The sequence below is a fragment of the Polaromonas sp. CG_9.7 genome (assembly GCF_015752205.1).
Classification (GTDB): domain Bacteria; phylum Pseudomonadota; class Gammaproteobacteria; order Burkholderiales; family Burkholderiaceae_C; genus Polaromonas.
In genome coordinates this window covers 228,134-279,832 of the sequence record NZ_JADOVG010000003.1, presented here as the reverse complement: position 1 = coordinate 279,832, position 51,699 = coordinate 228,134, and the positions used below count along the sequence as shown (strand labels likewise).

Genomic DNA, 51,699 nt, shown 5'->3' with positions numbered 1-51,699 from the left:
GAAGTGGGCTCTGGCTGGGTCAGTGAATCGGTATCAAGCTAAAACGTCCCAGGGGTTGGGGGCGTGGACCACCTGGGAGGTATTTCAGCAGCCTGATAAGGGGCAAAAAACAAGCCGGGACAGTTGAACACCGCAATAGTTTACAGACCGAGACAGGCGCCGGCTCTAAAGGCCTTGGCAAGTTTCTGGCGACTGGGGGGCCAGCGGCCGAGCCGCAAAGATCGGGTTTTGTTGGTGTCCGTCTGGATCAGGAAACGAACCAGCCATGGCTACCGGCAGGCTGTCAGATCAGACCAGACCAAGCCAGGACAAACAGAAGGCGTAGCGGCGATGCTACGGGCAGCCATAGGCATTGAAAGAAAATTGAAATCAGAACATGAAGGACGCATTCGCATCCCCCGTCGAACGCACACCACACAGCTGCATGGTCCGGACCAGTTCGTCCTTCAAGATAGCCAGTGCGCGGCTGGCGCCAGGCTCTCCCGCCGCCGATGCCCCGTAGAGTGTGGCGCGTCCCAGCATGACGCCCTGGGCGCCCATGGCCAGGGCCTTGAAAATATCGCTGCCGCGCCGCACGCCGCCGTCGAGCAGCACCGGAATGCGGCCATCGATGGCCTTGACGACGCCCGGCAATGCATCGAATGTGGCCACTGCGCCATCAAGCTGACGGCCGCCGTGATTGGACACCACCACCGCGTCGCAGCCCATCGCCGCCACGCGCAAGGCGTCGTCGGGGCTGAGAATGCCTTTGACAATGAGCTTGCGGGGCCAGCCATCGCGGATTTTCTGCAGGCCCTCCCAATTGAAGGACGGGTCGTAGTTGCGGCCCACCGACGAGGCAATCGCCGTGGCGTTGGTCGCCTTGCTCTCCAGGCCGATCAGGTTTTCCATCACCGGCATGCCGAAACGAACGATGTCCGACAACCATCCGGGGTGCCTGGCAAAGTCCAGCAGGTTCTTGGGCGTGAAGCGAAACGGAACCGAAAAATCGTTGCGAAAGTCCCGTTCCCGCTTGCCGCCGACCGGCAGGTCAACGGTGATCACCAGTGCTTCGTAATCCGCAGCCTGCGCCCGGTCGATGAGCGTTTGAAGAAAAGGCTTGTTGCGCAGGATGTAGGCCTGAAACCACAGCCGTCCCGGGGCGGCGTTGGCGATCTGCTCAATCGATGCGGTGGCCGTGCTCGACAGGGTGTACGGAATACCGGCCGCCGCCGCCGCCCGGGCAATGGCAATGTCGCCGCCGCGCCAGCCGAAGCCGACAGCGCCGGTCGGGGCAATCGCCATCGGCAATTGGGCCCGCTGGCCCAGAATGTCCGTGCTCGTATCGATCGTCGAAACATCGGTCAGCACCTTTGGCATCAAGCGAACGCGCTGGTACGCTGCCCGGTTGTCGCGCAAGGTGATCTCATCCTCGGCCCCGCCATCGAAAAAATCGAAAATGGCCTTGGGCAACCTTCGTTGCGCGGCACGCCGCAGGTCTTCGATCGAATAGGCTTTGGAAACATTCAGGGGCACAGGAGGGTCCAGGTTGAAAGCGGAGGAATGGCTGTCGGCTTCAGTTGACATCGGCCTTGATGGCGGCGGCCTTGATCACATGGTCCCAACGGTCGTAGTCGCGCTTGAGGTAGGCGGCGAACTCGGCTGGCGAATCGCCCACGATGACAGCGCCCAGCTTTTCCAGCTGCGCCTTCACCTCGGGTTTGGCCAGTGCCTTCACCATGGCGTCATTCAGGCGGTTCACCACGGCGGGGGGCGTTTTGGCAGGGGCCAGCATGCCGACCCACGGCGCTGTCGCTTCAAAGCCGGGAAAACCGACTTCCGACATCGTCGGCGCATCGGGGAACTGGGCGAGCCTTTTCGCGGTACCCACCGCCAGGATTTTGATGCGCTTGGCCGCTACGTTGTCGGCCAGGCCGATCACCGGATAAAACATGAAATCAACCCTGCCGGCCATCACTTCGAGCAGCGCCGGGCCATTGCCTTTATAGGGAACATGCAGCATTTTTGCTTTGGCCAGCGTCCCCAGAAGCTCGCCGGCAAGGTGTCCGGAGCCGCCGTTGCCCGACGAGGCGAAACTCACCGCTTCCGGTTTGCTCTGCGCTGTCTTGAGCAGCTCGGCCATGGACTTGACGGGCGAGTCATACGCCTGCACCGCCACCAGCGGCAGCGTCGCGGCATTGGAAATGGGCGTGAAATCGGTTCTGGGGTTGTAGCCGGCCTGCTCGCCAAGCAAAATCGGGTTGACGTTCAGCCCAAGCGATGAGAACAGCAGCGTGTAGCCATCCGGGGCGGCGTTTTTCACTTCCCGGGTTGCGATCATCGAGCTGGCGCCTGCCTTGTTGTCAATGAAGATGGTCTGGCCCAACAGGATCGACATGTCTTTGGCCAGCACCCGCGCGATGATGTCGGTGGGCCCCCCTGCAGCAAACCCGACCACCAGACGAATCGGCTTGGTGGGGAACTCGGCGGTTTGCGCGTAGACAAGCGTTGTGCTGGCGCAGGCAACGGCTGCAATGAGTGTGAGGAACGATTTTTTCATGAGATGTCTCCGTTTTTTTAGGGATGGGTGCATGCCGAAAGGGCACTGCTCTCTTTAGCTGATCAGGTGTTCCATGGCACCGATCCGGGTCACTTCAAACCGCAGGCGGTCGCCCGGCTGCAGGTAAACCGGCGGCTGCCTGAAGGCGCCAATGCCGGCGGGCGTTCCTGTGGTGATGACGTCGCCAGGCTCCAGCGTCATGAACCCGGAAACGTAGGCAATCAGGGTGGCCACTGGAAACAGCATGTCGGCGGTATGCCCGTGCTGCATCCGGGCGCCGTTCAGCCAGCACGACACGTCAAGCGTCTGCGGATCAGGGACTTCATCGCGCGTCACCAGCCACGGGCCCATCGGCGCAAAACCGTCCATGCTTTTGGCGAACGTCGTCTGCGCCTGGGAAACGTCGAACTGGAATTCGCGCGCGCTCAGGTCGTTCAAGATGGTGTAGCCCGCCACCAGCGCCAGCGCTTGCGCTTGCGGCACGTCCTTGCCATAAGCGCCCATCACGACAGCCAGCTCGGCTTCGAAATCCATTTTTTTGACACCGGCAGGCCGCTGCACCGATGCACCGGGGGCCGCCACCGAGGACGGAACCTTGAAGATGATGCGCGGCGACTCGAACGGGGCCACCCCGGTTTCCTTCGCATGGTCCGCGTAGTTGCGCCCCACCCCGATGATTTTTCCGGGCCGTGGCACGGGGGCAAAAAGTTGCACGCCCTGCAGCATGTCGTACCGGGTGCCCGGGGTTGCCAGCGCAGCATGCACATGCGCGTTCAGCGCCTCGATCGCGTCCGCGCCCGACTGCAGCCAGCGCATGATGCCGCCGCTGGCCGCCTCCACACCGGCGGCTGCAAGGCGTTGCTGCGCGAGGGCGCAGACCGGCCGAGCGGCCGTCCAGGCGGTGATGTCCAGCACCTGTTCACCGGCCACCACGCCGGTCAGCACCGGGCCAGAATCCTTGCGGTAGGTGATGATTTTCACGGTGCGGCTTGTTCAAAATACCGGTTCGCCATGACCTGGCAGCGCTTGATGTAGCGGTGCTCGTCGGGCCGGTAATCGGCCACCGCGTTGTGCAGCGTGCCCATGTTGTCCCACATCAGCACGTCGCCCACGCTCCAGCGGTGGCGGTACTGGTACTTGGACTGCAACTGGTGTTCAAACAGAAACGCCAGGATGCGGTCACTTTCTTCTTGCGGCAGTTCATTGATGCGCATCGAATAGCCCGGATTGGCGTACAGCACTTTTTCCCCGGTGATGGGGTGTGTCATGAAAACCGGGTGCGTGACCGGCGGCTTGGCTTTGCGTTGCGCGTCGGTCAGCGCGGGCCGGCTGCTGCCTTTTTCACGGCGCATTTTGTCCCAGAACTTGGCAAAATCGTGGGTGATGGTCATGCCCGCCAGACGGGTCTTTAGTTCCCCGGGCAGGCCGTCGTAGGCGGCGTGCATGTTGCAAAACTCGGTGTTGCCCAGCGGTTCGCCATCCCGGTGGGGAATTTCGATGCCGTACAAAACGTTTGTGAAAGCAATCATGCTGCTGTAGGACATGTCGGTGTGCCAGTCTTGGCCGGCATCGCTCAGCCCCAGTGGTTTTCCGTTTTCCACCATATTGGAAAGAATCATGACCTCCGGCAGGCCGGGCTCCTGGTACAGGTTGGCCACGTTGACCTCCAGGCGGCCGAACCGCTCGGAAAAATTCTTGAGTTGCAAGGAGGTCAGGTTCTGCCCGGGATAGCTCAGAACGCCAAACTTTCCAAGCGCCTGTTCCAGTTGCTTGAATGCTTCATCGGACAGGGGTTTCGACAAATCGAGGTCTTCAACACGGGCGCCCAGGGACTGCCCACTTGCTACTAATTTCATCGTCATATCTCCGTTGATTAGGGGTTTTAAACTACCAGGCCGCCATCAGGATGGATTCGATTTCTGCCGGCTCCGAGACCGGGCGCGGGTTGTAGGCCAGACCGCGTTCATGCATGGTTTTTTGTGCTGCCGCCTTCAGCCCTTCGCGGGCGATGCCCAGATCTCTTAACCGCGATGGAACGCCCGTGCTCTGCTGGACACCGCGAATCCAGTTGACGAAGGCTGCGGCCCCATCGTCCTGCGTGTCGCCGGCAATGCCCAGCCGCTGGGCTGCCTGCGCCAGTTCTCCGGCAGCGAATGACGCGTTGAACTGCACCGCATGCGGCAAGATGACCGAATTGACCGCTCCGTGGGCCACGCCAAAGGTGGCGCCCAACACATGGCATATGGCGTGATGAAGGCAGCTGCGGGCGCTTGCCAGCACCATGCCGGAAATGTGGGCGGCCAGCAGCAGTTCTGCCCGTGCGTCCACCGCGTCCGGTGCGCGCGCCACATGGCCCAGGGACTGGTCAAACAGTGCGATGCCGTCCAGCGCCAGGATCGAGGTGATCGGGGAACGGTTCCTGGAGTACAGGCCTTCGATGCAATGGGCCAGGCCATTCATGCCGGTCGACAGCATGACCGACGCGGGCGTGGCCAGGTTGGCCAGCGGGTCGAGCAAAACCACTCGGCTGGCCAGCTGGGCATCCCAGAACAGCAGCTTCGTGCCTTGCGCTGTCCGAATACCAAGCGAGGGCGTCGCTTCGGCGCCAGAAGCGGTCATGGGAATGGAAACAATCGGTACTTTCAAGCGCACCAGGTCGGGCGTTACGACCCTGTCTGGCGGCAGGAAACGCGAAGCGTGCTGCGCCAGCGGCTCGCCTTCTGCCATGACCAGCGCCACCGCCTTGGCAGTGTCCGACACGCTGCCGCCCCCGATGGCCACCAGCGCATCAACGTGGTGGTCTTGCGCCATCCGGGCAATCCGGGACACCGTCGATACGGAGGAGTGAGGCGGAATGTCACCGGACTCGAAACATTCAAACTCGCTAAGTGATTCGCGGATGCCGGCGTACAAGGGGCTGGACGCCATGCGGTTGCTCGACAGCAGCAACGGGCGCTTGCAGCCGAGCCTGGCCAGTTCCGGGCCCAGTTCGAGCAGGGCGCCCGGCCTGGACACCACCCGCGTGCGCAGTGACTGGTGCATGAAGCTCGTCTGCATGGCTTGCGGCTGCCCGCCTGTCATGGCTGGACATCGGCTGACACCGCATCGCTGACAAACTCAAATTGCGCCGTGAATGTCATGGACTCAATTTTCCAGCCGCCATTAATCTGTCGCAGGGCTGCGCGCACCACCGACAGGCGCAGCGGGCGGCTGATGTCCACCGGCCCGGTGTGCAGCGCACCGTCATCGAAGCGGTAAGCCACCATGTAAGCCACCAGATGGACCAGGTCCGCCGATTGCGATTCGATGAATCCGTTGCTGATCACATGGCGGATGCGCTGCGTCGCCGACCGTTTCGACATTGCCTGCATGATCGCCAGGGGTCCGACCAGAAGCTCTCCCTGGCGGTGCAGGGTGCCGCCGGGCGTGAACAGCGCAACCAGCTCCTCGTACCTTGATTCGTCGAGAAAATAAAACAGCTGATGCGTCACCTGCAGGCATCCCGGCAGCGCTGTCGCGGTGTCAACGGTCATTCGTATGTCTTTCTTTTGGGATCGGGGGAATTTTTCTTGAGACGGCCTGCGCGCAGGCTCAACAGAAAGTTGTGCGGATTCTAGGGAATGCTGCCTACTCGACATAGACTCCAAAACGGAATATATTGTTCTCGAATTAGAAACAGTAAGGCACTCCATGGACAGATTGAGGGCGATTGAAATATTCACGGAAGTCGCTAGGGGACGAAGCTTCACTGCTGCGGCCGTGCGCTTGGGCATGGCCAAGGGAAACGTCACCAAACACGTGAAATGGCTGGAGGACAGCCTGGGCGCCCAGCTGCTCACCCGCACAACCAAGAGCGTGAGCCTGACCGGGGCGGGACTTTCCCTGATGGAAACCGGGCAGGATTTGCTCGACCGGTTCGACATGGTGAAGACAGCCGTTCGCGGCGCAGTGAGCGCACCCAAAGGCACGATACGGGTTGGCACGCCGCCGTCGTTTGGCGCGGCGCACCTGGTGCCGCTGGTGACGGCTTTTTCAGCCAAAAACCCGGACATCCAGTTTGCCATGCACCTGGACGACGGCAGGGTGGACATTGTGTGGGAGGGGCTGGACCTGTCCTTGCGCATCGCCCCTTCACTCAAAGACACCAGTCTGATTGCCCAGAAACTGGGAAGCGTTCCGCAGTTACTGGTGGCTTCCCCGTCCTACCTGGCGGCAAAGGGCGTGCCTGTGACGCCGGAGGGGTTGTCACAGCATGATTGCCTCGTCAACGCCTTGAAGTCGCCGACGAATTTCTGGACCTTGACCGGTCCGGGCGGGAAAAAGTCGGTGCGTGTTGCGGGCTCAATGCGTTCGAATTTCGGCGAACCGCTGCGACACGCCGCGCTGCTCGGCCAGGGCATTTCGATGCACCCCAATTACATGGTGGCACGGGACATTCGTGAGAATTTGCTCAGGATCGTGCTGCCGGCGTATCAGCCCACTCAACTCGATATTTACGCGGTGTACCCGAGCCGGCGCAACATGCCGGGTCGGGTGCGGCTGTTCTTGGAGTTCCTGAGGGAGCGTTTTCAGAACACGGCTGAATGGCAAACCGAGGTGGCTGGGAACACCGCATCTGTTTTGGTGTCTCCGCATGTTTGACCCTTGCGCCGGGAATGCACAAGGACAGGCAGTTTCCAAAAGGAGTCAGCGCGCCAGCAGCCCATTGACCTGCTGCAAGTCATCCGGCGTCAGCGTGCCGCTGGCTTGGCGCAGCCGCAGCCCGCCGAGCAGCACGTTGTAGCGCGCCTGCGCCAGGTCGCGCTTGGTCTGGAACAGCTGGCTTTGCGCGTTGAGCACGTCGATGTTGATGCGCACGCCGACTTGGTAACCGAGTTTGTTGGCATCAAGCGCGCTCTGGCTGGACAGCTCGGCCGCTTCCAGCGCGCGGACCTGGCCCTGGCCCGATTGCACGCCGAAATAGGCGGTGCGCACGTTTTGCGACACGCTGCGGCGCGTGCCTTCGAGGTCGCTCAGCGCCTTGTCGCGCAGTGCCAGCGTTTCGAGGATGCGGTTTTGCGTCGAGAAACCGGCGAACAGCGGCACATTGAGCAACACGCCGACACTGCCGGTGTTGACGCGCGATGAAATGCCGGCTTGCGCGGTATTCGACGGGTTTTTGGTGACGTTGTAGCTGGCGGTGGCGTCCAGCGTGGGCTTGTGGCCGGCTTCGGATTTTTTCACTTCAAGGTCGGCAATCTCAACATTGCTGCGGGCTTGGCGAATGGCAGGGCTGACGGCTTCTGACTGGCTGACCCAGGTGCTGACTTCAGCCGTTGCCACGTCAGGAAGATTGACCGGAATGGCCAGCGGCCGGGGCTGCGATTCGGTGATGCCGACCAGCTGGTCGAGCGCGATCTTGCGTACGCGCAGGTCGTTTTCGGCGGCGATTTCCTGGGCCCGCACCAGGTCAAAGCGCGCCTGGGCTTCGCGGGTGTCGGTGATGGTCGAGGTGCCGACTTCAAAATTGCGCTTGGCAAAGGCCAGCTGCTCGTTCACCGCTTCCTTTTGTGCGCGCACAAAGGCCAGCGTGTCTTGCGATGCCAGCACGTCAAAATAAGCCTGGCTGGTGCGAATGATCAGGTCTTGCGACGCGGCTTCCACTTGGGCGCGCGCCAGGTCAACCTGCCGCAAACCCTGCTCGTAAGTGGCCCAGTTGCCCGGCCGGTACAAGGGCTGGCTGGCGCTCAGCGTGGCGTTCCGGGTGTTGAAACTGGTGCCGCTGCCCGCCGCGAAGGTGGTGCTGTCAAGGTTGACGCGCGAGGCGCCCGCCGACAGGCCGGCGGTTGGCAGGATGCCGGCCCGGGCCTGGTCGGCTCGCGCCAGGTTGGCGTCGTATTGCAGCTTGGCCGACTGGTAGGTGGTGTCAAAGGCGCGTGCTGATTCGTACAACTCGACCAGGCTCTGCGCCTGCGCCAGCGGCGTCAGGCTTGCCAGCGCAAATGCGACCGAAACAGGCAGCATCGACCGGCGGGGTGCCGACAATTGGGTGAGCAGGGTCATAAAAATCTTGCCGAGGTTGAATGAATCAATGATTAAAACACCGCGAGGACAACGCGCAGAAGTCGGCTGCCCCGGTTCACGGCTTTGCGCCACAGCCGGTTGCCAAGCAGGCTAATAACGCGGAACCGACGAATCGACCTGCTGCGTCCAGGCGTCGATGCCGCCGTGCAGGTTGACCACTTCGGAAAAACCGCCTTGCGCCAGGTAGTTCGCCACCTGCTGGCTGCGCATGCCGTGGTGGCACAGACAGGCAATGGGATGCTCGGTGCCGAGCATGTCCTTCAGTTCGGCCAGGCGGCTTGGCACCTCGCGCATGGGCAGGGCCATCAGGCTGAAGCCGTCTTCCCGGACCGAAGCGGTTTGCACTTCCCAGGGTTCGCGCACATCCAGCACCACCGGCAGGACGGTTGGCGCCAAATCGGCAGCGACACGGTCGCGCCAGGCGGCAAAGTCGGAGGGATTGAGTTGGAAAATCATGTGGCGGGCCTTGCGGTGGGTTCAGGAGGTCAGAAAGTGAATTTGGACGGCTCGGTGAAATTGAGCAGCCGGGGCGCGACCGTGTCCCATGCTTGCGCGGTGCGAAACGATTCCTTGCTGACGCGGGTGATGAGCGTGGCGCGCATCATCGGCTCGTAGCCGACGATGGCGCTCAACCGGCCGCCGACCTTCAGCAGGTCAAGCAGCGACGGCGGCACCTCAGCCACCGAGCCGCTGAGCACGATCACGTCGAACGGGCCGTTCAGCGGTCCGTTGTCGGACACCGCCTCGGCCAGGTTGGCCGCGCCGTCAGCCAGGCGAACCTCGGCGTTGTAGATGCCGGCCTTTTGCAGGTTGCGGCGTGCGGTTTCGGCCAGCGCAGGCTCGATTTCCAGCGTGATGACCTGCTGGGCACGGTGCGCGAGCAGCGCGGTCATATAGCCGGAACCGGTGCCGATTTCCAGCACTTTTTCATGTTTTTGAACGGACAGGTCCTGCAGCAGCCGGGCTTCAACCTTGGGCGCGAGCATGCACTGGCCGGGGTTGTGCTGCGGCGGCAGCGGGATTTCCATGTCGACAAAGGCCAGCGCCTTGCAGGCCGGCGGCACAAAGTCCTCGCGCCGGACCAGTGCGAGCAGGGCCAGGACCTGGCTGTCCAGCACCTCCCAGGGACGGATTTGCTGCTCGATCATGTTGAAGCGGGCTTGTTCGTAGTTCATGGCAATTTGGTTGTGAGGCGGCGGGATTGAATAGAAGAGGTAATGCAGCGCAGCCGTTGATTTTAGACGGCGTGCGCTGCATAAACCTGACGCGGATTCGGTGCAGGGCGCATGCCCGCCAGGGACGGATTGCCTTGGAAGCTGCACTTCATGGTTCAGGCCTGCGGTGCGTCCGGACGCGCACCCTCTGGCGCGGCGCGCATGCCGTCCAGCAAAATACCCAGCTGCGTGGCGATGTATTTTTGCGGATCAAGCGGGCAATGGTTGGGTAGGCAGACGCCCATCGAATGCTGCGACAGGATCATGAAGACCATCGGCGCGACCACGCTGTACACCGCGTAGTCCAGGTCCATGCTGCGAAATTCGCCCCGGTCGATGCCGCGCTGCAGGATGCGGCGGATCAATGAATGGCCGGGCTGGATGACTTCCTGCTGATAAAAAACGGCAATGTCCGGAAAGTTGGCGGCCTCGCAAATCATCAGCTTGGTCAGGCCCGACGCTTTTGTGGCACCGACCCGTTCCCACCAGCTGTTCATACAGTAGGCCAGCATGTCGCGGCTACTTCCCCTGAAGACTTCAAAGTCGCTTCGCCACTCGACCAGACGACCTGAAATGCTTTCGCGCACCACCGCCTTGAACAGCTCGTCCTTGCTGGGAAAGTAAAGAAACAGCGTGCCTTTGGACACGCCGGCACGCGCCGCGACTTCTTCCACCCGGGTGGCGGCAAAGCCTTTTTCAACGAACAGATCGAGCGCGGCGTTGAGCAATTCACCGGGCCGGGCCTCTTTGCGGCGCTCGCGTTTGGCGCCCGGGGTGGGGGAGGTTTCGGTGGACAAGGAAATGATTTCTATATTACTGACTAATGGGTTAGTAATATAACTTTTTGCCTTTGCAACGTCAACCGCAAGGCCCGCATTGGTGAACGACGGGACAACCCGGAAAAGAGTCCATGGCGCAAGGCGACCACCTGCGCTTATGGCTGAAACGCAGTTGTTTTATTCCGCTATGACAGTTTAAGTATAAAAAATGCTGTTTGCGCACGTGAAGTCTGCGCAAGTAGCTATGAATAATGTAGCAATTAATCGCTGATTGTCTCCTGCGCCGCGAGCGGGAGACGGGTCGATCTGGCTGCAAGCGCACCGGCTTATCGGTCGAAAGCCGGCCGTTTCGGGTTGAAGGCCCAGTTCGGAATCAGGCTCTGCATCGCAGCCGCGTCGTCGCGCGAACCCAGGCCGTGCTGCTTGTACAACTGATGGGCTTTCTCGACCTCGGCCATGTCCAGCTCGACGCCCAGGCCGGGCTTCTTGGGGACCTCGACAAGGCCGCCAACGATCTGCAGCGGCTCCCTGGTCAGGCCCTGGCCGTCCTGCCAGATCCAGTGCGTGTCGATCGCCGTGACGCGGCCCGGTGCGGCGGCGGCGACATGGGTGAACATCGCCAGCGACACGTCGAAATGGTTGTTCGAGTGCGAGCCCCAGGTCAGCCCCCAGTCGCGGCAGGTCTGGGCTACGCGCACCGAGCCAGCCATGGTCCAGAAGTGCGGGTCGGCCAGCGGAATGTCCACCGACTGCAGCGACAGCGCATGCGTCAGCTGGCGCCAGTCGGTGGCAACCATGTTGGTCGCTGTGGGCAGGCCGGTGGCGCGGCGGAATTCGGCCATCACCTCGCGGCCTGAGAAACCGTCTTCGGCGCCGCACGGGTCTTCGGCGTAGGCGACGACGTTTTTCATGTCCTTCATCAGCCGAATCGCGTCTTTCAGCAGCCAGCCGCCGTTCGGGTCGAGCGTGACCCGCGCTTGGGGGAAGCGCTCGTGCAGCGCCGTGACGGCCTCGATTTCTTCCTCGCCGCGCAGCACACCGCCCTTGAGCTTGAAGTCATTGAAGCCGTAGCGCGCATGGGCAGCTTCGGCCTGGCGCACGATGGCCTCGGACGTCAGGGCCGTTTCATGGCGAACACGCGACCAGTCGTTGTCGGCGTCAGGCTCGCTGTTGTAGGCCAGACCGGTCCGGCTGCGGTCGCCGACATAAAACAGGTACCCAAGCATCTCGACCGCTTCGCGCTGCTGGCCTTCGCCGAGCAGCGCGGCCACCGGCACGCCAAGGTGCTGGCCCAGCAGGTCGAGCAGCGCCGACTCGACGGCTGTCACGGCGTGGATGGTGGTGCGCAAATCAAAGGTCTGCAGCCCGCGCCCGCCGCTGTCGCGGTCGGCAAACTGCTGATGCATTTGCTGCAGCAGGCTGAGATGGCTGCCAATCGGCTGGCCGACGACCAGCGCCTTGGCGTCTTCCAGCGTCTGGCGGATTTTTTCGCCGCCCGGCACTTCACCCACGCCGGTGCGCCCGGCGTTGTCGGTGAGGATCAAAATGTTGCGCGTGAAGTACGGGCCGTGTGCACCGCTCAGGTTGAGCAGCATGGAGTCGCGGCCGGCGACAGGGATCACTTGCAGGTCGGTGATCAAGGGGGTGGAGTGGGTTGGCATGGGTGGGTGTTTCAAAGGTTGGGAAAGGCGCCAGCAGGGAAGCGCCGCAGCCGGCCTGCTACCCAGTGGGCGGCAGGCCGGCTAACGTTCAATCAAGGCTGATTATTTCCGCTTCGGCGTAACAGACGGAGTATCCGCTCAATATGTCAGGCCAAAGCCGAACTTGTACAGCGTGTCCTTTTCGGGATAGCCCGGAACGTCGGGCTGGTTGTCGACAATGGCTTTCGAGTTGTTGGCGAGGGCAAACGGCAGCTTGCCTTGCGGCTTGAAGGCCGCGCCCGTGGCCAGAACCTTACCGCTCAGCACATCGAGCAGCGCGGTGTTGCTTATCCCGAAGCCGGCCACGATGGCGCCCGCACTCTTCAGGCCGCTGGCATCGTCAAGCACATACGGCTGGCGGAAGTAGATGTTAAGAACCACTTTTTTCGGATCGCCCACTTCCTGCATGACCTTCTTGATGTCGGCCAGCGACGGCGAGATTTGCCATGACTGCGCAGAGGCCATTTCGCCGAATGACATCATGCCGTTCTCCCACGGGAAGGCGCCGCCGAATCCCAAGCCGTTGTCCAGGCAGGCCTTGGTGGAATCCTCGACCGAGTAGTCTGCCTTGGCGACGCAGCGGTCTTCGGAACCCCAGGACTTGCCGGTGGCCGGGTTGATGCGGCCGCCGGTCGCAGGGTCATCGCTTTTATAGGTGCTGGTGTACTTGGTCGTGGTGCCCGGCACTAGTTTATTGTTGGACACTTCGACCCGGATCACGGCGTAGTCGCTGCCGGCGGCGCTGGGACGTCCCACGACGTCGCCATTGACGTCCGTCACGGTGACGCCGCTGGCATTCTTGTTGGCCTCGCCATCGATCACGGTGTAGCCGTACTTCTGGACATCGGCTTTGGCCAGGCCCATGGTGTAGACCTTGGCGCCAGCTTTGAGCGGAAGAGTCTTGCCGCCGGCCGCCAGGTCCTGGTTCTGTAGCAAGGCGACGGACTTGCGCTGAATGTCCATGCCAACCGCAAGATTCGCGGCGCTGCCGATGATGCCGCCGGCCTTGCTGGCGTCAACATAGGGGTTTTCAAACAAACCCAGCTGGAACTGCTCTTTCAGCAAGCGCTTGGCCGCTTCGTTAACCCGGGCTTCAGTGACCAGACCTGACTTCACCAAATCCAGTATGGTCTGATTGGTATGAAACCCGGACAAGGTTTCCGTGCCACCATTCAATGCTGCGGCGACGCGTTCTGAAACTGTTTTCTTTTCCAAACCCCAGGCACGGTCGTTGATGATGCCGGTGTCGGAATTTACATAGCCCTTGAAGCCGAGTTTGCCGCGCAGCAGGTCGGTGACGATTTGCTTTGAAAAAGCCATGCCGGTCTGGTCGTAGGTGACGCCTTCATAGGTCACTTTGATCGGCACGCCGTAGTACGGCATGACGGCCGAGACGCCGGCTTCCATGGCTGCCATGAAGGGCTTGAGGTGATAACCGAAATTGCCGCCTGGATACACTTGGTTCTTGCCGTGCGCATAGTGCGGATCGAAGCCGCCTTCCTGCGGGCCTCCGCCAGGGAAATGCTTCATGGTCAGCGCCACTGCAGAATTAGGATTCACCGAGCTGCCATCCTTGACGGTGGGGCCTTGCAGGGTTTGCACCAGCGTCTTCATGATGCTGGCGTTCAGGTCGGCATCTTCCGTGAAGGTTTCCTGCACGCGGTACCAGCGCGGCTCGGTCGAGAGGTCGGCCATGTAGCCGTACATGCCGCGCAGGCCGATGGACTTCCACTCGTCGCCCATGACGGTGGCGAAGTTCTTGATCTGGGACATGTCGCCCGCGCCCAGAGAAGCCGAGGCCAGGCCCGCCTCTTTCGGGAATTCGGTGAAGGCGCCGGCGGCCTCGCTGATGCCAAAGCGCGGGTCTTTTTCATAATGGTTGCGCGCATTGGACTTGAACACCGCCGGGATGCCCAGGCGCGTGGACTCGCTCATGGCCTGGACGGCGTTGGTGAAATTGGCCGCCTGTTCGGGCGTGACCTGTCCGGAGGTCGGCGTGGCGCTCACCACGCTGCGAAAGACAAAGCGGCTCATTTTCTGCGTATTGATGTAGTCGTCCGCCGTTGCCGAAACAGCGCCGCCTGCCGCCGGGCCGAGCGTGTCGATCAGCATCATGCCGGTCTTTTCTTCCAGCGACATCTTCGCGACCAGGTCGTCCACCCGCTGGTCAACCGCCAGCCGCCAGTCTTCATACGGGTCGAGCTTGCCGTTGGCGTTCAGATCCTTGAACTGCTTGCCTTCGACGGTGATGAGCAATTTTTTCTGCGCCGAGATCACCGGCTGAGCAATTTCTACCGGGCCGCTGTCGCCGCCGCCGCAGGCCGTCGCGACCAGGCCGGCCACAAGCACGCTTGCCGCAAGCGCGACCGGCCGGGGAGAAAAAGAAAAGGGGGCGTGAATTTTCATAGCTGTCTCTTTTAAAAGGAGTGAAAAACGGGTTCTCAATGCTTGTTATCGATAACATTGATGACTAAGAATATCAGCCGATTACAGGTCGCCCGCTAGTGAATACCCTGAAATCCCCCTAAAAAATCGAGTTTAAATCGATGAAAAGGTAAAATTGGCAACGATGAGCTGCGAAATTGGCATGATTTTGACGAAAAAACCACTCATGGAGGCAAGCAGCCGATCGATACACAATCTGATATCGGTAACACTTGAAGGTTTTTCGGTTTGCGGCCTGGGTTGTCCGCAAGGCCGGGGCCTTGCGCCAGGCGCTCGCTTCAGGCGCTGGCGCGTTCGATGATTTCGAAGCCGATATCGACAATCGGCGCACTGACGCTTCGGCCTTCGGCGCGATCGACGATGTACTGGGCGGCGGTGCGGCCCATGCGCGTGCCGTCGATGCGCACCGTAGTCAGGGCCGGCTGCAGGCTGGCGGCCAGGTCCAAGTCGCCAAAGCCCACCACGCCCAATTGCCCTGGCACGGCCAGAGCCCGGGTTTGCGCCTCGATCAGCACACCCAAGGCCAGCATGTCGGAACTGCAGAACACTGCGTCGGTTTGCGGGTGCGCGTCCAGAACGGCAGCCAGACCGGAGCGGCCTGAGCCCAGCGTGGTCGGCGCTGGCACGAAGTGCGTGGGTGCCTCGTCCAGGCCCAGTGTTCGGCTCATGCGCTGGAAGCCTTCGATGCGCCGCCGCGCCCGATCGTCGCTGGCGCTAATCAGCGCCGGATGCCGGTAGCCCCGGCGGTGCAGGAAATGGCAGACCGACTGGCCAATTTCTTCATGCGAAAAGCCGACCAGCATGTCGATTGGCGTGGGCGTCAGGTCCCAGGTTTCGACCACCGGAATCCCGGACGCCAGCAACTGGCGCCGTCCTTCGGGGGAATGCATGATGCCGGTCAGCACGATGCCATCGGGCCGGCGGCGGATGATGGCATCGAGCAACGCATCTTCGCGCGATGAGTCGTAGCCGCTCTGGCCGATCATCAGCTGGTAGCCCTGCGCGTCGAGCGCCTCGTCAAGCGCGCGGATGGTCTCCTGGAACACCGGCCCGACCAGCGTCGGCAGCACGGTCGCCACCAGTTTGGCCTTGGACGAGCGCAGGCCGCGCGCCATGCCGTTGGGCACGTAGCCGGTGCGCGTGACGACTTCGCGCACGCGCGCCAGCACGTCCGGCGAAACTTTTTCAGGGTGGTTGAGCGTGCGCGAAACGGTCATGGCCGATACGCCAGCGAGCCGCGCAACATCGTGGACCGTGAAGCCCTGTGACTTTTTCATGGAGGAAGGGAGTAAGGGGGCACGCGCCGGAATAGCCATCGTTGATGATAGCGGCTGCTACGGTGCGGAAGGCGGCTTTCAACGGGCCGCGTGAAGCACATCGGGCGCAGGCGTTGCAACGACGCTGATGCGTTGAACACGGGCACCGAGCGGGACCATGAATCACATCAGCATCGCAGCGACCACCAGCACCGGAACCAGAACCAAAAGCCGGAGCAGGCAGGGTCCGCAGCTTGAACAAACAATAGCTGCTCGTGCCCGCCGTACCTGCGTTACAGCCTGATTTGATTTAAAAAACAAGCCTGAATTCGCGATCAAAGCCAGGAGGGCGGCACCCAAAAAGAAGCCGGTGGCACAGGTCTTGACCCAATCCAGGCAATCAATGCGAGCAACGCCGCCTGCAAGGGCAGCCGCAAGACCAGCGCCCAATAGGGAACAGAGGGGAAAAGCGCCGGCTGCTGCAGCATGTAGACATGTGCTGGCGTCACTGCCAGCGTCAGGGCGAACAGTCCCCAGGCCGCAAGGCGACGGGTCGGCTGCCATAGCAGGCCGACAGCGCCCAGCAGTTCGGCCACGCCGCTGGCCAGCACGGCGCCGCGCGGCCAGGGAATATAGGGCGGCACGATACGCATTTCGGCTTCGGTGAAAACGAAATGGCCGATGCCACCTATGAAAAACCATAGAAAAACAAATCCTAACGCCATGCGCATGGCTGGATTGAGCGTACTGGGAGGTCGGTGCATGGGTTGGTTTATGCCTTGATGTCTTGCCAGGCGCAAGCCTCTTTGAAGTGAAATTTGGATCTTCTCACGCACTGATGCGCTTCGCCGCTGGCTTCTGACAAAACAAGCTGGCACGTTCCTACAGTCCCTTTTGCCCGCATGACCAAAATGGTCTCTATGCAGTCGTATTCAAACCGTGTTTATCTTCAGCGCAGGGTGTCCAAATATGCGTGAGGATGCCGATTTGCTGGTAACGCTGCCTGACCCGGAACAACGCGAACAAAAGCGATCACTATTCGAGACGCTACCGGCTCAACCCAGCAAGAGTTTTATGGTGCCAGACACTTGCCCGGACAAACAAATTTGTCCGGGGACGCAACAGCTTTCAGTCAGCGGCTTTCGCGACGGCACCTGGTTTGAAGCCGATGACTGGATTGCCGATGAAGTGCCGGTGGCGCTGGAGTTCAATGGCATCTCGCATGCGGTGATGCTGGCAACGCCTCTGGATCTTGAGGAGTTCGCGCTCGGATTTTCGCTGAGCGAGGGCATCATCGATGCGCCAGCCGAGCTGTATTCGGTGGACCAAGTGTTGTCCGATCTGGGCATCACCCTGAAACTTCACGTGGCCAGCGCTGCCTTTGCGCGCCTCAAGTCTCGCCGTCGCTCGCTGGCAGGGCGCACGGGCTGCGGCCTGTGCGGAACCGAAAGCTTAAATCACGTCGCGCGCGATCTGCCTGTGCTGCCGGACACACCGGCCATTGGCCGCTTGGCAGTCGCGCGGGCGATGTCCGGCATCGCGGCCCTGCAATCCTTGCAGCAAGCCACCGGCGCCGTGCATGCTGCGGCGTGGTGTTCACCGCAAGGTGAGGTGGTGTGCCTGCGGGAGGATGTGGGACGGCACAACGCGCTTGACAAGCTGATCGGTACGCTGGCTTTGAACAAGGTTAACGCGGCCACCGGTTTTGTCTGCGTCACCAGCCGCGCCAGTTTCGAGATGGTGCAAAAAGCAGCATCGGCAGGTGTGCCCTTGCTCGCGGCCGTCTCGGCGCCGACGGCGCTGGCGATCCGGACAGCCCAGCGCCTTCGCATGACATTGGTGGGTTTTGCCCGCCGGCAGGACCTGGTGGTCTACAGCCACCAAGAGCGGCTTGAGATGGCGGCTGCGTCCGCTGTTTTATCTATGTTGAATCAACCAAAACGTCATAACACTGCAGGTTGAAATGACCCATAACCCGTCAAGCGTATCCAAAAAAGAAGCACCTCCTGCAGGCGGCTGGGGCTCGCTCAAAGGCATGACCAGTGTCTTGTTTCGGGAGCGCCCCAGCCCGGCGGTTCTTGAAACTCTGGCCCATCAAAACAAGGCCGGAGGGCACATGTGCACCTCGTGCGCCTGGGGGAAACCGGCCCATCCGCATGTGTTCGAGTTTTGCGAGAACGGGGCCAAGGCCACGATCTGGGACCTGACCATCGACCGCTGCACGCCTGGTTTTTTCGCAAAGCACAGTCTTACCGAACTGCGGGGCTGGAGTGACTATGACCTGGAAATGCAGGGGCGGCTGACTGAGCCGCTTCGCTACGATGCGGCCACTGACAAATACCTTGCCTGCAGTTGGCAGGAAGCGTTTGACGGCATCGGCCAGCAACTCAAGGCACTCAATCCCAAGTCGGTGGTTTTTTACACCTCCGGAAAAGCGTCTCTTGAAACCTCCTACCTGTTTGGGCTGTTTGGACGCTTTTATGGGCACAACAACTTTCCTGACAGCTCCAACATGTGCCACGAGACAACCTCGGTCGGACTCAAGAAAGTGATTGGCTCGGCAGTCGGTACCTGCGTGCTGGAAGATTTTGACCATTGCGACGCCATCTTTTATTTTGGCCAGAACCCGGGCTCCAACAGCCCGCGCTTTTTGCATCCGCTGCAGGAAGCCGTCAAGCGGGCCTGCAAGATCATCACCTTCAACCCGGTTCGCGAAGCCGGCCTGGTGGAATTCACTGATCCGCAAAGTCCGGTGGAAATGCTGACCGGGCACAGCACCGGCCTTTCGCATATGTACCTGCAGGTTCGTCCGGGCGGCGACATTGCGGCGCTGATGGGCCTGTGCAAGCACGTGCTGGAGGTAGACGACAGCCGGCAGGCGGCAGGCCAGCCGGGCGTGCTCGACCGCGAATTCATCGCGCAACACACCGACGGTCTGGAAACGTTCGCGGCTTCGGCCCGGGCCGCCGACTGGGTGGAAATTGAAGCCGTGTCGGGTCTGGCCCGCGCCGACCTGGAGAAGGCCGCCGAGGTTTACATCGCCGCCGAGCGGGTCATCGGCGTGTACGGCATGGGCCTGACGCAGCATGTCCATGGTTCGCAGTGCATTGGCCTGTTTGTCAACCTGCTGCTGCTGCGGGGAAATATCGGCCGTCAGGGTGCGGGCATGTCGCCGGTGCGCGGCCATTCCAACGTGCAGGGCCAGCGCACAGTGGGTATTTCCGAAAAGCCGGAACTGGTGCCACTGGACAAGCTGGCCCGGATGTTCGATTTCGAACCACCGCGCGACAAAGGCTTGACGACGGTTGACGCATGCGAAGGCATTCTTGATGGCTCGGTGCGCGGTTTTGTGAGTCTGGGCGGAAATTTTGTCCGTGCCATTCCGGAGCGTGACGCCATGGAAAAAGCCTGGAGCGCCATGGCGTTGACAGTCAATATCGCCACCAAGCTCAACCGCAGCCACTTGGTGCATGGCCGCTCCGCCTACCTTTTGCCCTGTCTGGCGCGGCCCGAGGAAGACGTTCAGGCCAGCGGCCCCCAGTCGGTGTCGATTGAAGACACCTTCAGCCACATCTATGGCTCGGTTGGCAAGCGCACACCAGCGGGCCCTCATCTTTTGTCCGAACTGGCAATCGTCGCCGCAATGGCAAAAGCGACTTTGCCGGTGCATCCGAAATGGCAGTGGGACGACTGGGTGGGTGACTACAGCATGGTGCGCGACCTGATCGAGGAAACGTACCCTGAGGAGTTTCGTGATTTCAATGGGCGCATGTTCGACAAAGGCGGCTTTTACCGTGGCAACAAGGCGCGCGAACGCATCTGGGAAACCGACAGCGGCAAGGCCGAATTCACTGATCCGACCGTTATGTCGGCGCTGGGTGTGGGCGATGCACCGGGCCGCTATCACCTCATCACGATGCGCTCCAACGACCAGTTCAACACTACCATCTACGGATTCAGCGACCGGCTGCGCGGACTGGAGGGTTCGCGCTCCATCCTGCTGATCAACCCCCGCGACATGTCGCGGGCCGGCCTGAAGGAGGGCGACATCGTCAGCCTGTTTAGCGACGCCGGCGACGAGGTGCATCGCGAGGTTCCGGGTCTGAGGGTGACGTCGTTCAACCTGCCCGACGGGTGCGTAGGGGGCTATTACCCCGAGATGAATGTCCTGATCCCGCTGTGGTACCACGACCAGGCGTCCAAAACCCCGGCGTCCAAAGGCGTGCCGGTGCGTATTCAGCCAGCGGTTCAGGGCTAGCAGAAGCGGTCCCCATGGCGGTTAAAAAAATAGCGCAGATCGCCTTGGCAGAGTGGTCTGTTCCAGAGGGCAAGGTTTTGCATTGGCCTGCACCACCATGAACCTGCGCGCACATGCTTTACCGCTGGGTCTTTTGTTGCTCGTGCCGTTGGCACCCGCGATCCACTATCTCTTGGCCACCAGCCCGGTCTGGACTTTTCTTGCCGGTGCTGTGGGCATTGGCGTCCTGGCTGACTGGGCACGCCGCGCGACCGAACAACTCGCCGCAAAAACAAACGCCGCCATTGGCGGACTTTTGAACGTCAGCTTTGGCAGCATCGCGGAAATTGTTTTGGCCTTCTTCGTGCTCGCCAGCGGAAACATTGAAGTGGTGCGAGCCCAGATCGCCGGCTCGATCATCGGCACCAGCCTGCTCGGTCTGGGGCTGGCCATCGTGGTCGGCAGCATTGGCCGTCCACGGCAGTTGTTCAACCGCGACCAGGCCGGCCAGATGTCCAGCCTTCTGGTGCTGGTCGTGATTGCGCTGTTGCTGCCGGCGGTGTTCGACCTCGCAAGCCGCCACCTTGCGCCTGGCACAAACCAGGCGGTCAGCGACGAGCATCTGAGCCTGGGCGTGTCGGTCGTATTGATCCTGCTGTATGCCGCCAACCTGGTTTACACACTCATCACGCACCGAAACGTTTTCTCGCCTGAAAGGGAAATACGCAATGAAAGCCCAGCGGGCAGCGAGAATGAAAAAGCGGCCGAGTGGACGGTGAAGATGGCCGTGGGCGTGCTGGTCGCGGCAACTGTTTTTATCGCCATGGAGGCGCATCTGGTGTCCGGGGCGCTTGAAGACACTGCCAAGGTTCTTGGCTTGTCGCCGGTTTTTGTCGGCGTGATCGTGCTGGCCGTCATTGGCACAGCCTCGGATCTGTTCGCTGCTTCCTGGTTTGCCCGTCAGGGAAAAATGGGGCTGGCGCTCAACATTTGCGTGGGCTCGGCCATTCAGGTTGCGCTTGTCGTGGCGCCTTTGCTGGTCATCGGCTCCTGGTTCATGGGTAAACCCATGAACCTCGTCTTTGACAACCCGATGGCCTTGTTTGCCATTGCCAGCGCCGTCTTGATCGTCAACAACATTGCACGCGACGGAGAAACCACCTGGTTTGAAGGCATCCTTCTCATCGGCGTGTATTTGCTGCTTGCGCTGGCTTTTCTGTTTTTACCGGTCATTGCCTGATCGGTCGGGTTCCCATTCCATGAACAAAGGCGTGATGAAGAGTGAATGCGCATGGCATTTCCCTTCGACATCATATTGGCGTGAAGCGTCCAACCGCCCGGCCCAGGCATTCGCGCAACACCTGCCGTGAAGCCAGCAGCCCTTGCGCAGACGGCAGCCATTGCAGCAGCGGGCTTTCGATGGGCCGCGTGAACCCCATCGGCGCGGGCGTCACGACAAAGCCTGCGCGTTGAAAAGCCGCCACCGAGCGCGGCATGTGCCAGGCATCCGTGACCAGCGCAATGCGCTGCACGCCTTCGCGCATCAGCACCGGCGCGAGCAGGCGCGCGTTGCCGTCGGTGTCGCGCGACACGGCTTCGCTCCAGCGCAGCGCAAGGCCAAACTCCTGCTGCGCCACGCGCGCGGCCACTTCCGCTTCCGACGCCGTCGGCATGCCGTCCGCAGCCCAGCCGATGCCGCCGCTGAAGGCCAGCGGCAGGCCCGACTGGCGTGCGAGCCAGATGCCGTAGCGCAGCCGGGCAGCGGAAACAGCGGATGGTTGGGATACGCCGCCGTATTCGGGCGAGTCAGGCAGCACGCCGCCGCCAAGGATGACGACAGCCTGAACCTGATTTGCCTTGATTTGCGCGGCGCTAACCGGCTCAAACTGCGGCAGCGCATGGCGCGCCAGCCACACCGCCGTGCCGTGGCAACTAAGCAGCCAGAGCGCCGCGAGTGACAGTGTGATGAGCACCAGACCACTGCGTTTTCGGCGCCATGCCAGCACCACGCCGAGCAGCGCCAGCAGCAGCGGCGCCAATGGCGGCATTGCCAGGCTGGTCAGCAGAGGCTTGAATAAACCCAGGTCCATCAAATGCTATAAAATTAATAGCTGCTTATGCATGATGGACATGCGCTAGAGGCATGAATGATCAATAAAAAGCCTGCAGGCCGGTTTGCGCACGGCCCAAAATCAGCGCATGCACGTCATGCGTGCCTTCGTAGGTGTTGACGGTTTCCAGGTTGATCATGTGGCGGATGACGTGGTATTCGTCATGGATGCCGTTGCCGCCGTGCATGTCGCGTGCCATGCGGGCAATGTCCAGCGCCTTGCCGCACGAGTTGCGCTTGATCAGCGAGATCATCTCGGGCACGGCCCGGTCTTCGTCCATCAGGCGGCCCACGCGCAGGCAGGCTTGCAGGCCAAGCGCAATTTCAGTTTGCATGTCGGCGAGTTTTTTCTGGATGAGCTGGGTTTGCGCCAGCGGGCGGCCAAACTGGATGCGGTCCAGCGTGTATTGGCGGGCACGGTGCCAGCAGTCTTCCGCCGCGCCCAAGGCGCCCCAGGCAATGCCGTAGCGCGCCTTGTTCAGGCAACCGAACGGACCCTTCAGGCCGCTGACGTTGGGCAGCAGGTTTTCTTCCGGAACAAACACGCCGTCCATCACGATCTCGCCGGTGATGCTGGCGCGCAGGCTCATCTTGCCTTCGATCTTGGGGGCGGTGAGGCCCTTCATGCCTTTTTCCAGCACGAAGCCGCGAATGCTTTCCTGGCCGCCGACCTTGCCATCGGGGTCTTCGAGCTTGGCCCAGACCACGAACACGTCAGCGATCGGGCTGTTGGTGATCCACATCTTGGCGCCGTTCATGATGAACCCGCCATCGACCGGTTTGGCACGCGACAGCATGCTGGCCGGGTCGGAGCCGTGGTTCGGCTCGGTCAGGCCGAAGCAGCCGACCCATTCGCCGGTCGCCAGCTTGGGCAGGTATTTTTGCTTTTGCGCTTCATTGCCGTAGGCGTTGATCGGGTGCATGACCAGCGAAGACTGCACGCTGATGGCGCTGCGGTAGCCGCTGTCAACGCGCTCGACCTCGCGCGCCACCAGACCGTAGCTGACATAGTTCAGGCCGGCGCAGCCGTAGCCTTCGATGGTCGAGCCCAGGAAACCCATGGCGCCCGCTTCCGTCATGATCTCGCGGTCGAACTTTTCATGGCGCGCGGCCATCAGCACGCGGGTCTGCAGTCTTTCCTGGCAGAAGGTGTGGGCCGCCTCCTGCACCGCACGTTCGTCCTCGGTCAGCTGATCGTTCAAAAAAAGCGGGTCTTCCCAGTTGAATTTGGTTTTCATGGTGCAGTCCTTGCGGTTCGGTGGGGCAGGTGGATGGGGGGCGTGTGCAAAGTGTAGGGGAAACATTTTTTGCCTGCCTGACACTTGCATTTAGCTTGATTGTTAGCCCATCATGAATACTTGTCCAATATCAATTAGCAATGCAACGATATATTATTTGTATCCATGGAATTCCGACACCTTCGCTATTTTCTGACTCTGGCCGAAGAACTGCACTTCGGCCGGGCGGCGCGCCGGTTGTCGATTTCGCAGCCGCCGCTGTCTCTGAACATCCAGCAGCTTGAAGCGTCGGTAGGTGCGCGGCTCTTCACCCGCAACAGCAAACAGGTCACGCTCACCGCCGCCGGGCTGGCCTTCGTGCCCGCCGCACAGGCGCTCTTGGACCAGGCGGCGCAGGCGTCCCGCCATGCACGGGACGTGGCGCAGGGCATGGCCGGCAGCCTGGCCATTGGCTTTTCAGGCACCATGCTGTACAGCGGCCTGCCTGGCATCCTGGAGCGTTTTCAGGCGCAGTATCCGTTTTTGCGGCTGATGCTGAAGGAGCTCAGTTCAAGCGAGCAGCTGACCGAACTGGCGCATGACCGGCTCGACATCGGTTTTGTCCACACCACCCGCGTGCCACCCGAGCTGTCGCAGATCCTGGTGTCCAGCCAGGCGCTGGTTGGCTGCCTGCCGGCCGGTCACCGCTTGGCGCGGCAGGCCTCGCTGTCGCTCAAGGCGCTGCAGGGCGAGCCCTTTGCCGTGGTGTCGCGCGCGGTGTCGCCCGACTACCACGAGCGCATCCTGGGCATCTGCACCGACGCAGGTTTTCACCCCGAGATCCGTTACGAGTTGCGCCATTGGCTGAGCGTGGTGTCGTTGGTGTCGCAGGGCATGGGTGTGGCGCTCGTGCCGGCGGCGCTTAGCCGTTCGGCCATGGCGGGCACGGTTTTTATTCCGCTGGACTGCGCCACCACCCCCTACGACACCCATTGCCTGTGGAAAACCGCCCGCGACAATCCCGCACTGGCCTTATTCGTTCAAGCCGTGCGCGATGCAAGCACGCGGCCAAGCGGCTAAAGTGGTTGGTCAAAAAAGGAAATCTTACTCATGAGCCAATCACAAACCATCACCCTGGGGGGCGGCTGCTTCTGGTGCACCGAGGCGGTCTACGTCAAGGTGCGCGGCGTTACCGACGTCGAGTCGGGCTACAGCAACGGCCAGGCGGCCCGGCCCAGCTATGAAGCGGTCTGCACCGGCCGCACCGGCTGCAACGAGGTCGTCAAGCTGACGTATGACCCGGCTGACATCACGCTGCGCGAAATTCTTGAAATCTTCTTTGTCATCCATGACCCGACCAGCCTGAACCGTCAGGGCAATGACGCGGGCACGCAGTACCGCAGCGGTATTTACTACGAAACGCCCGAACAAAAAGAGGTGATCGACGACTTCATCCGTGAAGCCGGGCAGGACAAGACCTTTGGCAAGTCCATCGTGACGGAAGTGCTGCCGCTGGCCGATTACTGGCCGGCCGAGGACTATCACCAGGACTATTTCGAGAACAACCCGAACCAGGGGTATTGCGCGTTTGTCGTGGGGCCGAAGGTCGAGAAATTCCGGAAGACGTTTGCTTCGCGGGTTAAGGGATAAGGGCTGAGGCTGGGCATTGCCGATCGTCCAAAAACCGGCTGTTGCGTGTTGATGGCTTGATAATCTTGTCGTGGTTTTGCTGGCCGGTCTCGCCCGGTGGGCGACTTGCTTTCTTTGCTTCGCCAAAGAAAGTAAGCAAAGAAAGGCGACCCGGCTGTCCAGGTCCCTGCGCTTCGCTTCGGGCAACCTGCGCTGTCCGGTAAAAGCGGGGGTCCGCGCAAACTCGCTGCGCTCAAACAGCGCGCGGCCCTTGTCCCGTTTTTCCCGGTCATCACAGGCCCACCCAGAACGGGGTGGGGAAGGGCTGCGGGGACTAAATTCGGAGTCTAAAGTGCCTTTTGCGCATATCACGTATGCATAAATAGCTACAAAATAAGTAGCATATAGCGTGCAATTCTGCTGGTTTCAAGCCCGTTTTTGTGCAAAGTAAAACCATTCCTGGCCGACTTCAGCGCGGGGGTTGGGAAAGACCACGAAGCCATCTTGCGGTGCTTTCACTGGCATGCCGCTTTGCCGCCTGCCAATCACCTCGCCGGCGCTGACGGCATCAAAACTGCGCCACTCCCGGATGAAGGTGTCGTTCGCATCTTCGCGGTCGGTCACGTCCACCAGCCTTAATATTTCGCGGTCTGCCGGTTCGGCGACCAGCGGCAGCGGCGACAGGCCCAGCAGCGCCAGCGTCTGCAAAATGGCATGGCGTGCCACCCCCACGGCTTGCGGGTCATCGTGCTGGCCGCATTCCAGGGTGACGCCGTAGCCACCGCGTGCGCGCATGTATTCGGTGGTGCCCACGCCGTAGTTGGGATTGGTCACCAGGGTTTGCGCGCGGCGGCTGGCATCGGTGGCCGGCGCTGCGGCGCGGCGCTGCACGCCGCGTGCATAGGTTTCCAGCCAGCCTTCGACGATGCGGTGCGGCCCGGTGTGCAGGGCCAGCTGCATTTCCTCGGCGGCGTGGGCAAACGGTTCCAGCTGGCCCCGGTTGTCGGACGGGCCGATCATCACGAAGGGTGCGCCGCCGGTGTGAAAGGAGTGCAGGTCGAGCAGCACGTCGTGCGAATCCAGCAGCGGGCACAGCACATTGGCAATGCGGTCCTCGAAATCCTGCGGAATCGCGCTGGGCGCCATGTTGCGGTTGAGGTTTCGCTCGCCGGTGCGTTGCTTGAGCTGATAGGCCAGCGGATTGGTGACGGGCACAAAGGTGACGGTGCCGCGTTCGATGGCGCGTTCGCCTCGGGTGAATTCCTCGATCAGCGCTGTGATGGCCTGCGCGCCGCAGACTTCGTTGCCATGCACGGCGCCCAGCACCAGCAGCCGGGGGCCAGGCGCCAAGCCGTGGAATGTCAGCGAAAGAAGGTGCGCCGGACGCTGTACGGGGTGTGTGGGCAATGGCAGCGCAATTGCCGGGTTTTGTTCGTGCGGTGTCTGGTTCATGTGCCTAGCCTCAAGTGATCCTGGGTGTGTATTTTGACCGCTGGCCCGCATGCACCCAGTTTTTTGTGGATGTTTGAAGCGACGCCGCTTCAGGTGTTTTTGGCTACTAGCGCCAGTGCACCCAGCAACAACGCAATCGCCGCAACCCAGGAGCCCAGCACCCGCCGGGCGAGAGGAATCAGCGTCTGGAAGCGACCGCTGCGGTTCAGGTTGTCCGATACCGCCAGCAGCCAGAAAGCGCAGACCATCACCGTGACCGCCATGCCGGTCAGCTCCTGCCAGCGCGGCTGCTCAAGGTCCGCCGCAGACCCTGCGGCCAGCCCGGCCAGCAGCGCCAGCAGCAAGGAAAACGCCGCCGAGGGGCGCCAACCGGCGACCGCGCTGAGACCGATGACCACCACCGCTGCCGGCGCCACCACGGCAGGAATATGCGCTGAAAACGCGGTTGCCACAACCGCTGATGCGGCAGCCAGCGCGGCAGCCAGCACCGACAAGGGCTCGCGAATGCCGAAAAGGACCAGCGCCAGGCCAATCAGGGCAGCCAGCGACAGCGGCGACGTGAAAAGATGTGCACTTGCCGTCCAGATGGAGGTGTCGGCGCCAAAGTTCCCATGCGCCCACGCGCTGGCAGAGCCTGCAAGCGCCGCTCCCGCCAGCAAGACGCTGACAAAGGGTTTACGCAACACCGGGCATGCCTGCCAGAATCCACACGCCCATGGCTGCGATCAGGCCGCCGCCGGCGCGCAAGGCCTGCTCGCCACGCGGCAGCGCCTTCACCAGGCCGATGGCAATGCCCGCCAGGTGCAACAGCCCGGTCGAGATGACAAAACCGGCGGCAAAAGCAGCCGGTGCAGCGGTCTCGGGCAATTCCATGCCGTGCGCGTAACCATGAAATACGCCAAACACGGCCACGATGGCCACGGCGATGGCCACAGGGGCGCGCCACGCGGCGGCAATCGACAAACCCAGCACGACCACTGAAGCCGCGATGCCGATTTCGACGTAAGGCAGGGGCACCTGGGCAATGCCCATCACGCCGCCGACCACCATCAGCATGGGAAACGCCACCGGCAAGGCCCAGACCAGCGGCCGGCCCAGGGTGGCGCCCCAGATGCCGACGGCGACCATGGCGAGCAGATGGTCAAGACCGGACAGCGGGTGCATGAAGCCCGAGATAAAACCGCCCGCCACGCCTTCGCCCGAATGCGCATTCGCCGCTGCTGCAAAGCACAGCATTAAAAGCCCGGCTGCATGCTGCTTGCGCAGCCAGGGGCGCGGGGAGACGGTCACTGGGTTCGCGTTTTGAATCATCGGGATATTCCTGAAGTGAGGGGGGGTGCCCGCAACAATGCTGGCAGCTGGACAGAAGGGGGGCCACTTGTTCCAAGGCAAAGCATAAGTGAACAGGTGCCTGAACACTACGCAGCCACGCGCCGGATGGATTCACCTTGAGCCGCGCACCCCTGCGGCCAGCGTCGCCAGTTCGCGTGTCAGCAATTCCTGCCGTGACGATGGCCCGTCAGCCGTCAGCCGTCAGCCGTCAGCCGTCAGCCGTCAGCCGTCAAATTCAAAGTTGGCATCAGAGCTAAAAAGCGCCTGACGGGGCTGGCTGACCCATGGCCGCCAAGGCCTCCCGGCGCAGATGGGCATCGGTGCGAAACACGCCCAACAGGCGCTGGGTGACGGTGGTGGAACCCGGTTTGTACACACCGCGCGTGGTCATGCACATGTGTTCTGCCTCAATCATCACGGCCACGCCGCGGGGCTGAAGCACATCGGCAAGGGTCTGGGCTATCTGGCTGGTCAGCCGTTCCTGGATTTGCAGGCGGCGCGCATATATATCCACCACCCGGGCCAGCTTGCTCAGGCCCACCACGCGCTTGTCGGGCAGGTAGGCAATATGGGCCCACCCGATGATGGGCACCAGGTGGTGCTCGCAGTGCGACTCCAGCCGGATATTGCGTACCACCACCATGTCGTCATAGTCGCCAGCCTCTTCAAAAGTGGCGGCCAGGGTGGCGACCGGGTCTGCGCCGTAGCCCGAGAAAAATTCACCATAGGCGCGCGCCACGCGGCGCGGCGTGTCAATCAGGCCTTCGCGTCCGGGGTCATCGCCGGCCCAGCGCAACAGGGTTCGCACGGCGGCTTCGACCTCTGCCAGTTCGGGGCGCGGGGCGGTCATGCCAAGACCTGGGGTTGAGCAACCTCGGCGCATTGGGCCAAACCTTTTTCAAGGACTTGGCGCGGCAGGTCACGGCCAATGAACACCATTTTGGAAGTGCGCACCTCGCCCTCTCGCCACGGCGCGCCGAGTTCGGCGCCCATCAGCATGTGAACACCCTGAAACACGATGCGGCGGTCTTCACCGAGCGCACTGAGCACGCCCTTGTAACGCATCATTTGGGTGCCATGCGCCTGGACCATGCTGCCCAGAAAGTCTTCCAGTCTTGCCATGTCCAGCGGCCGGTCTTCGCGAAAAACAAACGATGTCACATCGTCGTCATGCTGGTGCTCCACATCGGTCAGAAAGTCGGGTTCGATCTCCAAAATAGCGTTCAGGTTAAAGCCCCGGATGTCGAGCAAATCATCAATGGCGGCCACACCATGGCGCGATTCTGAAATTTTGGCGCGTGGATTCATGCGAACCAGGCGCTGACGCAGCGACTGCAGGCTGGCATCGTCCACCAGGTCAGTTTTGCTGAGCAGTATCCGGTCGGCAAAGCCCACCTGTTCTTGCGCCTCGTGGTGTTCGTCGAGTTGCGCGGGCGCGTGTTTGGCGTCCACCAGCGTCACGATGGCATCCAGCAGGAAGCGCTGAACGACGGCCTCGTCCACAAAGAAGGTCTGCGCCACCGGCGCGGGATCGGCCAGGCCTGTGGTCTCGATCACCACGCGGTCAAAGTGCAGGCTGCCTGCCGCCCTTTTTGCCGCCAGCTCGCCCAGAATGCGCACCAGGTCGCCGCGCACGGTGCAGCAGATGCAGCCGTTGTTCATCTCGATGATCTGTTCATCCCGGTCCTGCACCAGCAGTTCGTTGTCAATGCCGGCTTCGCCAAACTCGTTTTCAATCACGGCAATGCGGTGGCCGTGGTCGGCCTTGAGGATGTGGTTGAGCAGCGTGGTTTTGCCGCTGCCCAGAAAACCGGTGAGGATAGTGACGGGAAGGCGGGTGTCTCGCATGGCGTTGATCCTTGACGTGTTCAGGGTGTTTCAGGCCACCAGCGCTTATGGAGCATGCGCTGGCAGCTATGGTTTTAACAGTTGCAGACTCAGTTCAGCTTCATGCCGGCGGCCAGCTGCGTCACGTTGTGGCGCATCAGCTGGAGGTAGCTGCCGGCAGGGCCTTGCGGCGTTGACAGGGCGTCCACAAACAGGGTCGGTCCGACCGTCACGCCTGCATCCTTGCTGAGCTGGGCCAGCAGCTTGGGCGCGCTCATGTTTTCGATAAACACGGCCTTGATCTTTTCACGCTGAATCTGCTGGATGAGCCGGGCCACATCTTTGGCGCTCGGTTCCATTTCGGTGGACATGCCTTGTGGCGCGAGAAACTTGATCTGGTAATGCGCGCCGAAGTAGCCAAACGCATCGTGCGAGGTGATCACCTGGCGCTTGGCCGGCGGCAGGGCCGCGAACTGTGACTTGGCCCAGGCGTCCAGCGTCTGCAGCTCTTTCACATAGGCGTCGCTGTTGGCCTGGTAAACGCTGGCGCCTGTCGGGTCCACCTTGGTCAGCGCGGCGGTGATGTTGCGCACATACAGCACCACGTTGCCCGGGTCTTGCCAGGCGTGCGGATCGGTTTCTGCGTGCTGATGGCCTTTTTCGGCCTGCAGCTGGCGCGGTTTGACACCCTGCGAGGCCACCACGGACTGGCCCTGGTAGCCAGCGGATTTGACGATTTTTTGCGCCCACGGCTCAAAACCCAGGCCGTTGGTCACCAGCAGTCTGGTTTGTGCGATGGCCTTGACATCGGCCGGCCTGGGCTCAAACACGTGGGCGTCTTCATCGGGTCCAACCAGGGTGGTGACGCTGACGCGCTCGCCGCCCACCACGCGCACCAGGTCGCCCAGGATGCTGAAGCTGGCAATGACGGGCAATTTGTCAGCCGCGAAGCTGGCGCCGGACAGCAGGGCGGCGCTGGCAATACCCGCCAGCAGAAGTTTGCGAAATACAGGGTTCATGGATGCGCCTTTGGAAAGAGGTGAAAGAAATGATGAAAAAAACCGGATTCGTTCAGGCCACCCGATGCGTCGTTGTCCACAGGCGCGGCAGCCAGCCACCAGGAGCGAACAGCAGCGACGCAAGGTAAAGCGCGCCGGCGCAGGCAATGATGGTCGGCCCCGAGGGCGTATCGAAGTGGTAGGAGAGCAGCAGCCCTGACGCGCTGGCCAGCATGGCCTGTACGCTGGCATTGACCAGTTGCGCCGGCAGCGTGTCGTGCCAGAGCCGGCTGGACACGGCGGGCAGCATCATCAGCCCGACCGCCATCAAGGTGCCGAGGGTCTGAAAACCGGCCACCAAATTGATGACCACCAGCATCAAAAAGCCTTGCTGCCAGAGCCAGCCGCGCCGGCCGGCCGCGCCCAGAAACACCGGGTCGAAACTTTCCAGCACCAGCCCGCGGTACATCGCGGCCAGCAGCAGCACGCTGACGCTGGCCACGCCGGCCACCATCAGCAGGCCCTGGCTGTCCACGCCCAGCGCACTGCCAAACAGGATGTGCAGCAGGTCCAGCTGGGAGCCGTGGCCCGAGATCAGCATCACGCCCAGCGCCAGCGCCACCAGGTAGATTGCGGCCAGGCTGGCGTCTTCCTTCAGGGCAGTGAAACGTGTGACCAGTCCGGCCAGTGCCGCCACCAGCATGCCGGCCACGACGCCGCCCAGGGCCATGGCGGTGAGCGACAAACCGCTCAGCATGAAACCAATGGCCACGCCCGGCAGCACCGCATGACTGAGCGCATCGCCCAGCAGGCTCATGCGCCGCAGCGTTAAAAAAACCCCCAGCGGCGCGGCACTGAGCGACAGCGCCAGCGTGGCGACGAGCGCGCGGCGCATGAAGGCAAATTCGGCAAACGGGGCAAAGGCCGTGTCCCACAGCCAGGCGGCAAGCGCCATCATGCAGTGGCCTTTTGCGCGGCCAGCGCGTCGATGTCGCACAGCCCGGCGGCCTCGTCCCAGTGCTCGGCCATGGCGCGGGCGCTGCGCAAATTGGGCTCGGTCAGCACCTCGCTGGTGGCGCCCCAGCCCACCAGTTCGCGGGCCAGCAGCAAGGTAGACGGAAAGTGCTGGCGCACCAGCGCATCGTCGTGCAGCACGGCAATCACGGTGCGGCCTTGTTGATGCCACTGGTGCACCAGCACCAGCAGGGCGGCGGTGGTTTTGGCATCAATGGCGTTGAAGGGCTCGTCCAGCAGGATCAACTCGGCGTCTTGCGCCAGCATGCGGGCAAACATCACCCGCTGCATCTGGCCGCTTGAGAGGCTGCCAATGGTACGGCGCTCAAAGCCTTCCAGCCCCACGGCTTGCAGTGCCGCATCGACCTTGCCCTGCATGGCCTGCGTGACGGCGCCCCATGCCCCGGCGCTTGACCAGCAGCCCAGCAGCACGCAGTCGCGCACATCGATGGGAAAGCTGCGGTCGATTTCAGCCACCTGCGGCAGGTAGGCGATGCACTTGCGCGCCAGCGTCACCGTCAGCGCGCCGCCCGACCGGCCGCCTTCGATGGGCAGCAGGCCGACGATGCTTTTGAGCAGCGTGCTTTTGCCCGAGCCGTTGGGGCCGACCACGGCCGTCAGTGAGCCGGGCGCAAAGCTGCCGCTGATGTGGTGCAGTGCCGGGTGCTGGCGGTAGCTCACCGTGAGGTTGTCCAGCGCCACCACGGGGCGGGTGCTCACCACGGGGCCACTTCCAGTTGCGCCCAGGCCACCGCCAGCCAGAGCAGCGCCACGACGGGCAGCACCGCCAGCACGCGCAGCCAGGCTGGCCAGGCCAGCACGCTGGGCAGGAGGGTACGGGCCGTGCGGGCTGCAAAAAAGGATTGCGATTTCATGTTGTTCCGGAAAAATATTGGCCAATAGCCGGTTGCTGTAATAATGCAACCTGATTGCGATAGCGGAAGAGTGTAACGCAACTGAATTGCATTAAAAGCGAAAATGAAAGCGATTAAAAAGCAACTTATGGCATCCATCCAGCCCTCCGAATCAATCGCCCTAGACCCCATCGATGCGCTGCTGTCGGCCCACGGACTAAGGCGAACGGCAGCGGCGCGGCGGGTGCTGGGCTGGCTGCTGGCGCATGCCAACACCAGCTACACCCACGCGCAGCTGCAAACGGCGCTGAGCGGCGAAGGCCCGCTGGCGCTGGACCGCGTCACGCTGTACCGGCTGATCGACCGGCTGACGCAGGTCGGTCTGCTGCTGTGCCGAGTCGATGCGAGCCGGGTGCGCCGCTACCAGGCAATGCCGGCCAGTGTGCAGGCAATGCCGCACTTTGAATGCCAGAGCTGCCACCGTGACAGCCCGCTGGAGGGCGCGCTGATGGGCAACGCCGACGATCTGGAACGGGCTGCGCAATCCGCGCTGGCTGCCCTGAAGGCGCTGGGCTACCAAGGCCTGAGCATGGACTTTGCCGTGCGCGGCGTCTGCGTTGACTGCGCCACCGCCCCGGCGCCCTGATTCAGCGCAAACGCCAGCGTGTGGGATTTTTCATAACAGCATGTTTTTCTATAAAAAAAGTCATTCGCACAGACTCAGCATGCACAAGCAGCTATGAATAAAGTAGTGAAAGCGGCTGTGCGGCTTGCGTGAGTGAATCAAAAGTCTGCGTGATTTCCTTCTGTCATGGCCGCGATGAATTGGCTGTTGTTGTTGTCGCTGTTGTGGCGGTTTCGACCGCCCTGGCGCTGATCAGCCTGACGCTGGTGCTGAAGCTGGTCGGACCTGGGGCTTGAGGACTTGCCTCAAGGATGGATCGGGTTTCTGGCCGCTTGGGTCGGCGAAGTTCAAGGCGTGTGCTGCGCTGTCCCCCCGAGGCCTGGCGCAGTCCCGCACTGGCGCCGACCTGCGAACAGACGATCATTTATCAGGGTTATCCATCAGTGAAAAGTTGGCCTGGCCGTCAACTGGATGGCAAAGTCATCGCGGTTAAACTCCCGGCTGTCACAAATCCGTCATATTTCGGACTTGATTTTTTGAGGATATCCCATGCTGTTCAGCAAGTTTTTGCCGCGAGAAGGCAATTTTTTCGAGATGTTCGACCAGCATGCCAACCGGATAGTTGAAGCCGCCCATGCTTTTTCCAAGATGGTGGCCAACTACAGCGATGTGGAAAAACGCAACCTGCACCACCGCGAGGTCGATGAGGCCGAACGCGCCGCCGACCGCATCACGCATGAAGTCAGCCGTGTCTTGCACAAGACCTTCATCACCCCGATCGACCGGGACCAGATCCACCAGCTGATCAACACGATGGACGACGTGGCCGACCTGATCCAGGATTCGGCTGAAACCATGGCGCTGTACGACGTGCGCCACATGACCGACGACATCATCCGGCTGACCGACCTGAGCGTCAAATGCTGTGAACGCCTGAAGGACGCCGTTGCCCTGATCGGCAAGGTCCGCGATGCCGCCACCGCCGAAGCCGCGCTCAAGACCTGCGCAGAAATCGACAAGCTCGAATCCGACGCCGACCATGTGATGCGCTCGGCCATGAGCCGGCTGTTTCGCGAGGAGCCCGATGTGCGCGAACTCATCAAGCTCAAGGCGGTGTACGAACTGCTGGAAACCATCACCGACCGGTGCGAAGACGCGGCCAACCTGATCGAGGGCATCGTCCTCGAAAACTCCTGATTCACGGCGACTGAACCCGACCTTCTCATGCAAACTGCACAGACCGCTCTCTGGGTCGTGGCCCTGCTTGTCTTCATGGCCATCGCCTTTGACTTCATGAACGGCTTTCACGACGCTGCCAATTCCATCGCCACGGTGGTGTCCACCGGCGTTCTCAAGCCCGGCCATGCGGTCATGTTTGCCGCCGCTTTCAACCTGCTGGCGCTGTTCGTCTTTCACCTGAGCGTGGCCGCCACGGTCGGCAAGGGGATTGTCGAGATTGGCGTGGTGGACACGCACGTCGTTTTTGGCGCGCTCATGGGTGCCATCACCTGGAACCTGGTGACCTGGTATTTCGGCATTCCCAGCAGCTCGTCGCATGCGCTGATTGGCGGCATTGTGGGCGCGGTGATGGCCAAAGCCGGCACGGGTGCGCTGATTTCGGGCGGCCTGATCAAGACGGTGGCGTTCATCTTCATTTCGCCGCTGCTGGGCTTTTTGCTCGGCTCGCTGATGATGGTGGCCGTGTCCTGGATTTGCCTGCGCGCCGCGCCGTCCAAGGTGGACCGCTGGTTTCGCCGGCTCCAGCTGGTTTCGGCGGGCGCCTACAGCCTGGGCCACGGCGGCAACGACGCGCAAAAGACCATCGGCATCATCTGGATGCTGTTGATTGCCACCGGCTACACCTCGGCTGCCGACGCGATGCCGCCGACCTGGACCATCGTGGTCTGCTATACGGCGATTGCCGCCGGCACCATGTTCGGCGGCTGGCGCATCGTCAAGACCATGGGCCAGAAAATCACCAAGCTCAAGCCGGTGGGCGGGTTTTGCGCTGAGACTGGCGGCGCCATCACGCTGTTCCTGGCGACCATGCTCGGCATTCCGGTTTCAACCACGCACACCATCACCGGCGCCATCGTCGGCGTTGGCTCGACGCGGCGCGCCTCGGCTGTGCGCTGGGGCGTGGCCGGCAGCATTGTCTGGGCCTGGGTCCTGACGATTCCGGCCTCGGCCTGCGTGGCTGCCATCGCCTACTGGGTCAGCCTGCTGATTTTTGAATGAAACCGGTGGCCGGCCGGGGCCGGAGCGTATGAAAACGCCTTGTTCATCAATGCATCCGTCCTGATGGACGATTTCATTTTTAGAAAACTCAGGTACGCTTTCCCTCATGAACCTGCCAAAAATAAACAAGCCTTTCGCCATGATCCGGGAATTCCACCTGGCTGACTGGTTCACGCTGGCCAATGCCATCTGCGGCATCGGAGCCTTGTTTTCCATGATGAGCTACCTGCAGATGAACGACGTCAGGCACGTTTACTTTGCCTGCTGGCTGGTCGTCGCCGCGCTAATTTTCGACGTGCTGGACGGGCGCATTGCCCGCTGGCGCCAGAAAACCTCGGCCATGGGCCGCGAACTCGACTCGCTGGCCGACATCATTTCCTTCGGCGTTGCCCCGGCCGTGATTGCCTACGGCTGCGGCATGCAGGGGCTCTACGACCGCATCATCCTGGCCGGTTTCGTGGCATGCGGCGTGTCCCGGCTGGCGCGTTACAACGTCACCGCCGAGTCGCTGACGGGCGACGGCGGCAAGGTGAAATATTTTGAGGGAACGCCCATTCCGACCTCGCTGGTGCTGGTCATGGTGATGCTGGTCGCCGCCTGGCAAGGCGCGCTGCAGGACTCGCTGTGGTTCGGAAAAATGATGTTCGGCGGCTTCACGCTGCATCCGCTGGTGCTGCTGTTCGCGCTGTCGGGATCGCTGATGGTCAGCCGGATCCGCTTTCCCAAGCTTTGACTCCCGGCCCCAGGCGCTTTTGTCCGCCTGAATGAGCCCATTTCTGCGCCCAACCCCGTGCTGCTTATTCGTTGCTGAAGCGTTTTTACCTGACAGCCAGCTCGTAAAGCAATGCGCAATATTCGTGGGCATGGCCAGAAAAAAGCGTGCTGAATTGGCTGCAACTTGCTACTATTTGTGGTCAACATTTTTTGACACTGACTGGAGACTCTCATGAAACGCATCATTGCCGCTATGGCCCTGGCAAGCTCATCACTGGTTTTTGCCAACAGCTGCCCCACGCACATGAAAGAGATTGACGCCAAGCTTTCAAGCAACCCTGCGGTCGCAGCCGCTGACATGGCAAAGGTCAAAAAGCTTCGCGCTGACGGGGAAACCTTCCACAAGGCGGGCAAGCATGCCGAATCCGAAAAGGCCCTGGGAGAGGCCAAGAAACTTCTCGGCATCTGAATTTCCAGACCGGCACTGACGACTGACCGGCCTGGAGGGGCGCCAGCCGGTCAGGCCGGAATCACCATTTCCCTTTACTGCCAGCACCAGGGCAGCGCACAGCACCAAGGGCCACCACGGTACTTGCAAGACCCTTGTCGAGTGAACGCTTTGCGGCTTCACTACGAACGCCAACACGGTCGACACCACCAGGCCAATTGTCAGCCCGGCCAGCGCGCCAATCACTTTCCAAGTCGCGCCTTCCCGGTCAACTCGCTCAAGATCAGCCAGCGGCTCAGGCCCAATTGGACAGCAGGCCAAACTCCTTGCGCCGCGCCAGCACCTGCGCACTGAAGCTGGCCGCCACGCCGAACAGGCCAATGGCAATCGCCACGCCCTGCAGCCAGTAGGTCACGGCAAAACTGCGGTCAAAAATCTTCAGCGACGTGGTGCGGATCTGGCTAACCGACGCCATTTGCGGCAGCATACCGCCGCTGTTTGGCTGCCAATCGGTCAAGCTGTGGAGATGGTGATGCAGGTAATAGAGCTGCTGGATTTTCCAGCAAAACCTACCTCCATTAAAGACTTCACCATCGGCACAAGCCAAAGCCATCGGTTGAGCCCGCCAAGGTTATAAAAACAATGACAGCATCACGGTTAGCCAGCAACTGGTGTGCCCTGCTCTGACGCGCGACCGCAACACCTTGATCACACGCTAAAAAATCGGTAGCCAGTGGAGGTTTTTAAAAACTTTTCAAGTCGACAACCATCGGGTCAAGTCACCGCTGCAAACACTCGGAACCCAGTGCACGTATCTTTTTGGTGTGATTCGCACCGTGTTCAGACTCGGCCCTCTGAGCATCAAAAACTAGCCCTACCTTGCTCCAAATTTCAGATTTTGCAAAGCAAATATAAAAGTATGTGAGCCAAACTTCCGTAATTTATGAAATTTTTTAAAAACAAAATGAATCATTAAAAACATATTAATCAATTCATTTTCAAATTTATCAATTCATGTTACTGTTCGGAAACATAAATATTGTTTGTTTCTGGATTGAAAAAATGACCTGTTTTACGGGGTCACTCCAACGTCCCGGTTCTCCATATCGCCTGAGCAAGTGCTTCACTAAAGATTGATTAAAAAATTCCGTACTTTTCGTAACGTTATATAGGGTTTGCCCTAAAAAGGAGCATCTGATGAATCGGTCCTACAAATCAATCGGGAATGAATCACTGGGTGCTTGGCTTGCTGCCTTTGAACACTCCAACTTGCGGGGCAGGAAATCAAAAAGCCTGCGCGGACTGATGGCTTGCTCGGTCGTTGCGCTGGCATCTTTTGGACCCATGCAGGCGGCGCAGGCGGCAGGGTTGATCAGCCCTTGTACCGGGGCAAGCTTGCCGAAAAGTGCCGTCATCAATATCCTCAATCCGCTTTTAAATCCACTGGCAACAGCTGTGGATACCTTGACTTTGGGTACGCTTGGATTGAGCAGTATTTATGGCAACCTGGCTGTCGGAAACCCGATTTCCCTGAATGTCCTGGACACGGACGGCAATGTTTTGTCAGCCAATCAGGATTGCAACGTGGTGGGCAATGAATATTCCCTCACCAATCCGGCCGGTGTTGCCATTGGCGGCAACAAAATCACAGGGCTGGGAACGGATGGCGGCACAGCCGCGGTGGCCAGCGAATTGACTGCCGTGGCTCTTGGCAATGGCGCGAACACGGCGACGGGTGCCACCAATGCGGTGGCACTTGGCGAAAATGCCTCTGTGCTTGCCGCCGCGTCCAACTCGGTGGCGCTTGGTGCCAACTCGGTCGCCAATGCGCCCAACACGGTTTCGGTGGGACAGGTCGGCGCCGAGCGCAGGATCGTGAACGTGGAGGCGGGTGTTGCCACCACCGATGCCGCCAATGTCGGGCAGGTCAATGCCATCAGCGCAGTAGCTGGCAACTCGGTGCAGTACGACAACGCAGGCAAGACCAGCGTGACGCTGGGTGGCGCCGGCGCGGTGGCGCCAGTGGCGCTGGGCAATGTGGCTGCAGCCGCGCTGACCAACACCAGCACTGATGCGGTCAATGGTGCGCAGCTGTTTGCCACCAATACCAGTGTGACCAACCTGGACGGGCGCGTGACCACCAATGCGACCAACATCGCTGGCAACACCACGGCCATCACCAACCTGACTGACAACATCACGCAAGGAAAAATTGGCCTGGTGCAACAGGCCGCACCCGGCGCCAACCTGACCATTGGCAGCAGCACCGACGGCGCGGCCATTGATGTGCAGGGAACAGCTGGCCCCCGCCAGATCATCAACGTGGCGGCGGGCGTCAACGCCACCGATGCGGCGAATGTCGGGCAAGTCAATGCCGTCGGCGCGGTGGCAGGCAACTCTGTGCAGTACGACAACGCAGGCAAGACCAGCGTGACACTGGGCGGCGCCAGCGCGCTCGCGCCAGTAGCGCTCGTCAATGTGGCCGCTGGCGCGCTGACAGGCACCAGCACGGACGCGGTCAACGGCGCGCAGCTGTCTGCGACGAATGCCAACGTGACTACCAACACGACGGCCATCAGCAACCTTGATGGCCGTGTGACCACCAACACCGCGAATATCGCAGGCAACACCACCGCCATCAATAATCTGGACAACAAAGTCACCACTATTTCCGGCGACACCAGCACTCAATACACCATGGCAAACGGCAAGGGCATCCGTTACGCGCGCACCAACGAAACAGGCTTGTCTGCAACCGACGCCTACGCCCAGGCGGCCGGTGCGACGGCGGTGGGCTACAACGCCATGGCATCGGCTGAAAATGCCATTGCCGTCGGACATGATGCGCTGGCAAGCGCATCCGATGCGGTCGCCATTGGCCGTGGCGCGGTCGCCAGGGACGGCAAGGCCGTGTCCATCGGCGCGTTAAACACCGCTTCCGGCAACGGCGCGGTCGCCATTGGCGACCCCAATGTGGCCACCGGCGCCGGCGCTGTCGCCATCGGCAAGGACAACACGGCATCGGGCCAGGGCGCAGTTGCCAGCGGCAATGCCAACGTCGCCACAGGCGCCGGGTCGGTCGCCATCGGTGACACCAGCAAGGCCACCGGCCAGGCATCGATTGCCCTGGGCAGCAACGCCGTGGCCAGCGGTGCGTCGTCGGCCGCACTCGGCCAAGCCAGCCAGGCGAGCGCGGCCAACAGCGTGTCGCTGGGCGCTGACGCCATTGCCGTACGAGGCGCTCAGACGGGCTATGCGGCAACCGCCTTGGGCACACCGCAGAATTCTGCCGGTGAAGTTTCTGTGGGACGTGCCGGGAGTGAACGCCAGGTGACCAATGTTGCCCCTGGCAGTGCCGGCACAGACGCGGTGAATGTCAACCAGCTCAACGGCGCCTTGGGAGGCGTCGGCAGTTACCTCAACAATGTGAACAGGCGCATTGACGATGTGGAAAACAAAGCCGACGCGGGCACGGCCGGCGCTATGGCCATGGCCGGCATGCCCCAGGCATACACCCCGGGAAAAAGTATGGTGGCGGCAGGTGCGGCAACCTATCAGGGCCAGACGTCGATTGCAATTGGCGTTTCCCGGCTGTCTGACAACGGCACCTGGGTCTTGAAGGTCAACGGCTCTGCCAACTCACGCGGCAAGGTGGGCATGGCGGTCGGTGCGGGTTATCAGTGGTGAGCAAGAGAACAACCGTGAAGAAGCGCAAAAAATGATTAAAAGATTCAATCTTGCCAAGGTGGCGGTTGCCGCCGTCACGCTGCTGGCCTTGCAGGGGTGCGTTTCCCAACCCGTGAGCCAAGGCCTGACCGATGACGGGCAGGCCACCGAAATCATCTTTCCCGACATCCAGAAAGACGCCACCCTGAAGGAAGGCACCTTTGTAAACCGGACCAACCTGCGCCAGATAGCGCCCGACATGACCAAGAACCAGGTTCACAACCTGCTGGGGGTGCCGCATTTCAGGGAAGGTATGGGAGAAAGTGTCCGCGAATGGGATTACATCTTCAATTTTCGCAATGCTGCCGATTCGGCTTACAGCACATGCCAGTACAAGGTGCTGTTTGACAAGGATCTGAAAACCCGCAATTTCTACTGGCTGCCCGCCTCTTGCGCTGCGGCGCTGAACTCACCGGTCAACTAAAGGAAAGCGCGCTTCTGCGCATAGAGTCGAAACGTTTTAAAGCGGATGCGCGGCAGTTTGCCAGCTGGTGCAGGTTCACGCAAGGTACGGCGAAGGGCGTTTTTCAGGCAGGCCGACGGGTATTTTTACCAATCTTCCTTCACCGCCAGCACCGCATCCCGGCCTGCCGCTGACCGCCCGGCCAGCCAGGCGGTCAGCGTGCCCGCCGCCACCACCGCGGCGCACAGCAACAAAAGCCGCGCCCACGGCACCTGCAAGTCCATGGTCCAGTGAAAGCTTTGCGGGTTCACCACAAACACCAGCACGGTGGACACCGCCAGGCCGAGCGCCAAGCCCGCAAAGGCGCCAATCACCGTCCAGGCCGCGCCTTCGCCGGCCACCACGGTCAGGATTTGCCGCCGTGTCAAGCCCAGGTGAACCAGCAGGCCAAATTCCTTGCGCCGCGCCAGCACCTGCGCACTGAAGCTGGCCGCCACGCCGAACAGGCCAATGGCAATCGCCACGCCCTGCAGCCAGTAGGTCACGGCAAAACTGCGGTCAAAAATCTTCAGCGACGTGGTGCGGATCTGGCTGACCGACGCCATTTCCAGCAATGCGCCGCCGCCCGGCGACTGGGCATCGGCCAGCTGGCGAATGGCCTGTTGCACGTCGGCATCGGGTACGTTGCCGTTCAACCACAGCGCCACGTCGTTGACGCGCCGGTCGCCGCTCAGGCGCTCGAAGTCGCGCTGGGGCATGGCAATCGCGCCAAACTGGCGGGCATAGTCGCGCCACACGCCGGCCACGTAGAATTTTTGATTTGCTATTGAATCAATAGCTGCTTGCGCCCGTCCAGATTGCGCCAGAGCACTAAAAGACTGTGAAAGTGGCAAGAATACGGTGCCTGGCCGGGCGCCATACAGGTCAACCATCGCCTCGCTGACATAAATGCCGATCTGTCCGTCCGGCACCGGCAGCGCCGCGCCGACCATCGGCAGCGAGGTGGCCGGGTCGTCGATGGGCCGGGAAATCAGCGTGACGGCGGGTTTGCCGGCGTCCAGCAGCAAGGGCGTCGAGCGCAGCGTGCTGACGCGCGCCACGCCGGCCAGACCGCCCAGCGACTCGACAAACCCGGGCGAAAAATAAGCCGCATCGCTGGCCGAGGTGCTCAGCGTGGTGCGCACATACAGGTCGGCCGGCAGCACCACGTCGAGCCAGTGCGTGACGGAGTCGCGAAAGCTGGCCACCATCACCGTCAGTGCCACCGCCAGGCTGAGCGACGCCACCACGCCGCTGACGGCAACCGCCGCGCTTTCGCGCACCCGGCGTGCGCGCTCCACCGCCAGCAGCGGCAGCAAGCGGTGCGCCACCCAGGGGCTGAGCCGGTCGTACAGCAGCGTGATCAGCCAGGGCAGCGCCGTGATGCCGCCGACCAGCAACAGCCCGACTGAAAAATAAGCCGCCAGCGGAATGCCGAATACCGGCGGCAGCAGCGCCAGCAGGCCGCCTGCCGCCAGCAAAAGAAGGCTCAGCCAGTGGCTGGAGCCGCCACCGGGCGCCACGCCCAGTCCCTTCAATGTTTGCGCCGGCGGCAGCTTTTGCGCGGCGCGTGCCGGCCACCAGCCGCCTACGCCCGCCGCCACCACGCCAAGCGCGCCGTAGGTCAGCGCCGCGCCGCTGCTCCACTGCAGCGCCGGCGCGACGCCAGAAAAGTAGCCGCCGCCCAGGTCGCCGCCCAGCAGCCGCAGGGCCAGCGCTGCCAGCCCGGTGCCCAGCGCAATGCCGGCCACACTGCCCACCACGCCCAGCGCCAGCGATTCGATCAGCACAATTTGCAGGCACTCGCGTCCGCTCAGGCCCAGCACGCCGAGCAGTGCAAACTGCTGCGCCCGCTTGGCCACGCTGAGCGACAGCACCGAAAAAACCAGAAAGGCGCCGGTAAACAGCGCCACCAGCGCCAGCACCGTGAGGTTGACGCGGTAGGCGCGCGACAGGTTGCTGACCCGTTCGGCGTCATCGCCCGGCGCGCTGGCCGTAATACCGGGCGGCAGCTGCAGCGACTCGGCAAAGCTGCGCATGTCCGTGCCGGTTTTGAGCCGCACGTCAATGCGCGACAGCTGGCCAGCCCGGCCGAACAGGTCTTGCGCTGCACCGATGTCCATCACCGCCAGCGGCCCGCCCCCCGCATTCACGCTGCCCGCGACCAGCACACTGCGCAGCTGAAGGCCGTCTTGCAGTTGCAGCCGGTTGCTGGAAAAGACCTGGCGCGCCGCCGGATTGAGGAACACCGTGGCCGGTAAAAACAGCGCCAGCCGCTCTGCATCTTCAAACGGCACCGGCATCAGCGCCGGGGCAATGGACGCCACGGCCAGGGCATCGACACCGATGATGCGCAGTGCTTGCCGCCGCGTGGTGTCGCTTTTGGCATCCAGCCCGTAGCTGGTGATTTCCAGCACCGGACTGGCCATGGCCACTTGTGGATGGTTGGCGACGCGCTGGTAAAGGCTTTCGTCAAAGCTGCCTTGCACCGCCCGCAATTCCAGGTCGGGCTGGCCATTGACGGCCCGCACCGCTTGCGAAAACTCGCTGAGCGCCGAATTGTTGATGAGGTGAACCGAAAACGCCAGCGCCACGCCCAGCATCACGGCCAGGACGGCAGCGGCATTGCGCCACGGGTGGTGGCGAAGTTCTTGCCAGGAGAAGGTACGGAGCAGGGCGCGCATGCAGCAATTGTGCCTTCCGGAACCGTTAGTTTCTTCCGACCTGCATGTCGCTGACCGTCGGCTATTTTCTGCTGCACACTGATACGCTTCACGGTGCGGTGTGCTGCCTTCGCGGGCCATCGCATTTTGGGCTCTGCCCGCCACTAATGAAAGGCCTGTTTCGCATGCAACTGCCCACTTACGATGATGTGATTGCCGCCTCCACACTGTTGCAAGGCCATGCGCACCGCACGCCGGTGCTCCGTTCTGCGACTGCCGATGCGCGCTGGGGTGCACAGTTCTTTTTTAAATGTGAAAACTTCCAGCGCATGGGTGCTTTCAAGTTTCGCGGCGCCTTCAACGCACTGTCCAGATTCGATGTTGCGCAGCGCCATGCCGGAGCAATTGCTTTTTCGTCGGGAAACCATGCCCAGGCGGTGGCCTTGTCGGCCCGTATTCTCGGCATGCCTGCGGTGATCGTGATGCCGCAGGATGCGCCTGCGGCCAAGCTTGCCGCCACGCGCAGCTATGGCGCCGAGGTGGTGCTGTACGACCGCTTCACCGTAGACCGCGAGGCCCTGACCCGGCAGCTCGCCGCCGAGCGTGGCATGACCTTGATTCCACCCTATGACCACCCCGATGTGATTGCCGGGCAGGGGACGGCAGCGAAGGAATTGTTGGAAGACGTAGGCACGCTGGACTTCCTGTATGTCTGCCTGGGCGGCGGCGGGCTGACCAGCGGCTCGGCGCTGGCTGCGCGCGCAATGGCGCCGCATTGCAAGGTGTATGGCGTCGAGCCGGAGGCTGGCAACGACGGCCAGCAGTCGCTCCGCGCGGGCCGCATTGTGCATATCGAAACACCGAAAACCATAGCCGATGGCGCGCAGACCCAACATCTGGGCCACTACACCTTCGCCATCATCCAGCGGGATGTCGATGACATCGTGACCGTGAGCGATGCGCAACTGGTCGATGCCATGCGCTTTTTCGCCGAGCGCATGAAAATGGTGGTCGAGCCGACCGGCTGCCTGGCCTTTGCCGCCGCCTGCGCTGCGAGCGAAGCAAAAGTGCTACCTCCGGGCGGCCGTGTCGGCGTGATCGTCAGCGGCGGCAATGTCGATCTGGTGCACTACGCCGAACTGTTGTCAAAACACTGAAGCCCTGGCCTGGCGGGTAGCGCCTCAAGGGCAGATACCCTGTGCCGTGAGGTGCAGCACCCGGTCGGCGCGCGCGGCGGCAGCGACTGAATGCGTCACCAGCACCATGGACGCACCCTGTTCGCGGGTTTGCGCCACCAGCGCATCCATCACCTTGGCGGCGGTGGTCGGGTCGAGGTTGCCAGTGGGCTCGTCGGCCAGCAGCAATCCGGGGCGGTGGACCAGCGCCCGTGCAATCGCCACGCGCTGCAGTTGCCCGCCGCTCAGTTGCTGCGGCAGGCGATGGCCCAGGCCTTTCAACCCCACGGCTTCAAGCAGCGCCTCGACGCGTGCGTCGTCAGGCTCGTCCAGCAGCAGCAGCGGCAGGGCGACGTTTTGCGCCACGTCCAGGTGCGGCAGCACATGAAAGGCCTGGAACACAAAGCCGACCTGGCGGCGGCGCAGCAGGGCGCGCTGGTCATCGTTTAGCGTGCCCAGGTCAGCGCCGTTCAGCACGACCGTGCCTTCGTCCCAGCTGTCCAGCCCCGCCATGCAGTTAAGCAGCGTCGATTTGCCTACGCCCGACTCCCCGACGATGGCGACGAATTCACCAGGCGCCACGTCGAGTGATACGTTGCTGAAGACGGCGGCATCGCCGTAGTGCTTGCCCAGCTGGCTGATTTTCAGGCGCATGAAAAGTTGTTCCTGTATACCTTGACGCGTTCCAGCACCTGTTGCAGCGCCGTTGGGTCGTCGCAAGCCACCACTTCGCGCTGCGGCATGGAGCGCAGCCAGGTGATCTGCCGCTTGGCCAGCTGGCGCGTGGCAAAAATGCCCTTGTCGCGCAAGGCGTTGAAGTCTTCTTCGGAAAAATTGTCGCCCAGCCCGTCGGCCTTCAGCGCATCCAGCGCTTCCCACGCCTGGCGGTAACCGACGCAGCGCATGGACGGCAAGTCAGGCATTAAATCTCCCCGGGCGCGCAAGGCCTTGACTTCATCGATGAAGCCAGCGGCCAGCATGGCGTCAAAGCGTTGGGCAATGCGCTGGTGCAGCCAGGCACGGTCTGCTGGTTCAAGGGAAATAAGGGTGTTTGCGCATATTGTGCGGGCGCTGTCAGCTATGTTTTTACTAGCGTTTCGCTGGTGGAAAAACGACAGTGGCTGGCCGGTCAGCCGGAACACTTCCAGCGCCCGCGAAATGCGCTGCGAATCATGCGGCGCCAAGCGCGCGGCGGTGACCGGATCGACCTGTGCCAGTTGCTGGTGCAGTGCCGGCCAGCCCTGGGCGCTGGCTTCAAGCAGCAATGCCGCGCGCACCGCCGGGTCGGCCTTGGGCATGTCGTCGAGGCCGTCGAACAGCGCCTTGAAATACAGCATGGTGCCGCCCACCAGCAGCGGCAGCTTGCCGCGTGCGCTGATGTCTTCGATCAGCCGCTGCGCGTCCTGCACGAATTCAGCCGCGCTGTAAGCCTGCAGCGGATCGCGAATGTCGATCAGGTGATGCGGCACGGCGGCCAGTTCGTGGGCAGCAGGCTTGGCAGTGCCAATGTCCATGCCCCGGTAAACCAGGGCTGAATCGACGCTGATGATCTCGACCGGGTACTGCCGGGCAATGGCCAGCGCGGCAGCGGTTTTGCCTGACGCCGTGGGGCCGGCCAGGCCAATGCAAAAGGTGCGGGAATGTGGCGCGCTGCGCGCCGGTACAAAAGAATCAGGCATGCGCTTGAGGCTACCAGAAAGCCCTGCCAGCGCAGGCGCCCCGGTGTCCGGTTTGGGGTTTAGGGCCGCAGCAACTGGGGCGACACCAAAGGCACGACTGCGCGGGTGGGGCTGGCGCCAAACAGCGTGGCCAGCGCCACGCGGTACTGTTCCTGCCCCAGGGTGTTGGTGCTGTGGTGCGAGCCGCCCTTGACCAGCACAAAAGCCTTGGGCTCGGGAGCCGCGTCATACAGCTTGCGCCCCAGCGCCGGCAGGATCAGCGTGTCGTTCGCGCCATGCACCACCAGCAGCGGCGCGCCCAGGTGGGCAACTTTTTCCAGCGAATCGAAAGGCTGGGTGATCAGGGCGCGCAGTGGCAGCCAGCCCCATTTCATGGTGCTGAGCACATCGGCAATCGAGGTGAATGTGCCTTCGACAATCGTGCCGGCCTCGTCATTGACCTTGGCAGCCAGTTCGATCGCGACCGCGCCGCCCAGGGAATGGCCGAAGATATAGCGCGGCTGCTGCGGGTGCCGGGCGCCCAGCCAGTTCCAGGCAGCGCGCGCATCCTCGTAAGCCATGTTTTCCGATGGCAGGTCGGGCGAGCTTTTGCCAAAACCCCGGTAGTCAATCGCCAGCACCGAAAACCCCAGTTCCTGCATGCGGCGGATGCGCGGTGCCGAGCCTTCGACATTCCAGCGCGCGCCGTGCAGGAACAGCAGCACTGGTGCCTTGGCACCGTTCCAGGCGGCGTGCCCCGGGTCGGCGGGCAGCCACAGGCCGTGCAGCTTGACGGGGTTGCCGGTGGCTTTCGAGTCAAACTTGATCCAGACATCCTGCATGTCCCGCGCCAGCTCGGCGCTGCCGCCCCAGCTGCTGTCACTGGGCTGGAAGATCCAGCCGCGTTGCTTCTGGTCCAGTGCCGTCCCCCCTGCCAGCAGTGCAAAGGCGAACAGCAGAAAAAAAAGGATGGGCCAGCGTTTCATCACTTTATAGAGCGAGCCGCGCTGTAAAAGTTCTCGCGTGCAAGTCTCTACTGGCTGTGGGCTGCCGCCGACTAAGGCAAGAGCGGCCTTTGCACTTGGGTCAAATCGTTGTGCGCCTTGTCCAGGCTGGCCTGTTGAATGGCAATTTTGCGGGTATCTCCTTTAGCCTGCGCCTTGGCCAGCTTTTGCTCGCGCTCTGCAATTTTTTTTGTGGCTCTTTTGATATCGCTTTCACGATCGGCCGCCAGTGAGGCATCAGTGCAGTGGGACTGCGTGGCGCGCAAGGCCCTTTGCATGCCGGCGATCTGGTGTTGCCTGCCCTGTGCCTGCGCTTGGCCCACCTCGAATTCGATGCGTGTGAGTTTGGCGGCGCAGGCAGGCTCTGCGGCCAGCATTGGGGTGGCAGCAAGGACCAGCAGGCTGGCAATAAAAAGTTGTTTCATGGATTTTTCTGCAAAAGAGTGCAAATGGATGCCAGTTGGCAAATAGACGTGCGGGGCAGTGCAATGCACACAGGCATAAAAAAAGGGGCTGTAATGCCCCTTTGGTTTGACTGTCTTCGATGAGTCAGTTTACACCACGCCTTGCGCCAGCATCGCATCGGCCACCTTGACAAAGCCCGCCACGTTGGCGCCATCGACATAGCTGACTGTTCCGTCTTCGCGGCGGCCGTGCTGCAGGCAGGCGCTGTGAATGTCCTGCATGATCTGCAGCAGCCGCGCGTCCACCTCGTCGCGCGACCACGACAGGCGCATGGCGTTTTGGCTCATTTCCAGCCCTGACGTCGCCACGCCGCCGGCATTGCTGGCCTTGCCCGGCGCGTAGAGCACGCCGTTGCTTTCAAACACCCGCACAGCGTCCAGCGTCGAAGGCATGTTCGCGCCTTCTGCCACGCAGAGCAGGCCGTTTTTCACCAGCAATTTGGCGTCGTCGATGTCCAGCTCGTTTTGCGTGGCGCAGGGCAGGGCGACATCGACCGGCACATGCCACGGGCGAACGCCCGCGTGGAAGGCCGCGCCGGTACGCTCGGCGTAGTCGTTGACGCGGCCGTACAGATGGTTCTTGACTTCCATCAGTTCGGCCAGTTTTTCGGTGGTGAAACCGTCTTCGTCGACGATGGTGCCGCTGGAGTCCGACACGGTGATGACCTTGGCGCCCAACGCCATGGCTTTTTCCACTGCGTACTGCGCCACGTTGCCCGAGCCCGACACGCTGACACGCAAGCCGTCCATCGAGCGGCCTTGTTGTTTCAGCATTTCCTGCGCGAAATAAACCGTGCCGTAACCGGTGGCTTCCGGGCGGATCAGCGAGCCGCCAAAGCTCAGGCCCTTGCCCGTGAACACGCAGTCCGAGCGGTTGCTGAGTTTTTTGTACATGCCGGCGATGTAGCCGATTTCTCGTCCGCCCACGCCCATGTCGCCGGCCGGCACGTCGGTGTCGCTGCCGATGTAGCGGAACAACTCGCTGGCAAACGCCTGGCAAAAGCGCATGACTTCCAGCGGGCTCTTGCCCTTGGGGTCAAAGTCCGAGCCGCCCTTGCCGCCGCCCATGGGCAGCGTGGTCAGCGCGTTCTTGAGGGTTTGCTCGAAGGCGAGGAATTTCAGGATCGACAAATTCACCGAAGGATGAAAACGCAGTCCGCCCTTGTAGGGACCGATGGCCGAACTGTGCTGGATGCGGTAGCCGCGGTTGACGCGCACTTGGCCCCGGTCATCAATCCATGAGACGCGGAACATGATGGTGCGCTCCGGCTCGATCAGGCGGTCGAGCAGGCCGTGTTCGGCGTATTTGGGGTGTTTTTCAACATAAGGCCACAGGCTTTCCAGCACTTCGGTCGTAGCCTGCAGAAATTCCGGCTGGCCTGGATTGCAGCCGGCGACATGGCTTAAAAAGCTGTCCAGGGTTTGGTATCTCATCTGTTTTATTCCTTATTTTGGTGCATTGACAATGCGGAAATAACATTCTGCCGGGTAAGCGCCTTGTTTTTCGCTTCTGGCCACACCGACAGACACGAATTGCACCAAACTAAGGCTTTCAATGTCGGCAGAAAACAGGCCAATCTTTGCGCCTATGACGGGTGCTTCACAAACGCCACCTCTAAACTTCAGCCATGACGACCAACGATTTTTCAACCCCTTCCGCCTTTGCCCGCATCCTGGGGCTGGCGGGCCTGCTGCCTTTTCTGGCCGGTGCGGTGGCGCTGGCCGCGCTGGATGCACCTGGTTTGAAGGCTTGGGCGGGGACGGCGTTGGTAGCCTACGCTGCGTTAATTGCCACGTTTCTCGGTGGCATTCATTGGGGGCTGGCAATGCAGGGTGTTCAACCCGTGAATGCGCGGTTGGGCTGGGGCGTTACGCCCAGCCTGCTGGCGTGGGTGGCAGTCATGCTGCCGCCTACCATCGGCCTGCCATGGCTTGCCGCGTTGCTGGTGATCTGCTATGCGGTAGATCGAAGGCTGTATGCCAGCGCAGGATTGTCGGGCTGGCTGGGGCTGCGACTGCAACTCACCTGCGTTGCTACGCTCAGTTGTCTGGTTGGCGCCTGGGCGGCGCGTTGAATCGCTTGACGCCGGGTCGCCGGGCTTTCAGCGCCCGCGTAAAAACAGTCCGTCCAGTTCCTTATGCTGACCTGCCGCCAGGTCGGCCGGCCGTGGTTGCACTGGTCGGAGAGGTCAGTGGCTTCCATCTGGCGCAGCAGGGCGTTCTTTTGTAAGCAACCGGGCAATACACCTTGAATTTGGCAACCTCATAGTGGCAAAGGGGGGGCCTGAGCAGGCTCCCAGTAGTGGGGCAGCAGTTGTGCAATCAGGCTGTTCTTGTGGGTGGGCAACCGGCTGAGCACATTCTTGAGGTAGGCGTACGGGTCATGTCCGCTCAGCCGGGCGCTCTGGATCAGGCTCATGATGGCAGCGGCGCGCCGGCCCGCCCGCAGCGATCCGGCGAACAGCCAGTTTGAGCGGCCTACGGCCACGGGTCGGAGCTGGTTTTCCATCCAGTTGTTGTCGATCGGCAATTGCCTGTCATCCAGGAAACGCATGAGCGCGCCCCAGCGCCTAAAGCTGTAATCGAGTGCCTTGGCCGTGGCTGAGCCGTCCGCGATTTGGCTACGCTGGAGCACCATCCATTGGTAGCGGCTCGATCACCCGCTCCTGTGCGTCATAAGCCTTGTCAGCGATGACTGTCGCGCCTGGCGTGCCCATGAGCAGCACGTCTGCGCCCCATCGCCTCGCATTGCTCAGGCACCTTTTTTTGGCCCCCGCGCTGTGCTGGCGGGCCCTGACGATGGTCGAGTCGATCAAAACGTATTCATTGTCTGCATCTTGGGGTAAAGCTTCAAAAATGCATTGCCATACGCCAGTGCGACTCCAGCGCGAGTGGCGCAAGTGCACGAGCCGAAAGTCGCCAAAGCGCTCGAGCAGATCGTACTACGGGATGCCGGCGCGGCTGCGGTACAGCACAGCCTCAACGAACAGCCGATTGTCCCGGGCAGTCAGACCTACGGTTTCCTCGCGTCCTGGCAGCAAATTCTTGATGCGTTTCCATTGATCATCTCGATGTGCATATCTTTTGGTCATGCCTGTCAAAATAGGGCGAGCAACCGGCTATTCAAGAGCATTGGATTTACTGGCAATTGATGGCAAGCCCTAAAGTCAGGCAGCATTTATTTATTCCGACTTGTTGGCGCAGCAACTGTCAAACATGGTTTTTGCCCGTTTAGCGATCAGCGCTACGTATTCTGGCGACTCACCCTGCAGCAAATTACTTTTGTCAAATTGAGCGGGTATCGATCTGTCTTGTTGACTTATCAGCATGTATGTCAAAAAATCGTCTTTATTTGCTGGGGCGAATGAAGTGCCGATGGATATTCTGGCCATTTGTAATACAGCGCGGGCGTTACCGGACGCAGCAAGCTCTTTCAGGGTGCTGATGACGCCATTTTGTTCGGCTGTGTTGGGTGCCCGGGGCTGGTATTCTTTGTCGAGTTCGTTAAAGTACGCCGCGTTGCGGTTTTCGATTAAATCGATCTTTTGTTCCACGATGTCAATTCGAGCGTCTGCAACGTTCTGTTTAGCTGCCAATTCCAGCAGCATAGGGGCCATATCGAGCTGCGCGGGAGTCAATCCGCTGCAATTCTGACGACGGTGCTGCGCAACGCTGATAAATTGTCGACCTTGTGAATCGTTGTTATTGCTGTCATTGTCATCTGTGGAGTCGTCTGGGTTAGCTGGCGCACACGAAGTCAAACGCTTACTCAGTTCATACGATAATTTGCTATCGCCTGCTCGTGCTTGTAAGAGTAGCTGGTCAAATTGAGTTATTAATTCCAGGCTATTTAGGCTGTTAATTTCATTTTTGAGT

49 protein-coding genes and 3 pseudogenes (1 of these 52 running past the window's edge) are annotated in these 51,699 nt (G+C 61.6%); 16 read left to right on the top strand and 36 right to left on the bottom strand.

Annotation, left to right across the window (positions count from 1 at the left end; translation table 11 throughout):
• Positions 1-369 precede the first annotated feature (369 nt).
• Genes IWX87_RS05165 through IWX87_RS05140 form a run of 6 tightly spaced genes read right to left on the bottom strand, consistent with a single transcriptional unit; the run spans position 370 to position 6,072 of the window.
• Entirely contained in the window at positions 370-1,515 is a 1,146-nt protein-coding gene (locus IWX87_RS05165) for an alpha-hydroxy acid oxidase (RefSeq protein ID WP_280757699.1), read from the bottom strand.
• A gap of 40 nt (positions 1,516-1,555) precedes the next feature.
• On the bottom strand, positions 1,556-2,539 hold the full coding sequence (locus IWX87_RS05160) for a tripartite tricarboxylate transporter substrate binding protein (RefSeq protein WP_196862441.1): 984 nt from the start codon (positions 2,537-2,539) through the stop codon (positions 1,556-1,558).
• 54 nt (positions 2,540-2,593) lie between these two features.
• Complete coding sequence (locus IWX87_RS05155) at positions 2,594-3,520, bottom strand: fumarylacetoacetate hydrolase family protein (protein ID WP_196862440.1); 927 nt, start codon at positions 3,518-3,520, stop codon at positions 2,594-2,596.
• Positions 3,517-4,395: a TauD/TfdA family dioxygenase gene (locus tag IWX87_RS05150; protein WP_196862439.1), complete on the bottom strand. Its 879-nt coding sequence runs from the start codon at positions 4,393-4,395 to the stop codon at positions 3,517-3,519. The genes IWX87_RS05155 and IWX87_RS05150 overlap by 4 nt, the downstream gene beginning before the upstream one ends.
• A gap of 31 nt (positions 4,396-4,426) precedes the next feature.
• Positions 4,427-5,581: an iron-containing alcohol dehydrogenase family protein gene (locus IWX87_RS05145; protein ID WP_196862438.1), complete on the bottom strand. Its 1,155-nt coding sequence runs from the start codon at positions 5,579-5,581 to the stop codon at positions 4,427-4,429.
• Positions 5,582-5,616: 35 nt separating this feature from the next.
• Positions 5,617-6,072, bottom strand: a complete 456-nt coding sequence (locus tag IWX87_RS05140; RefSeq protein WP_196862437.1) for a nuclear transport factor 2 family protein — start codon at positions 6,070-6,072, stop codon at positions 5,617-5,619.
• A gap of 157 nt (positions 6,073-6,229) precedes the next feature.
• Between IWX87_RS05140 and IWX87_RS05135 the strand changes: the two genes are divergently transcribed.
• Positions 6,230-7,180, top strand: a complete 951-nt coding sequence (locus tag IWX87_RS05135; protein WP_196862436.1) for a LysR family transcriptional regulator — start codon at positions 6,230-6,232, stop codon at positions 7,178-7,180.
• Between the two features lie 45 nt (positions 7,181-7,225).
• On the opposite strand, the gene IWX87_RS05130 is transcribed toward IWX87_RS05135, so the two are convergent.
• From IWX87_RS05130 to IWX87_RS05095, 8 genes are all read right to left on the bottom strand, one after another.
• Positions 7,226-8,581: a TolC family outer membrane protein gene (locus tag IWX87_RS05130; protein ID WP_196862435.1), complete on the bottom strand. Its 1,356-nt coding sequence runs from the start codon at positions 8,579-8,581 to the stop codon at positions 7,226-7,228.
• Between the two features lie 111 nt (positions 8,582-8,692).
• Positions 8,693-9,058: a rhodanese-like domain-containing protein gene (locus IWX87_RS05125; RefSeq protein WP_196862434.1), complete on the bottom strand. Its 366-nt coding sequence runs from the start codon at positions 9,056-9,058 to the stop codon at positions 8,693-8,695.
• A 29-nt stretch (positions 9,059-9,087) separates the two neighbouring features.
• The gene (locus IWX87_RS05120; protein WP_196862433.1) at positions 9,088-9,777 is read right to left on the bottom strand and encodes a protein-L-isoaspartate O-methyltransferase; all 690 of its coding nucleotides are present in this window, start codon (positions 9,775-9,777) and stop codon (positions 9,088-9,090) included.
• A 155-nt stretch (positions 9,778-9,932) separates the two neighbouring features.
• Positions 9,933-10,619 carry a TetR/AcrR family transcriptional regulator gene (locus IWX87_RS05115; RefSeq protein ID WP_370583772.1) on the bottom strand — a complete coding sequence of 229 codons (687 nt, stop codon included), beginning with the start codon at positions 10,617-10,619 and terminating at the stop codon, positions 9,933-9,935.
• Between the two features lie 302 nt (positions 10,620-10,921).
• Positions 10,922-12,256, bottom strand: a complete 1,335-nt coding sequence (gene gudD, locus IWX87_RS05110; protein ID WP_196862431.1) for a glucarate dehydratase — start codon at positions 12,254-12,256, stop codon at positions 10,922-10,924.
• Positions 12,257-12,394: 138 nt separating this feature from the next.
• On the bottom strand, positions 12,395-14,701 hold the full coding sequence (locus IWX87_RS05105; protein WP_196862430.1) for a glycoside hydrolase family 3 N-terminal domain-containing protein: 2,307 nt from the start codon (positions 14,699-14,701) through the stop codon (positions 12,395-12,397).
• Positions 14,702-15,018: 317 nt separating this feature from the next.
• On the bottom strand, positions 15,019-16,017 hold the full coding sequence (locus IWX87_RS05100) for a LacI family DNA-binding transcriptional regulator (protein WP_196862429.1): 999 nt from the start codon (positions 16,015-16,017) through the stop codon (positions 15,019-15,021).
• A gap of 314 nt (positions 16,018-16,331) precedes the next feature.
• The gene (locus IWX87_RS05095; RefSeq protein ID WP_231374589.1) at positions 16,332-16,760 is read right to left on the bottom strand and encodes a MauE/DoxX family redox-associated membrane protein; all 429 of its coding nucleotides are present in this window, start codon (positions 16,758-16,760) and stop codon (positions 16,332-16,334) included.
• 310 nt (positions 16,761-17,070) lie between these two features.
• Here IWX87_RS05095 and fdhD point away from each other — a divergent pair, with 310 nt between their 5' ends.
• From fdhD to cax, 3 genes are all read left to right on the top strand, one after another.
• Positions 17,071-17,958 carry a formate dehydrogenase accessory sulfurtransferase FdhD gene (fdhD, locus tag IWX87_RS05090; protein WP_196862428.1) on the top strand — a complete coding sequence of 296 codons (888 nt, stop codon included), beginning with the start codon at positions 17,071-17,073 and terminating at the stop codon, positions 17,956-17,958.
• Between the two features lies 1 nt (position 17,959).
• On the top strand, positions 17,960-20,254 hold the full coding sequence (locus IWX87_RS05085) for an FdhF/YdeP family oxidoreductase (RefSeq protein ID WP_196862427.1): 2,295 nt from the start codon (positions 17,960-17,962) through the stop codon (positions 20,252-20,254).
• A 97-nt stretch (positions 20,255-20,351) separates the two neighbouring features.
• Positions 20,352-21,473: a calcium/proton exchanger gene (gene cax, locus IWX87_RS05080; RefSeq protein WP_196862426.1), complete on the top strand. Its 1,122-nt coding sequence runs from the start codon at positions 20,352-20,354 to the stop codon at positions 21,471-21,473.
• Between the two features lie 70 nt (positions 21,474-21,543).
• On the opposite strand, the gene IWX87_RS05075 is transcribed toward cax, so the two are convergent.
• Together IWX87_RS05075 and IWX87_RS05070 are read right to left on the bottom strand one after the other, a co-directional pair.
• Positions 21,544-22,323 carry a YdcF family protein gene (locus IWX87_RS05075; protein WP_196862425.1) on the bottom strand — a complete coding sequence of 260 codons (780 nt, stop codon included), beginning with the start codon at positions 22,321-22,323 and terminating at the stop codon, positions 21,544-21,546.
• 61 nt (positions 22,324-22,384) lie between these two features.
• Positions 22,385-23,581: an acyl-CoA dehydrogenase gene (locus tag IWX87_RS05070; RefSeq protein ID WP_196862424.1), complete on the bottom strand. Its 1,197-nt coding sequence runs from the start codon at positions 23,579-23,581 to the stop codon at positions 22,385-22,387.
• 165 nt (positions 23,582-23,746) lie between these two features.
• On the opposite strand from IWX87_RS05070, the gene IWX87_RS05065 reads away from it, so the two are divergent.
• Positions 23,747-24,640 (top strand): LysR substrate-binding domain-containing protein, encoded by an 894-nt coding sequence (locus tag IWX87_RS05065; protein ID WP_196862423.1) that lies wholly within the window; start codon positions 23,747-23,749, stop codon positions 24,638-24,640.
• A gap of 30 nt (positions 24,641-24,670) precedes the next feature.
• Positions 24,671-25,210 carry a peptide-methionine (S)-S-oxide reductase MsrA gene (gene msrA, locus IWX87_RS05060; protein ID WP_196862422.1) on the top strand — a complete coding sequence of 180 codons (540 nt, stop codon included), beginning with the start codon at positions 24,671-24,673 and terminating at the stop codon, positions 25,208-25,210.
• 405 nt (positions 25,211-25,615) lie between these two features.
• On the opposite strand, the gene IWX87_RS05055 is transcribed toward msrA, so the two are convergent.
• The 9 genes from IWX87_RS05055 to IWX87_RS05015 form a co-directional block, all read right to left on the bottom strand.
• A complete protein-coding gene (locus IWX87_RS05055) occupies positions 25,616-26,641 on the bottom strand; it encodes a succinylglutamate desuccinylase/aspartoacylase family protein (RefSeq protein WP_196862421.1) in 1,026 nt (341 codons plus the stop codon).
• Between the two features lie 89 nt (positions 26,642-26,730).
• Positions 26,731-27,327: a hypothetical protein gene (locus IWX87_RS05050; protein WP_196862420.1), complete on the bottom strand. Its 597-nt coding sequence runs from the start codon at positions 27,325-27,327 to the stop codon at positions 26,731-26,733.
• Positions 27,317-27,952 (bottom strand): HupE/UreJ family protein, encoded by a 636-nt coding sequence (locus tag IWX87_RS05045; protein WP_196862419.1) that lies wholly within the window; start codon positions 27,950-27,952, stop codon positions 27,317-27,319. The genes IWX87_RS05050 and IWX87_RS05045 overlap by 11 nt, the downstream gene beginning before the upstream one ends.
• A gap of 274 nt (positions 27,953-28,226) precedes the next feature.
• Positions 28,227-28,823: a GTP cyclohydrolase I FolE gene (gene folE / locus IWX87_RS05040; protein WP_196862418.1), complete on the bottom strand. Its 597-nt coding sequence runs from the start codon at positions 28,821-28,823 to the stop codon at positions 28,227-28,229.
• Positions 28,820-29,821, bottom strand: a complete 1,002-nt coding sequence (locus IWX87_RS05035; RefSeq protein WP_196862417.1) for a GTP-binding protein — start codon at positions 29,819-29,821, stop codon at positions 28,820-28,822. The genes folE and IWX87_RS05035 overlap by 4 nt, the downstream gene beginning before the upstream one ends.
• Before the next feature lie 89 nt (positions 29,822-29,910).
• Positions 29,911-30,819, bottom strand: coding sequence for a metal ABC transporter substrate-binding protein (locus IWX87_RS05030; RefSeq protein WP_196862416.1), 909 nt, complete (start codon positions 30,817-30,819; stop codon positions 29,911-29,913).
• A gap of 52 nt (positions 30,820-30,871) precedes the next feature.
• Positions 30,872-31,753: a metal ABC transporter permease gene (locus tag IWX87_RS05025; RefSeq protein WP_196862461.1), complete on the bottom strand. Its 882-nt coding sequence runs from the start codon at positions 31,751-31,753 to the stop codon at positions 30,872-30,874.
• Positions 31,753-32,532: a metal ABC transporter ATP-binding protein gene (locus tag IWX87_RS05020; RefSeq protein ID WP_370583767.1), complete on the bottom strand. Its 780-nt coding sequence runs from the start codon at positions 32,530-32,532 to the stop codon at positions 31,753-31,755. Before IWX87_RS05020 ends, IWX87_RS05025 begins: the two co-directional genes overlap by 1 nt.
• Positions 32,529-32,687, bottom strand: coding sequence for a hypothetical protein (locus tag IWX87_RS05015; protein WP_196862414.1), 159 nt, complete (start codon positions 32,685-32,687; stop codon positions 32,529-32,531). The genes IWX87_RS05020 and IWX87_RS05015 overlap by 4 nt, the downstream gene beginning before the upstream one ends.
• 127 nt (positions 32,688-32,814) lie before the next feature.
• On the opposite strand from IWX87_RS05015, the gene IWX87_RS05010 reads away from it, so the two are divergent.
• The 6 genes from IWX87_RS05010 to IWX87_RS04985 all read left to right on the top strand — a co-directional run bounded on the left by IWX87_RS05010 (position 32,815) and on the right by IWX87_RS04985 (position 36,712).
• Complete coding sequence (locus IWX87_RS05010) at positions 32,815-33,312, top strand: Fur family transcriptional regulator (RefSeq protein WP_196862413.1); 498 nt, start codon at positions 32,815-32,817, stop codon at positions 33,310-33,312.
• Positions 33,313-33,440: 128 nt separating this feature from the next.
• Positions 33,441-33,587, top strand: coding sequence for a hypothetical protein (locus IWX87_RS05005; protein ID WP_196862412.1), 147 nt, complete (start codon positions 33,441-33,443; stop codon positions 33,585-33,587).
• Positions 33,588-33,840: 253 nt separating this feature from the next.
• On the top strand, positions 33,841-34,488 hold the full coding sequence (locus IWX87_RS05000; protein WP_196862411.1) for a DUF47 domain-containing protein: 648 nt from the start codon (positions 33,841-33,843) through the stop codon (positions 34,486-34,488).
• A gap of 27 nt (positions 34,489-34,515) precedes the next feature.
• Positions 34,516-35,529 (top strand): inorganic phosphate transporter, encoded by a 1,014-nt coding sequence (locus IWX87_RS04995; RefSeq protein ID WP_196862410.1) that lies wholly within the window; start codon positions 34,516-34,518, stop codon positions 35,527-35,529.
• 106 nt (positions 35,530-35,635) lie between these two features.
• The gene (gene pssA, locus IWX87_RS04990; protein ID WP_196862409.1) at positions 35,636-36,262 is read left to right on the top strand and encodes a CDP-diacylglycerol--serine O-phosphatidyltransferase; all 627 of its coding nucleotides are present in this window, start codon (positions 35,636-35,638) and stop codon (positions 36,260-36,262) included.
• Positions 36,263-36,475: 213 nt separating this feature from the next.
• On the top strand, positions 36,476-36,712 hold the full coding sequence (locus tag IWX87_RS04985; protein ID WP_196862408.1) for a hypothetical protein: 237 nt from the start codon (positions 36,476-36,478) through the stop codon (positions 36,710-36,712).
• 78 nt (positions 36,713-36,790) lie between these two features.
• Here IWX87_RS04985 and IWX87_RS19570 read toward each other — a convergent pair.
• Positions 36,791-37,169: pseudogene (locus IWX87_RS19570) on the bottom strand (FtsX-like permease family protein); the annotation flags it as partial.
• A gap of 730 nt (positions 37,170-37,899) precedes the next feature.
• Positions 37,900-38,106 (bottom strand): hypothetical protein, encoded by a 207-nt coding sequence (locus tag IWX87_RS04975; RefSeq protein WP_196862406.1) that lies wholly within the window; start codon positions 38,104-38,106, stop codon positions 37,900-37,902.
• Positions 38,107-38,146: 40 nt separating this feature from the next.
• On the opposite strand from IWX87_RS04975, the gene IWX87_RS04970 reads away from it, so the two are divergent.
• Both IWX87_RS04970 and IWX87_RS04965 read left to right on the top strand, forming a co-directional pair.
• Positions 38,147-40,378 carry a YadA family autotransporter adhesin gene (locus IWX87_RS04970; RefSeq protein WP_196862405.1) on the top strand — a complete coding sequence of 744 codons (2,232 nt, stop codon included), beginning with the start codon at positions 38,147-38,149 and terminating at the stop codon, positions 40,376-40,378.
• A gap of 31 nt (positions 40,379-40,409) precedes the next feature.
• Entirely contained in the window at positions 40,410-40,841 is a 432-nt protein-coding gene (locus IWX87_RS04965; protein WP_196862404.1) for an outer membrane protein assembly factor BamE, read from the top strand.
• Positions 40,842-40,966: 125 nt separating this feature from the next.
• Here IWX87_RS04965 and IWX87_RS04960 read toward each other — a convergent pair whose 3' ends face one another.
• On the bottom strand, positions 40,967-43,543 hold the full coding sequence (locus tag IWX87_RS04960) for an FtsX-like permease family protein (RefSeq protein WP_196862403.1): 2,577 nt from the start codon (positions 43,541-43,543) through the stop codon (positions 40,967-40,969).
• Positions 43,544-43,707: 164 nt separating this feature from the next.
• On the opposite strand from IWX87_RS04960, the gene IWX87_RS04955 reads away from it, so the two are divergent.
• Positions 43,708-44,679 (top strand): threo-3-hydroxy-L-aspartate ammonia-lyase, encoded by a 972-nt coding sequence (locus IWX87_RS04955; RefSeq protein WP_196862402.1) that lies wholly within the window; start codon positions 43,708-43,710, stop codon positions 44,677-44,679.
• Between the two features lie 24 nt (positions 44,680-44,703).
• Here the strand turns inward: IWX87_RS04955 and IWX87_RS04950 are convergent, their stop codons facing one another.
• The 5 genes from IWX87_RS04950 to gdhA all read right to left on the bottom strand — a co-directional run bounded on the left by IWX87_RS04950 (position 44,704) and on the right by gdhA (position 49,257).
• A complete protein-coding gene (locus tag IWX87_RS04950; RefSeq protein WP_196862401.1) occupies positions 44,704-45,351 on the bottom strand; it encodes an ABC transporter ATP-binding protein in 648 nt (215 codons plus the stop codon).
• Positions 45,342-46,376: a tRNA (adenosine(37)-N6)-dimethylallyltransferase MiaA gene (gene miaA, locus IWX87_RS04945; RefSeq protein ID WP_196862400.1), complete on the bottom strand. Its 1,035-nt coding sequence runs from the start codon at positions 46,374-46,376 to the stop codon at positions 45,342-45,344. Before miaA ends, IWX87_RS04950 begins: the two co-directional genes overlap by 10 nt.
• A 59-nt stretch (positions 46,377-46,435) precedes the next feature.
• The gene (locus tag IWX87_RS04940) at positions 46,436-47,341 is read right to left on the bottom strand and encodes an alpha/beta hydrolase (RefSeq protein ID WP_196862399.1); all 906 of its coding nucleotides are present in this window, start codon (positions 47,339-47,341) and stop codon (positions 46,436-46,438) included.
• A 71-nt stretch (positions 47,342-47,412) separates the two neighbouring features.
• Complete coding sequence (locus IWX87_RS04935; RefSeq protein ID WP_196862398.1) at positions 47,413-47,784, bottom strand: DUF1090 domain-containing protein; 372 nt, start codon at positions 47,782-47,784, stop codon at positions 47,413-47,415.
• Positions 47,785-47,913: 129 nt separating this feature from the next.
• Positions 47,914-49,257, bottom strand: coding sequence for an NADP-specific glutamate dehydrogenase (gdhA, locus tag IWX87_RS04930; protein WP_196862397.1), 1,344 nt, complete (start codon positions 49,255-49,257; stop codon positions 47,914-47,916).
• Positions 49,258-49,451: 194 nt separating this feature from the next.
• Between gdhA and IWX87_RS04925 the strand changes: the two genes are divergently transcribed.
• Positions 49,452-49,898 (top strand): DUF3429 domain-containing protein, encoded by a 447-nt coding sequence (locus tag IWX87_RS04925; protein WP_196862396.1) that lies wholly within the window; start codon positions 49,452-49,454, stop codon positions 49,896-49,898.
• 188 nt (positions 49,899-50,086) lie between these two features.
• Here the strand turns inward: IWX87_RS04925 and IWX87_RS04920 are convergent.
• The 3 genes and pseudogenes from IWX87_RS04920 to IWX87_RS04910 all read right to left on the bottom strand — a co-directional run.
• Positions 50,087-50,470 (bottom strand): annotated as a pseudogene (locus IWX87_RS04920) (transposase); the annotation flags it as partial.
• Positions 50,469-50,915: pseudogene (locus IWX87_RS19565) on the bottom strand (transposase); the annotation flags it as partial. The pseudogenes IWX87_RS19565 and IWX87_RS04920, both read right to left, overlap by 2 nt.
• 90 nt (positions 50,916-51,005) lie before the next feature.
• On the bottom strand, positions 51,006-51,699 hold the 3' portion of the coding sequence (locus IWX87_RS04910; protein ID WP_196862394.1) for a hypothetical protein. 209 nt of this gene lie beyond the right edge of the window; only the last 694 of its 903 coding nucleotides appear in the window; its start codon lies beyond the right edge, outside the window; it ends in the stop codon at positions 51,006-51,008.

Bases quoted from the DNA above. Each gene is read 5' to 3' on its own strand.
- gudD (WP_196862431.1), bottom strand. From the start codon at position 12,256: ATGCCAACCCACTCCACCCCCTTGATCACCGACCTGCAAGTGATCCCT.
- IWX87_RS05015 (WP_196862414.1), bottom strand. From the start codon at position 32,687: ATGAAATCGCAATCCTTTTTTGCAGCCCGCACGGCCCGTACCCTCCTG.
- fdhD (WP_196862428.1), top strand. From the start codon at position 17,071: ATGGTGCCAGACACTTGCCCGGACAAACAAATTTGTCCGGGGACGCAA.
- IWX87_RS05120 (WP_196862433.1), bottom strand. From the start codon at position 9,777: ATGAACTACGAACAAGCCCGCTTCAACATGATCGAGCAGCAAATCCGT.
- IWX87_RS05130 (WP_196862435.1), bottom strand. From the start codon at position 8,581: ATGACCCTGCTCACCCAATTGTCGGCACCCCGCCGGTCGATGCTGCCT.
- IWX87_RS05065 (WP_196862423.1), top strand. From the start codon at position 23,747: ATGGAATTCCGACACCTTCGCTATTTTCTGACTCTGGCCGAAGAACTG.
- IWX87_RS05035 (WP_196862417.1), bottom strand. From the start codon at position 29,821: ATGCGAGACACCCGCCTTCCCGTCACTATCCTCACCGGTTTTCTGGGC.
- IWX87_RS05145 (WP_196862438.1), bottom strand. From the start codon at position 5,581: ATGCACCAGTCACTGCGCACGCGGGTGGTGTCCAGGCCGGGCGCCCTG.
- cax (WP_196862426.1), top strand. From the start codon at position 20,352: ATGAACCTGCGCGCACATGCTTTACCGCTGGGTCTTTTGTTGCTCGTG.
- IWX87_RS05075 (WP_196862425.1), bottom strand. From the start codon at position 22,323: ATGGACCTGGGTTTATTCAAGCCTCTGCTGACCAGCCTGGCAATGCCG.
- IWX87_RS05070 (WP_196862424.1), bottom strand. From the start codon at position 23,581: ATGAAAACCAAATTCAACTGGGAAGACCCGCTTTTTTTGAACGATCAG.
- IWX87_RS05125 (WP_196862434.1), bottom strand. From the start codon at position 9,058: ATGATTTTCCAACTCAATCCCTCCGACTTTGCCGCCTGGCGCGACCGT.
- IWX87_RS04935 (WP_196862398.1), bottom strand. From the start codon at position 47,784: ATGAAACAACTTTTTATTGCCAGCCTGCTGGTCCTTGCTGCCACCCCA.
- IWX87_RS05025 (WP_196862461.1), bottom strand. From the start codon at position 31,753: ATGGCGCTTGCCGCCTGGCTGTGGGACACGGCCTTTGCCCCGTTTGCC.
- IWX87_RS04985 (WP_196862408.1), top strand. From the start codon at position 36,476: ATGAAACGCATCATTGCCGCTATGGCCCTGGCAAGCTCATCACTGGTT.
- IWX87_RS05055 (WP_196862421.1), bottom strand. From the start codon at position 26,641: ATGAACCAGACACCGCACGAACAAAACCCGGCAATTGCGCTGCCATTG.
- IWX87_RS04975 (WP_196862406.1), bottom strand. From the start codon at position 38,106: ATGACGGCACTTTTCGGCAAGCTTGCCCCGGTACAAGGGCTGATCAAC.
- IWX87_RS04955 (WP_196862402.1), top strand. From the start codon at position 43,708: ATGCAACTGCCCACTTACGATGATGTGATTGCCGCCTCCACACTGTTG.
- IWX87_RS05000 (WP_196862411.1), top strand. From the start codon at position 33,841: ATGCTGTTCAGCAAGTTTTTGCCGCGAGAAGGCAATTTTTTCGAGATG.
- IWX87_RS05150 (WP_196862439.1), bottom strand. From the start codon at position 4,395: ATGAAATTAGTAGCAAGTGGGCAGTCCCTGGGCGCCCGTGTTGAAGAC.
- folE (WP_196862418.1), bottom strand. From the start codon at position 28,823: ATGACCGCCCCGCGCCCCGAACTGGCAGAGGTCGAAGCCGCCGTGCGA.
- IWX87_RS05095 (WP_231374589.1), bottom strand. From the start codon at position 16,760: ATGCACCGACCTCCCAGTACGCTCAATCCAGCCATGCGCATGGCGTTA.
- IWX87_RS04995 (WP_196862410.1), top strand. From the start codon at position 34,516: ATGCAAACTGCACAGACCGCTCTCTGGGTCGTGGCCCTGCTTGTCTTC.
- IWX87_RS04965 (WP_196862404.1), top strand. From the start codon at position 40,410: ATGATTAAAAGATTCAATCTTGCCAAGGTGGCGGTTGCCGCCGTCACG.
- IWX87_RS05105 (WP_196862430.1), bottom strand. From the start codon at position 14,701: ATGAAAATTCACGCCCCCTTTTCTTTTTCTCCCCGGCCGGTCGCGCTT.
- miaA (WP_196862400.1), bottom strand. From the start codon at position 46,376: ATGCCTGATTCTTTTGTACCGGCGCGCAGCGCGCCACATTCCCGCACC.
- IWX87_RS05085 (WP_196862427.1), top strand. From the start codon at position 17,960: ATGACCCATAACCCGTCAAGCGTATCCAAAAAAGAAGCACCTCCTGCA.
- IWX87_RS05030 (WP_196862416.1), bottom strand. From the start codon at position 30,819: ATGAACCCTGTATTTCGCAAACTTCTGCTGGCGGGTATTGCCAGCGCC.
- IWX87_RS05160 (WP_196862441.1), bottom strand. From the start codon at position 2,539: ATGAAAAAATCGTTCCTCACACTCATTGCAGCCGTTGCCTGCGCCAGC.
- IWX87_RS04940 (WP_196862399.1), bottom strand. From the start codon at position 47,341: ATGAAACGCTGGCCCATCCTTTTTTTTCTGCTGTTCGCCTTTGCACTG.
- IWX87_RS05135 (WP_196862436.1), top strand. From the start codon at position 6,230: ATGGACAGATTGAGGGCGATTGAAATATTCACGGAAGTCGCTAGGGGA.
- IWX87_RS04925 (WP_196862396.1), top strand. From the start codon at position 49,452: ATGACGACCAACGATTTTTCAACCCCTTCCGCCTTTGCCCGCATCCTG.
- IWX87_RS05045 (WP_196862419.1), bottom strand. From the start codon at position 27,952: ATGATTCAAAACGCGAACCCAGTGACCGTCTCCCCGCGCCCCTGGCTG.
- msrA (WP_196862422.1), top strand. From the start codon at position 24,671: ATGAGCCAATCACAAACCATCACCCTGGGGGGCGGCTGCTTCTGGTGC.
- gdhA (WP_196862397.1), bottom strand. From the start codon at position 49,257: ATGAGATACCAAACCCTGGACAGCTTTTTAAGCCATGTCGCCGGCTGC.
- IWX87_RS05010 (WP_196862413.1), top strand. From the start codon at position 32,815: ATGGCATCCATCCAGCCCTCCGAATCAATCGCCCTAGACCCCATCGAT.
- IWX87_RS05140 (WP_196862437.1), bottom strand. From the start codon at position 6,072: ATGACCGTTGACACCGCGACAGCGCTGCCGGGATGCCTGCAGGTGACG.
- IWX87_RS04960 (WP_196862403.1), bottom strand. From the start codon at position 43,543: ATGCGCGCCCTGCTCCGTACCTTCTCCTGGCAAGAACTTCGCCACCAC.
- IWX87_RS05100 (WP_196862429.1), bottom strand. From the start codon at position 16,017: ATGAAAAAGTCACAGGGCTTCACGGTCCACGATGTTGCGCGGCTCGCT.
- IWX87_RS04950 (WP_196862401.1), bottom strand. From the start codon at position 45,351: ATGCGCCTGAAAATCAGCCAGCTGGGCAAGCACTACGGCGATGCCGCC.
- pssA (WP_196862409.1), top strand. From the start codon at position 35,636: ATGAACCTGCCAAAAATAAACAAGCCTTTCGCCATGATCCGGGAATTC.